The organism is Campylobacteraceae bacterium (genome assembly GCA_013215945.1).
Classification (GTDB): domain Bacteria; phylum Campylobacterota; class Campylobacteria; order Campylobacterales; family Arcobacteraceae; genus NORP36.
Genome location: JABSOM010000019.1, coordinates 1 through 51,020 on the forward strand (window position 1 = coordinate 1; position 51,020 = coordinate 51,020).

Annotated in this window: 61 protein-coding genes and 1 pseudogene; 16 read left to right on the top strand and 46 right to left on the bottom strand. The window is 27.5% G+C overall.

Features of this window, described 5'->3' with window-relative positions; translation table 11 throughout:
• The first annotated feature begins 311 nt into the window (after positions 1–311).
• A complete protein-coding gene (locus HRT41_15215; GenBank protein ID NQY25370.1) occupies positions 312–509 on the top strand; it encodes an SHOCT domain-containing protein in 198 nt (65 codons plus the stop codon).
• Between the two features lie 28 nt (positions 510–537).
• Here HRT41_15215 and HRT41_15220 read toward each other — a convergent pair whose 3' ends face one another.
• Positions 538–873 carry a hypothetical protein gene (locus HRT41_15220; GenBank protein NQY25371.1) on the bottom strand — a complete coding sequence of 112 codons (336 nt, stop codon included), beginning with the start codon at positions 871–873 and terminating at the stop codon, positions 538–540.
• Positions 874–1,148: 275 nt separating this feature from the next.
• On the opposite strand from HRT41_15220, the gene HRT41_15225 reads away from it, so the two are divergent.
• Together HRT41_15225 and HRT41_15230 are read left to right on the top strand one after the other, a co-directional pair.
• A complete protein-coding gene (locus HRT41_15225; GenBank protein ID NQY25372.1) occupies positions 1,149–1,709 on the top strand; it encodes a hypothetical protein in 561 nt (186 codons plus the stop codon).
• 3 nt (positions 1,710–1,712) lie between these two features.
• Positions 1,713–3,935: a hypothetical protein gene (locus HRT41_15230; GenBank protein NQY25373.1), complete on the top strand. Its 2,223-nt coding sequence runs from the start codon at positions 1,713–1,715 to the stop codon at positions 3,933–3,935.
• 8 nt (positions 3,936–3,943) lie between these two features.
• Here HRT41_15230 and HRT41_15235 read toward each other — a convergent pair.
• The 6 genes and pseudogenes from HRT41_15235 to HRT41_15260 form a co-directional block, all read right to left on the bottom strand.
• Positions 3,944–4,541: pseudogene (locus HRT41_15235) on the bottom strand (DJ-1/PfpI family protein).
• Positions 4,542–4,695: 154 nt separating this feature from the next.
• Positions 4,696–5,217, bottom strand: coding sequence for a YgjV family protein (locus tag HRT41_15240; GenBank protein NQY25374.1), 522 nt, complete (start codon positions 5,215–5,217; stop codon positions 4,696–4,698).
• Positions 5,218–5,414: 197 nt separating this feature from the next.
• Complete coding sequence (locus tag HRT41_15245; protein ID NQY25375.1) at positions 5,415–6,194, bottom strand: AraC family transcriptional regulator; 780 nt, start codon at positions 6,192–6,194, stop codon at positions 5,415–5,417.
• A 1-nt stretch (position 6,195) separates the two neighbouring features.
• Positions 6,196–6,780: a LysE family translocator gene (locus tag HRT41_15250; GenBank protein NQY25376.1), complete on the bottom strand. Its 585-nt coding sequence runs from the start codon at positions 6,778–6,780 to the stop codon at positions 6,196–6,198.
• Positions 6,781–6,864: 84 nt separating this feature from the next.
• A complete protein-coding gene (locus tag HRT41_15255) occupies positions 6,865–7,491 on the bottom strand; it encodes a LysE family translocator (GenBank protein NQY25377.1) in 627 nt (208 codons plus the stop codon).
• Positions 7,492–7,581: 90 nt separating this feature from the next.
• Positions 7,582–8,034 carry a cupin domain-containing protein gene (locus HRT41_15260; protein ID NQY25378.1) on the bottom strand — a complete coding sequence of 151 codons (453 nt, stop codon included), beginning with the start codon at positions 8,032–8,034 and terminating at the stop codon, positions 7,582–7,584.
• Positions 8,035–8,178: 144 nt separating this feature from the next.
• Between HRT41_15260 and HRT41_15265 the strand changes: the two genes are divergently transcribed.
• Positions 8,179–8,577: a hypothetical protein gene (locus HRT41_15265; GenBank protein ID NQY25379.1), complete on the top strand. Its 399-nt coding sequence runs from the start codon at positions 8,179–8,181 to the stop codon at positions 8,575–8,577.
• Positions 8,578–8,670: 93 nt separating this feature from the next.
• Here the strand turns inward: HRT41_15265 and HRT41_15270 are convergent, their stop codons facing one another.
• From HRT41_15270 to HRT41_15285, 4 genes are all read right to left on the bottom strand, one after another.
• Entirely contained in the window at positions 8,671–9,498 is an 828-nt protein-coding gene (locus HRT41_15270) for an NAD(P)H-binding protein (GenBank protein ID NQY25380.1), read from the bottom strand.
• Positions 9,499–9,563: 65 nt separating this feature from the next.
• Positions 9,564–10,352 (bottom strand): helix-turn-helix transcriptional regulator, encoded by a 789-nt coding sequence (locus HRT41_15275; protein ID NQY25381.1) that lies wholly within the window; start codon positions 10,350–10,352, stop codon positions 9,564–9,566.
• A 22-nt stretch (positions 10,353–10,374) separates the two neighbouring features.
• Positions 10,375–11,205, bottom strand: coding sequence for a class I SAM-dependent methyltransferase (locus HRT41_15280; GenBank protein ID NQY25382.1), 831 nt, complete (start codon positions 11,203–11,205; stop codon positions 10,375–10,377).
• Positions 11,206–11,226: 21 nt separating this feature from the next.
• Complete coding sequence (locus HRT41_15285) at positions 11,227–11,610, bottom strand: RidA family protein (GenBank protein NQY25383.1); 384 nt, start codon at positions 11,608–11,610, stop codon at positions 11,227–11,229.
• Positions 11,611–11,788: 178 nt separating this feature from the next.
• Here HRT41_15285 and gltS point away from each other — a divergent pair, with 178 nt between their 5' ends.
• Positions 11,789–12,985 (top strand): sodium/glutamate symporter, encoded by a 1,197-nt coding sequence (gene gltS, locus HRT41_15290; GenBank protein ID NQY25384.1) that lies wholly within the window; start codon positions 11,789–11,791, stop codon positions 12,983–12,985.
• A gap of 93 nt (positions 12,986–13,078) precedes the next feature.
• Here gltS and HRT41_15295 read toward each other — a convergent pair whose 3' ends face one another.
• The 4 genes from HRT41_15295 to HRT41_15310 form a co-directional block, all read right to left on the bottom strand.
• Complete coding sequence (locus HRT41_15295) at positions 13,079–13,369, bottom strand: GTP cyclohydrolase (GenBank protein ID NQY25385.1); 291 nt, start codon at positions 13,367–13,369, stop codon at positions 13,079–13,081.
• Between the two features lie 41 nt (positions 13,370–13,410).
• Positions 13,411–13,701 carry an antibiotic biosynthesis monooxygenase gene (locus tag HRT41_15300; protein ID NQY25386.1) on the bottom strand — a complete coding sequence of 97 codons (291 nt, stop codon included), beginning with the start codon at positions 13,699–13,701 and terminating at the stop codon, positions 13,411–13,413.
• Between the two features lie 11 nt (positions 13,702–13,712).
• Positions 13,713–14,081, bottom strand: a complete 369-nt coding sequence (locus HRT41_15305) for a cupin domain-containing protein (GenBank protein ID NQY25387.1) — start codon at positions 14,079–14,081, stop codon at positions 13,713–13,715.
• Positions 14,082–14,197: 116 nt separating this feature from the next.
• Positions 14,198–15,928, bottom strand: a complete 1,731-nt coding sequence (locus tag HRT41_15310; GenBank protein ID NQY25388.1) for a diguanylate cyclase — start codon at positions 15,926–15,928, stop codon at positions 14,198–14,200.
• 276 nt (positions 15,929–16,204) lie between these two features.
• On the opposite strand from HRT41_15310, the gene HRT41_15315 reads away from it, so the two are divergent.
• The gene (locus tag HRT41_15315) at positions 16,205–17,260 is read left to right on the top strand and encodes a DUF21 domain-containing protein (protein ID NQY25389.1); all 1,056 of its coding nucleotides are present in this window, start codon (positions 16,205–16,207) and stop codon (positions 17,258–17,260) included.
• 24 nt (positions 17,261–17,284) lie between these two features.
• On the opposite strand, the gene HRT41_15320 is transcribed toward HRT41_15315, so the two are convergent.
• Positions 17,285–17,707, bottom strand: a complete 423-nt coding sequence (locus HRT41_15320; protein NQY25390.1) for a VOC family protein — start codon at positions 17,705–17,707, stop codon at positions 17,285–17,287.
• 97 nt (positions 17,708–17,804) lie between these two features.
• Positions 17,805–18,383: an rRNA pseudouridine synthase gene (locus HRT41_15325; GenBank protein NQY25391.1), complete on the bottom strand. Its 579-nt coding sequence runs from the start codon at positions 18,381–18,383 to the stop codon at positions 17,805–17,807.
• A gap of 244 nt (positions 18,384–18,627) precedes the next feature.
• Here HRT41_15325 and HRT41_15330 point away from each other — a divergent pair, with 244 nt between their 5' ends.
• From HRT41_15330 to HRT41_15340, 3 genes are all read left to right on the top strand, one after another.
• Positions 18,628–19,476, top strand: a complete 849-nt coding sequence (locus tag HRT41_15330) for a 5-nucleotide phosphatase (protein ID NQY25392.1) — start codon at positions 18,628–18,630, stop codon at positions 19,474–19,476.
• A 149-nt stretch (positions 19,477–19,625) separates the two neighbouring features.
• Positions 19,626–19,913 (top strand): winged helix-turn-helix transcriptional regulator, encoded by a 288-nt coding sequence (locus HRT41_15335; protein ID NQY25393.1) that lies wholly within the window; start codon positions 19,626–19,628, stop codon positions 19,911–19,913.
• A gap of 15 nt (positions 19,914–19,928) precedes the next feature.
• A complete protein-coding gene (locus tag HRT41_15340) occupies positions 19,929–20,903 on the top strand; it encodes an MBL fold metallo-hydrolase (GenBank protein ID NQY25394.1) in 975 nt (324 codons plus the stop codon).
• A gap of 37 nt (positions 20,904–20,940) precedes the next feature.
• Here HRT41_15340 and argC read toward each other — a convergent pair whose 3' ends face one another.
• The 4 genes from argC to HRT41_15360 form a co-directional block, all read right to left on the bottom strand.
• Positions 20,941–21,882 (bottom strand): N-acetyl-gamma-glutamyl-phosphate reductase, encoded by a 942-nt coding sequence (gene argC / locus HRT41_15345; GenBank protein NQY25395.1) that lies wholly within the window; start codon positions 21,880–21,882, stop codon positions 20,941–20,943.
• Positions 21,872–22,747, bottom strand: coding sequence for an EamA family transporter (locus HRT41_15350; protein ID NQY25396.1), 876 nt, complete (start codon positions 22,745–22,747; stop codon positions 21,872–21,874). Before HRT41_15350 ends, argC begins: the two co-directional genes overlap by 11 nt.
• 147 nt (positions 22,748–22,894) lie before the next feature.
• Positions 22,895–23,533: a hypothetical protein gene (locus tag HRT41_15355; GenBank protein ID NQY25397.1), complete on the bottom strand. Its 639-nt coding sequence runs from the start codon at positions 23,531–23,533 to the stop codon at positions 22,895–22,897.
• Positions 23,534–23,587: 54 nt separating this feature from the next.
• The gene (locus tag HRT41_15360; protein NQY25398.1) at positions 23,588–23,887 is read right to left on the bottom strand and encodes a MerR family transcriptional regulator; all 300 of its coding nucleotides are present in this window, start codon (positions 23,885–23,887) and stop codon (positions 23,588–23,590) included.
• Between the two features lie 122 nt (positions 23,888–24,009).
• On the opposite strand from HRT41_15360, the gene HRT41_15365 reads away from it, so the two are divergent.
• Entirely contained in the window at positions 24,010–24,234 is a 225-nt protein-coding gene (locus HRT41_15365) for a DUF2798 domain-containing protein (protein ID NQY25399.1), read from the top strand.
• A gap of 57 nt (positions 24,235–24,291) precedes the next feature.
• Here the strand turns inward: HRT41_15365 and HRT41_15370 are convergent, their stop codons facing one another.
• The 4 genes from HRT41_15370 to HRT41_15385 all read right to left on the bottom strand — a co-directional run bounded on the left by HRT41_15370 (position 24,292) and on the right by HRT41_15385 (position 26,918).
• Positions 24,292–24,795: a hypothetical protein gene (locus HRT41_15370; protein ID NQY25400.1), complete on the bottom strand. Its 504-nt coding sequence runs from the start codon at positions 24,793–24,795 to the stop codon at positions 24,292–24,294.
• Between the two features lie 188 nt (positions 24,796–24,983).
• A complete protein-coding gene (locus HRT41_15375) occupies positions 24,984–25,289 on the bottom strand; it encodes a type II toxin-antitoxin system RelE/ParE family toxin (protein NQY25401.1) in 306 nt (101 codons plus the stop codon).
• A gap of 198 nt (positions 25,290–25,487) precedes the next feature.
• Positions 25,488–25,808 (bottom strand): helix-turn-helix transcriptional regulator, encoded by a 321-nt coding sequence (locus HRT41_15380; GenBank protein ID NQY25402.1) that lies wholly within the window; start codon positions 25,806–25,808, stop codon positions 25,488–25,490.
• Positions 25,809–25,871: 63 nt separating this feature from the next.
• Positions 25,872–26,918 (bottom strand): permease, encoded by a 1,047-nt coding sequence (locus tag HRT41_15385; protein NQY25403.1) that lies wholly within the window; start codon positions 26,916–26,918, stop codon positions 25,872–25,874.
• 204 nt (positions 26,919–27,122) lie between these two features.
• On the opposite strand from HRT41_15385, the gene HRT41_15390 reads away from it, so the two are divergent.
• Positions 27,123–27,296 (top strand): hypothetical protein, encoded by a 174-nt coding sequence (locus HRT41_15390; protein ID NQY25404.1) that lies wholly within the window; start codon positions 27,123–27,125, stop codon positions 27,294–27,296.
• A gap of 95 nt (positions 27,297–27,391) precedes the next feature.
• On the opposite strand, the gene HRT41_15395 is transcribed toward HRT41_15390, so the two are convergent.
• Positions 27,392–27,763 (bottom strand): TipAS antibiotic-recognition domain-containing protein, encoded by a 372-nt coding sequence (locus tag HRT41_15395; protein ID NQY25405.1) that lies wholly within the window; start codon positions 27,761–27,763, stop codon positions 27,392–27,394.
• A 261-nt stretch (positions 27,764–28,024) separates the two neighbouring features.
• On the opposite strand from HRT41_15395, the gene HRT41_15400 reads away from it, so the two are divergent.
• Positions 28,025–28,339, top strand: a complete 315-nt coding sequence (locus HRT41_15400; GenBank protein ID NQY25406.1) for a hypothetical protein — start codon at positions 28,025–28,027, stop codon at positions 28,337–28,339.
• A gap of 28 nt (positions 28,340–28,367) precedes the next feature.
• On the opposite strand, the gene HRT41_15405 is transcribed toward HRT41_15400, so the two are convergent.
• The 8 genes from HRT41_15405 to HRT41_15440 form a co-directional block, all read right to left on the bottom strand.
• Entirely contained in the window at positions 28,368–29,816 is a 1,449-nt protein-coding gene (locus HRT41_15405) for an ABC-F family ATP-binding cassette domain-containing protein (GenBank protein ID NQY25407.1), read from the bottom strand.
• Between the two features lie 139 nt (positions 29,817–29,955).
• Complete coding sequence (locus tag HRT41_15410; protein NQY25408.1) at positions 29,956–30,519, bottom strand: SMI1/KNR4 family protein; 564 nt, start codon at positions 30,517–30,519, stop codon at positions 29,956–29,958.
• A gap of 59 nt (positions 30,520–30,578) precedes the next feature.
• Positions 30,579–31,376 (bottom strand): HD domain-containing protein, encoded by a 798-nt coding sequence (locus tag HRT41_15415; protein ID NQY25409.1) that lies wholly within the window; start codon positions 31,374–31,376, stop codon positions 30,579–30,581.
• A gap of 12 nt (positions 31,377–31,388) precedes the next feature.
• Complete coding sequence (locus tag HRT41_15420) at positions 31,389–31,808, bottom strand: DUF1987 domain-containing protein (protein NQY25410.1); 420 nt, start codon at positions 31,806–31,808, stop codon at positions 31,389–31,391.
• 16 nt (positions 31,809–31,824) lie between these two features.
• The gene (locus HRT41_15425) at positions 31,825–32,334 is read right to left on the bottom strand and encodes a hypothetical protein (protein NQY25411.1); all 510 of its coding nucleotides are present in this window, start codon (positions 32,332–32,334) and stop codon (positions 31,825–31,827) included.
• The gene (locus HRT41_15430) at positions 32,327–34,015 is read right to left on the bottom strand and encodes a SpoIIE family protein phosphatase (GenBank protein ID NQY25412.1); all 1,689 of its coding nucleotides are present in this window, start codon (positions 34,013–34,015) and stop codon (positions 32,327–32,329) included. The genes HRT41_15425 and HRT41_15430 overlap by 8 nt, the downstream gene beginning before the upstream one ends.
• 177 nt (positions 34,016–34,192) lie before the next feature.
• Positions 34,193–35,320 (bottom strand): PepSY domain-containing protein, encoded by a 1,128-nt coding sequence (locus tag HRT41_15435; GenBank protein NQY25413.1) that lies wholly within the window; start codon positions 35,318–35,320, stop codon positions 34,193–34,195.
• A gap of 752 nt (positions 35,321–36,072) precedes the next feature.
• Positions 36,073–37,050, bottom strand: a complete 978-nt coding sequence (locus tag HRT41_15440; protein ID NQY25414.1) for a nitronate monooxygenase — start codon at positions 37,048–37,050, stop codon at positions 36,073–36,075.
• Between the two features lie 288 nt (positions 37,051–37,338).
• Between HRT41_15440 and HRT41_15445 the strand changes: the two genes are divergently transcribed.
• The gene (locus HRT41_15445; GenBank protein NQY25415.1) at positions 37,339–38,382 is read left to right on the top strand and encodes an alkene reductase; all 1,044 of its coding nucleotides are present in this window, start codon (positions 37,339–37,341) and stop codon (positions 38,380–38,382) included.
• Positions 38,383–38,385: 3 nt separating this feature from the next.
• On the opposite strand, the gene HRT41_15450 is transcribed toward HRT41_15445, so the two are convergent.
• The 7 genes from HRT41_15450 to HRT41_15480 form a co-directional block, all read right to left on the bottom strand.
• On the bottom strand, positions 38,386–39,003 hold the full coding sequence (locus tag HRT41_15450) for a TetR/AcrR family transcriptional regulator (GenBank protein ID NQY25416.1): 618 nt from the start codon (positions 39,001–39,003) through the stop codon (positions 38,386–38,388).
• Between the two features lie 88 nt (positions 39,004–39,091).
• Complete coding sequence (locus tag HRT41_15455) at positions 39,092–39,754, bottom strand: VTT domain-containing protein (protein NQY25417.1); 663 nt, start codon at positions 39,752–39,754, stop codon at positions 39,092–39,094.
• A gap of 8 nt (positions 39,755–39,762) precedes the next feature.
• The gene (locus HRT41_15460; protein NQY25418.1) at positions 39,763–40,164 is read right to left on the bottom strand and encodes a DUF2141 domain-containing protein; all 402 of its coding nucleotides are present in this window, start codon (positions 40,162–40,164) and stop codon (positions 39,763–39,765) included.
• Between the two features lie 48 nt (positions 40,165–40,212).
• On the bottom strand, positions 40,213–40,938 hold the full coding sequence (locus HRT41_15465) for an SDR family NAD(P)-dependent oxidoreductase (protein NQY25419.1): 726 nt from the start codon (positions 40,936–40,938) through the stop codon (positions 40,213–40,215).
• Between the two features lie 66 nt (positions 40,939–41,004).
• Positions 41,005–41,574 carry a Crp/Fnr family transcriptional regulator gene (locus HRT41_15470; protein ID NQY25420.1) on the bottom strand — a complete coding sequence of 190 codons (570 nt, stop codon included), beginning with the start codon at positions 41,572–41,574 and terminating at the stop codon, positions 41,005–41,007.
• Between the two features lie 206 nt (positions 41,575–41,780).
• A complete protein-coding gene (locus tag HRT41_15475) occupies positions 41,781–42,752 on the bottom strand; it encodes an MBL fold metallo-hydrolase (protein ID NQY25421.1) in 972 nt (323 codons plus the stop codon).
• A gap of 254 nt (positions 42,753–43,006) precedes the next feature.
• Positions 43,007–43,465: a GNAT family N-acetyltransferase gene (locus HRT41_15480; GenBank protein ID NQY25422.1), complete on the bottom strand. Its 459-nt coding sequence runs from the start codon at positions 43,463–43,465 to the stop codon at positions 43,007–43,009.
• A gap of 193 nt (positions 43,466–43,658) precedes the next feature.
• On the opposite strand from HRT41_15480, the gene HRT41_15485 reads away from it, so the two are divergent.
• Positions 43,659–44,288: a hypothetical protein gene (locus HRT41_15485; protein ID NQY25423.1), complete on the top strand. Its 630-nt coding sequence runs from the start codon at positions 43,659–43,661 to the stop codon at positions 44,286–44,288.
• Positions 44,289–44,370: 82 nt separating this feature from the next.
• Here the strand turns inward: HRT41_15485 and HRT41_15490 are convergent, their stop codons facing one another.
• Positions 44,371–44,730 carry a DUF4156 domain-containing protein gene (locus HRT41_15490; GenBank protein ID NQY25424.1) on the bottom strand — a complete coding sequence of 120 codons (360 nt, stop codon included), beginning with the start codon at positions 44,728–44,730 and terminating at the stop codon, positions 44,371–44,373.
• 354 nt (positions 44,731–45,084) lie between these two features.
• Here HRT41_15490 and HRT41_15495 point away from each other — a divergent pair, with 354 nt between their 5' ends.
• Together HRT41_15495 and HRT41_15500 are read left to right on the top strand one after the other, a co-directional pair.
• The gene (locus HRT41_15495; protein NQY25425.1) at positions 45,085–45,963 is read left to right on the top strand and encodes a DMT family transporter; all 879 of its coding nucleotides are present in this window, start codon (positions 45,085–45,087) and stop codon (positions 45,961–45,963) included.
• A 414-nt stretch (positions 45,964–46,377) separates the two neighbouring features.
• The gene (locus HRT41_15500) at positions 46,378–46,914 is read left to right on the top strand and encodes a PepSY domain-containing protein (protein ID NQY25426.1); all 537 of its coding nucleotides are present in this window, start codon (positions 46,378–46,380) and stop codon (positions 46,912–46,914) included.
• Between the two features lie 118 nt (positions 46,915–47,032).
• Here the strand turns inward: HRT41_15500 and HRT41_15505 are convergent, their stop codons facing one another.
• The 4 genes from HRT41_15505 to HRT41_15520 all read right to left on the bottom strand — a co-directional run.
• Positions 47,033–47,332, bottom strand: a complete 300-nt coding sequence (locus HRT41_15505) for a Dabb family protein (protein NQY25427.1) — start codon at positions 47,330–47,332, stop codon at positions 47,033–47,035.
• Between the two features lie 43 nt (positions 47,333–47,375).
• On the bottom strand, positions 47,376–49,409 hold the full coding sequence (locus tag HRT41_15510; GenBank protein NQY25428.1) for an EAL domain-containing protein: 2,034 nt from the start codon (positions 49,407–49,409) through the stop codon (positions 47,376–47,378).
• Between the two features lie 183 nt (positions 49,410–49,592).
• A complete protein-coding gene (locus tag HRT41_15515; GenBank protein ID NQY25429.1) occupies positions 49,593–50,429 on the bottom strand; it encodes a DMT family transporter in 837 nt (278 codons plus the stop codon).
• A 439-nt stretch (positions 50,430–50,868) separates the two neighbouring features.
• Positions 50,869–51,020: hypothetical protein (locus HRT41_15520; protein ID NQY25430.1), on the bottom strand; the 152-nt coding region annotated here is incomplete at its 5' end.

A 51,020-nucleotide genomic window follows, 5' to 3' on the forward strand; every position in this document is an offset into this window, starting at 1 on the left:
TCACATTTGAAGTATCATATTCAGTTTATAAAAATTACATTTATAAACCTTAAGTTGTTAAAGATCATCCAGTCTCTTGTCTGTCACTTTAAAGTGTCACACTTGATTTGGACGGGAATTATAGGAGGTTTTCCCTTCTTTGTCAAGGGGTTTTTCTTAAAGATGGTTTAAATGTTGAAAGTTTTTATTATTTGCTTTTTTTAAGCCTTTTTTATGGTCTTAATTTACTGTTTGCATTTAAATAATATTTCCACACTTTATACACAAGAGAACAATATAATATAAAAAAGGAGTTAAGTATGATGTATTATATGAATAGCAATATGACTATGTTTCATGGTTTTGCAATGTTAATATTCTGGGGAGTAATTATTTTTGTTTTATTTTCTATTTTTAAAAGTAATAATAAGGCAAATGAAGTATCAGCAATAGATATTTTAAAAAACCGCTTAGCACGAGGTGAAATAAAGAAAGAAGAATTTGAAGAATTAAAAAGATCCTGTATATAAGAAGAGTTAGTAACGCTTCTTATATACGTTATAAAAAATACTCATCCCATAAACGAGAAAATTCATTTGAGGATAGTTCATTGTTTTTAAAATCCTTAAAACTCATTTCGCTTTCTATCCAAAAACCAGGATTTTGTTTGTAAGGACTGGCAAAAAGGACTTTTCCATCTAAATCAATTCCCATTTCCCTTTGAATTTTCCCTTCATCATCAAATTCAATGAACCATTCATTTAACAAATAGTACTTTTGCTGATATCTTGGATTCGCATTGGGTACAAAAGAATAAACAAACTGAACAATTTTATCACAAATGCCTTCTCTCTTTTTCCATGAAGTAGCTTCTGTTGTACGAATATATTTCATTAATTTATGCCTTAATTCTTTTTATATAAGCATAATATTAAAATTCATCTTAATAATACTAAAGCTGATCACTTTAATTACTATTTTATGTACTTTTATAAAGAATAAATAATTTCAATTAAATAAAAGGAGAGGCACTTGATTTTTTCCACAGAAGAATGATATAAATTAATTATACAAAATCTATTTTATTCTTTCAATAAATAATTCAAAGTTTACTGTTGTTATAGTAGAATCAAGCACAAAAAAATTAAATTTAAAAGTGAGATTAATATATGTATTTATTTGGTTACGGCTCTTTAATTAATATAACAAGTGCACAAAAGTCTTTTAAAAGAAAACTAAAACAAGAAGATTTGATTCCAGTTTCAATAAAAGGTTATGAAAAAATTTGGAATTCAATTGAATATATTCAATTTGCTGATAAAATAAAAATAAATGGTGTTTTTTTAAACTTAGAAAAAAACAATCTTAAAAAAACAAATGGTATTTTGATAAAAATCACAGATGAGGAATTAAAGACCTTAAAAATAAGAGAAAAAAACTACTCTTGTATACGCATCAAAGCAAATGATGTTGAGGGATACTCCTTAGATGAAGATGTTATTGCATTTATGACAACATCAAAAGATAGAATTGCTACAAATACTAGTAAAAACTGCTTTATTGCCTCCAAGTATATAGATATATTAACAAATTCATTTAATGTATATTCTAATGATTTTGTTTTAGAGTACAAAAAATCTTTAAGCACTTTTCCTTTTCCTTTAAAAACAGGAACGTACAGTTTCTGCGATCCTCTTCAACATAAAATTGCAAGAGAAGGGATTCAATAAAAAATGAAAAAAAGTTCTTGCAACTTACACATATTTTCTTTAGAAACAACGAAAAGAAAGACCTTTGAAGACAGTATTATTTCAAAAAATAAAAATGAAATAAATATTACTTTTTGTGAAAAAGACAATCTTGAAAAATTTGAAAAAGACATAAATATTTTAAAGGGAAGTAGTTTTATATATTTTTTTAAAAAAAGATTTTCTACCTATTTTCTGTCTTTAATTTCTGTTATAGTAATTATGTTTGCTTTACTTTCTTCTGCAATTTATGAAGATTTATTTAAAAAACTTATTTTTGACTTTCCTTTTGTTTGGGACTTAAAAGACAGTATATCTCTTATATTTGTTATTATTTTCTTTTTTGGTTTGTTAATAATGCCTTCCTTATTAGAAGGTGAAAGAAGTGAATTAAAAAATATTTTAGCTTCTTGGTTTAACAAAGATATCAGAAAAAGAGAACGAATAAAATTAGCCATAAGTTTATTTGATAAAAAAGCAAGTGTAAATGTATACAATGTTGATTTACTAAACAAAGAACATTGGGTATGGAGAATACTTATACCTGTATTATTAAACCGATTTATTAGTATTAATTTTTACATTAGAAATGACCAAATTAGTAGTATTAAAGAAAAATTAGAAAAATTAGATATTCTAAGTATTAACATAATTAAAGAGAAAAATACAAACAATGATTCTTGTTCAGAACTATTATTATCCGAACAAGAAACAAAACTTTACTCTCTTATGCAACTTTCTTCCACATCTTTTATTAATAAAAATGAAAAAACATTTATCTCCTTAGAACTGTTTGAATACTGTGGAAGAAATTTTCTTGATGTGCAAAAAAATACAAATGAACATCTTATATCTGGTTTTCAAAGTTTTATTAACCGTAGTTTTGATGATTTTAATTTCATAAACCAAGATAAATCAACGCTATACAGTTTTACAAAAAATGTAAAACTAAAAAATTTAAATGAAGAAAAAAAACGTTTAGCTTATTATCTAAGAAATCACATAGAAGAATGTATTACATACTTTGATAATCCAATCTCTTTGCTCATCTTATATTATTACGTCAAAGATATAGTATTAGATGAAAAAAGAACCTTAGCTATATTAGATAAATTTATTGACTCCATTCTTAAAAAACAAGAATATGAATTTATTGATACGTATTGGTTTAAAATTGCAGGGAAAATGTTTGATGCAAGTACCTTAAATTCTTTTAGCAATAATAACAAGTCTTTGTATAGAAAACTCTCTCTTTCTTCTTTAAATAAACTTTCTTTTCTTTTTGAAAGAAGTGGACATTTTAAACAAGCGCTCTTATTAAATGAATACTTATTTGAAATTAATCCCGATAAATATTCTGTTAATATTTCTTCTTTATATGAAAGAATGGGAGACTTTAATAAAGCCTATGAAAGTTTACCAAAAATATTAAATATTTCTAAAAATGAAAAACCCTCAACAATTGAGGTGAGATTTCATCAAAGAAAAGCCTGGTTAATTGTTAGTCAAAGAAAAGAGGATTTAAAAGAAGAAGGCCTTAATGCTTTAGAAGATTTAAGAGCATTATTATTTACTCATAATAATGATAATGAAGCTCTTTCTTTATGGCACTACTATAACATTTTAGCAAATTACTCAGAATGGAATAAAGAATATAAAGAAGCCATTAATCACTATAAAAAATGTTTAAGTATCCCGACCCTTGGAGCTTTTGAGTATGGAGCAAGTTTTGTAAATATGGCGATTGCATACAGATTACAATATCTTGAAGAGCAATCTAAAGACATTAATCTTATTCATCAAGCTATTGAACTTGGAAGTAAGGGAATAATGCTTAAAGAGTCTGTTGGTGATAAAGATGAAATGCCAGTTGTTTTACATAATCAAGCATTAAATATATTATCTAAAATGATAGTTCATCCAATTAATGAAAAGGAGTGTCTAAAAGTTATTGAATTAACAAATGATGCTCTTTTGATATTAAGAGCTACAAACTCAAATAAAAAACGTGCCATGCTTTTAATTGAAAATATTATTGCAAAATTCTTAATAAATATAGACTATTCTAAAGAGCAAAAAATCTTAAATAAACATCTTTTGAGCATAGATGAAAATGAGTTTACGCAAGTTACTAAGATATACAAAGAATTTTACACAATAAAAAAAATTGATATTATTCCTTTACTAAATGATTCTAAGATAGCGTAAATGCTAGCTTAGATATAAGGACTTATTACTGAGAGATTATGCGCTACACTCTCTTCTTTCTCACCTACAGGTGCTACATAATGGATAGCTTCACCTGCAGCTTCTGTTCCTGCTAATTTAGCAATCACCCAAGTAGCTAAATATTGTGATGACATACAACCACCAGCTGTTGCAATATTACCTTTTGCAACAAAAGCTTGATTTAAAACGTCAACACCAGATTCTATTACCCAAGGTGTTGTTGTTAAATCAGTACAAGCAGGAAGTCCCTCTAATAATCCAAGCACAGATAAAAGTAAGGTTCCTGAACACTGAGCCCCTATTAATTGTTTTTTCGGATTTAGTTTTAATTGTTTTAAAATATTCTCATCTTTTGATATATCTCTGGTATAAATCCCACTACCAAATAAAACGACGTCTGCTGTTTTTTGCAAAAGCAAGACTTTGATGTGCTTTAATTTTAAGGTCGTTCATAGATGTAACGTATTCGCTAGGGGAAGTAATTTGAACATTCCAGCCAATATGCTTCATACGATTTAATATTCCTAGGGCAATAAATGAATCCAATTCATTAAAACCGTCAAATGTTAATATAGCTATATTCATTATTGTCCTTCTTTATATTTTTTGAAAGATCTTTTAAATCTTTAGGATAGCTACCTAAAAATTTATTAAGTCAAAAAACATGTCTTAGTTTTCATGATTGTTGTAAATGCTTATCTAAAATACAAAATGTATATTTGAATAAGTAGTTCTAGTACTACTTGTTCGATACTTTTGCAAGAACTCTTTTAGGTTTAATATAATGTCTATAATATCCTATTATATTACTACATAAAAATAATGATTCCATAAAAACAGCCGCAGGACTGTTTGCAAAATAATTATTCACTATCCAAAACAGTGTTCCTATCATCATAATTAAACGTAAGTGTTCATCTTTTTTACAAAAAGATGCAATGGTATTAATAGAAGCACCTAAATAACTAAAAATACTTAATATTCCAGCATAAGTGAAAAAAGTAACGACAGCACAAGCAATCAAAAAAACAGACATAAGTTTTTTTGAACTGGTAAAAATACTGCTAACAAATCTAAGCGCCGCAACCACAGCTAAAGAAGCAGCTGTATATTGTTCTAATAATAAAAAATGAAGCCCTATAAATATAGAAGCAAAAAAGAAACACATTATAATTTTTCTTCTGTCTTTAAATTGGAAGGACGTGATGTCAAAACAAATGGCAATGCCCACAAATATTTGTGATAATAAAAAATCTGTCATTCTGTTCCCTTAGTTTTAATTTTTTGTTGCTCTTTGTATGCTGGCAGTTATTAACCAGCAATTTTAAGAGAAACTCTACCAATTCTATTTAGTTTTTTTCTTGTTTTATAGTCTTAAATTTTGTGACTTATTCTTTCTCTAAAAATTGATATTTAATGCAACAATTATATGTTTACTAGATTAAAACATGATTAAAACTAAGATAAAGATTGCAAATATTCATAAGCAGTAAGACCATAGACTCTTTTAAAATGTCTGTTTAAGTGAGATAAATCTGAAAAAGCAAATTCGACAACGGTTGCATACAAATCTTTTTTTAGTTCAAGATGTTTTTTGGCATGTATTATCTTGCAGTTTAAAAAAAACTGATAAGGAGTAATTCCTGTATTTATTTTAAACATTCTTATAAATTGGAACTTACTTAAATCTAAAGCTTTTGATATTTCGTCCAAATTAAGAACATAATCCAGTTCATAATACATCATTTCTTTTGCTTTTTTTACAAGATGATTTTCTTTTTTATAATCAATCACAAAATCTTTTGAAGTAAAATTATCCGCTACATTCAATAATAACTCATTGCATAAATTTTCATCCTTTTCAAAAAAAATAGCAGAAGAAAGATTTATAATATCGTGTTTTAATTTTTCATTGTAAACTAAAGAAGAAGAAAATTTAACAATCTCTTTTTTACCTATTGCTTCTAAAAAAAGGGAGGGTTTAATATACAACATCACATAATCCAAGCTTTCTTTACTTTTTCCAGCTTGACCATCATGCAATTGTTCAGGATTAAAAAGCATTACGCCATTTTTATGGGATGTTTGAGACCTACCATCAAGAGAATATTTTTGAATACCATTTAAAGTAACTCCTAATGAGTATTCTTCGTGGGCATGTTTTTTATAAGAGAACGTTTTCATTCTGGCTTTTAGAACTGTTATATCTGTTCTATTTTTATATATAAATTTTTCCATTTTAATTCAATATCCCTGAGATAATTACTGCACATACAAGTAAAAATAATGCCATAATATTATTAACAAGTCTATTATGTTTATCTAAAAAAGATTTTAACACTTTTCCAAATAATATCCAAGAAAAAAAAGACATACAAGCAATAAAAGTAATCAGAAAAATAAAAAAGCTCAAAGATAAAAATGAGTTATAATACGGAAAAATAAAACTTGGAAATACACTTAAGGTAAATATTAAAGACTTAGGATTAATAAACTGCATTAAAAATCCCGTTTTAAAAGTACTTGTATTGTAATTATTTTTTTTAGCATCACTTATTTTAAAAATACTATAAGCAAGATATACCATATATAAGGCCCCCATACCTTGTAAAAAAAATATAATTTTAGGAAGATAAGAAAGAAGAATGACATTAAAAACTACGCAAAGCACTAAAAGCGTGAAAAAACCCACACCAGAACCTAAAGAGAAATTTAATGCTCTTTTTACTCCATAATTATGAACAGTAGAAAGAATCATAATATTCGTAGGACCAGGAGATGCTGTCATCATAAAACAATACAGTACAAAAAAAACTAAATTCATAAACCAACCTTTATTTATGAATTATACTTATTGCATTTTTTATATCATAGTACATTATTGCACAAGATATTTATTCAGATTTTTTTATCGTTGTTTTAAACTAACCACGGCTAATCCAGAAACAATAAAAGTTAAGCCAGCCCCTATATTAAGTCCACTAACGATGTTAGGACGCTTTTTTAAATACGATGAAAGTTTTGAAGAAAAAATTCCCATGAGAGAAAAGACACTTGCTGTTAATAAAGCGAACCATGATCCATAAACAAGCATTTGAATAGTAACAGAACCCAAAGCTGGATTAACAAATTGAGGAAGAAAAGCAAGCACAAACATTCCTGGTTTTGGATTTAAAGCAGCAGATAAAAAACCAGTCATAAAAATATTTTTATAAGATTGTTTGTTTTGTGCTTCAAGATTAATAAGACTACGGGAACGTAAAACTTTAATTCCTAAGAAAATAAGATAAAGTGCACCCATTATTTTAACCACCATAAATGCAAATTCAGATGTTTGTATTAATAAAGTAAGCCCAAAAGTTGCTGTTAAAACATGAAACAATATCCCCATTCCAGAAGAAAAGCCTGACATACAAGCAGCAATTTTACCTTGAGAAAGTCCTCTTCCTATTGCTAATATATTATCAGGACCAGGGGAAAGAACTAAAAGTAAACAAGCAAAAGTATAAGTAAGCCAAATTTCAAGTGGAAACATTTGTTTTCCTTAGAGTATTTTATTTTCTATATATTAGACAAATATTCCTTACATCTGTAATAACATTGCATTTTTAATTAGACAATATTTTTACCATTTTGGATCAAAGGTGACTCTTGCACCATCATTCGTCGTATATTCTTCTAGTGAGTTTTCTTTTGCTTGTACGACTATATATACCATCGTATCATCTGAATCATTACGAATACCTCTTATTCCTTTGGGAGCTACTCGGATTACACTTCCTTCTTTAATATCAAAACATTTTCCATCAACTTGAAAAAAACCATGACCTTTTAAAATGATATATGTTTCTTCATTTTTATTATGAATATGGAAATATGACTGTTCTACTTTAGCCTCTAGGCTATTAAATGATATCTCCGCACCTGTTAATTTACAGGCATCTTTTAAAAATACCTTTCCTTCAATTTTTTGTTTATTAACCGGATGAATTAAAGAATAGTTCATCAAATCATTTAAGTTACCCAAATCAACTGCTGTGTAATTTGTATCTTCTGCAATGTTTTTAATTGTATTCATTTTTTACCTTTAATATTTTAAGTTTTTGACTAAACAGTCAAGTAAGTATAACAGAAATTATATAAATAATATATAATTTAACCTAAGTTACAAAAAGCTATGTTAAAGTAAATAAAAAAATTCGCTTAAAAAGAGTATATATCAATGAGTACTTACGATATTGTTTATTTTAAAGGTAACCCCTCTTCTGGAACACCCTTGCAACATCAACACATTAATAATGAAATTTTAGAAATAATACAACCTTATTCTTATGCAGTATTGGATTCTTTTGATAAAAACCTATCCAATATAGAGCATCCAAAAGCAAGAGTTTATATTGGTTTTTCAAGAGGTTCTAGGTATTTGTCAAAACTTCCATCAAATACTTTACGAATATCTATTGGAGGAATTAGAGGCAATGGAATTCATCTTTTCAAAAATAAAGACGATAAAATAGTAAAAGGGGATATAAGCGAATCATCTTTAAATGCCCACTTTATAATAAAACAAAAAGATAAAATAAACCTAAAAAAATTAATTGAAAATTTTTGTAAGAACTAAAATTCAACCTCATCCTTTTAATTAGGTTCTTTAGAAGAAAGAATCATACTAATATCTGTTCTTTCTTCTTTATTTTTTATTTTTTATTTAGTCTTATCTACCAAGTGTTACTTTATATGAAGTAAATTCAGCTTCCCAATTTAATTCTTTTTTAATTTTCTCATTTGAAACTCTTAAAGAAGGAAGAAATCTATTCCCCCCTGTTTTGCTTTCTCCATTTGAAAAAATATTGTTAATATAATCGTATAATTCTTTATCACTCACACTGTAATCATCAACCACATTATAAATAGTTTTTGAATAACTTGAATTTACGGCTAAAGTACAAGCTTTAGTATAATCTTCTACATTAATTAAAGAATTATATGAAAATTCATTGTCTGATAATAATAACTTATCTTCTTTTGCTAAAGAATACCAAGTATTTTCTGTCCCTGTTCCTTCTCCATAAAAAGCCCCTCCTCTTAAAATGATATATTCCAAACCTGAGTTAATAATGGTTTTTTCCATATTAGCAGCAGATAAAATAAGATCAAAGGGTTGTATAGGAGTATTTTCATCTACAAGTTTGTCTTGTTGATCTCCATATAAAAAGATAATACTTTGTTGTATGATTTTTACTTTATATTTTAAAGCACTTTGAACTAAATTTTTAGTACCTTCATTTCTAATTATATCTGTTTGTTCCCAATTAGGAATTGCTGTTGCTAAATTAATTACGCATTGCACATTTTGCATTGCAGTATCTAAAGAAGAGATATCTAAGATATCTCCCAATACGCTTGAATGAGCAATTTTTGAGTATTTCTCTAAATCTTTTTCATTTCTTACCATTGCACATACATTATGTCCAGCACTTATAAGTTGTGGAATCACCTTTTTTCCTGCTACTCCTGTTGAGCCAATAACTAAAACGTTCATTTAAAATCCTTATGTTGTTTTTACATAAGAATAATAGGAGATTAAAGAAAGAAAAAATTGTATATTTAGGACAAAGTCTTTTTTTCTTTTACATATTGTTTGGGACTTTTTTGCATAAAGGTTTTAAATTCTCTTATAAAATGCGATTGATCAAAATAACCATTGTTGTAACCAACATTTGTCAAGGTATCAAAAGAAACATTTCGTAATTCTTCTCTGCTGTATTTTATTTTTATTATTCGTAGATAAATATTAGCTGATATGCCTAGGTATTTTTTAAATAACCTATCAATTGATCGTCTGCTTATATTAAGAAGAGAAGAAAGTTCTTCTATCTCAATAATACCTTTATCTTCTTCTATCTTCTTAAGCATAAAAACAAAAGACTTAATTTTCGAATCTTCTTTAAACAAAGACAATAAATAGCTGTTAAAGACTTCTTCTATACTCTTATCCTCTTTAGCTAATCTTTTATATAAACTATTCTCTTTTATTAGAATATTGTTTTGATATAAGTTTGAATAATCATTTTTAAAAAAACAAAAAGCACCTGCTGGATTAAATCTAATACCAAGTAAATTACAATTATTTTCTAAAACCACAGAAACAGCATGCTCATGTATTCCTAAGAGTAGTATTTCGCCCATCTCTAAATCATAAGTCTTTTTTTCTGTTTTTATTTTTATCTTATTTCCTAGATTTACAATAAGCCCCATCGCTCCATCAGGAGCAAGAAGATATTCTACTGTTTTTTCCAAAGTACACTTTACCTGCCAATAAGATTGAACATATAATTCTATTTTTTTATCAACGATAAAGAGAGAAAAATTTAAATCTTTAAGTTTATTGTTCATTGTTTTCTTTCATCTATCTCTCTTAGATTGTAATGATTGCAAATAAAGTATCTGCATTTAATTTTATAATTTTATTAGAAGTGACTCTTTCTAAATGAGAAAAATATTCTTTTTTAAAATTTCTATACTCTTTTTTGCTTAAGTTGGAAAGAAAAACTTTAAAACCAGAGCTGTTTATTAAATCCCACCACTGTTCTATACTTAAATTCAATCGTATTTTAACATATTCAATTTCTAAATTTGAAGGATTAATTAAAGATGAGAGTTTTCTTATGTCTTCTTTACTGTTTAGTGATATAGCATCTAGTTTTTCAGGCATTTTAATATTATAATTATTCTCTAACATTTCTAAGAAAGTTTTAGTATAGGGCTGAAATGCATCTTCGGTGAAGCTTGAGAAAATAAATCTTCCACCTTTATTGATTCGAGTACTTATATCACAAAATACTTTTTCCATATTAGGATAAAAGAACAATCCGTAAGCACAAGTAACAAGATCAAACGGACCAGCAGATAGTTCTAAGTTTTCTACATCTTGATGGTACAAATGTATGTTTTTTATATTCTGCTCTTTTATTTTTATCTTAGCAATTTTTAGCATATTTTGTGAAATATCAATACCATGAATAAAAGACTTAGGATATTGTTTCGCTATTTCTATTGCAATATTTGCAGTTCCTGTTGATAAATCTAAAATACTCGCATTGTTTTTCATATCATGTTTTTTTAATATTTGAACAAGTTTTTTTGCAGAGATAAGGAAGTGTTCATTCTTATCATAGTTCTTTGCTACTTCATCGAAGGTAGAACTTATAGATTCTTTAATTTTATTATCTTCACTATTGTTTTGCATTCTAAAATATCCAATTTACAATTATTTTTTTATTCTAGCCGTTACTTCAATTTCTAATTTCATATCATCATCCAATAATCCAGCTATAAACATAGTAGCTGCTGGTTGGGCAATGCCTAAATATTTTTTAAATACTTCCCAACATGGCTCAAAATCTTTTTTATTTGGAAAAATATAATGAACTCTTACAACCTCATCTAAAGAACTACCAGCTAATTCAAGCGCTTCTTGAATATTTAAAAAACATTGTTCAGCTTGTTTTATTACATCACTAGAAATACTCATATTTTTATAATCATACCCAGTAGTTCCAGAAACAAAAACGTAATCTCCATCTACAATTGCACGGGAATAACCAATCTTAGTTTCAAAAGGGGAGCCTGTTGATATTTTTCTTCTATTCAATATATTTCCTTTTATTAATATTTGTAAGTACAATTTACTCCCATTATATATGAAAAAAATAAAAATTTATCTAAAATAACTAAAATTAAGTATGGATATTTTTCAGAGAAATAATTAAAGCGAATAATTATAATTATTATTGTGTATAATATCTTTTCAAACTAGGAAAGGATACATATTGTTATTAGATGAAAGACAAACACTAATATTAGCTATTATCGTTTTATTTCTTGGAAGTTTTATCAATAAAAGAGTTGGTTTTTTAAAAGAATACAATATTCCAGAGCCAGTAACAGGCGGAGTCTTAGCTTCTTTAATTTTTGCAAGTATTTATTTTTTTGCAGATATTACCATCTCTTTTACTTTAGAAACAAGAGATATTTTACTTATTGTATTTTTTACTACTATTGGTTTATCCTCTAAACTCTCAACCTTACTAGAAGGAGGTAAAATACTAGTTATTTTATTAATAATTGCAGTTGTTTATCTCTTTATACAAAACTTTACAGGCATTGCAGTTGCTAGTGCTAGTGGATTAGATCTTAGTATTGGAGTATTAAGTGGTTCTGTGTCTTTAAGTGGAGGGCATGGTACGACAATAGCTTGGGCTCCCATTTTTAAAGATACCTATAATATAAACAATGCAATGGAAATAGGAATCGCTTGTGCTACTTTTGGTTTAGTATTAGGAGGCATTATTGGTGGACCAATTGCTAAATATTTAATAAACAAAAACAATCTTATTCCTAAGTCTTCTAAAAAAGATATGGTAGTAGGAATAAAAGATGAAACACATAAAAAAATATCTGTTGATTCTATGTTAGGTGTATTTCTAATTATAAGTCTAGCAGTTGGTTTTGGTTTACACCTTGATGATTTATTAAAAAGTTACAATATTAAACTTCCTACTTTTGTAACTTGTTTATTTGGAGGAATAATTCTAACAAACACTATTCCTTATATCTTTAAGAAACTAAAGTGGGCAGAAGGCACAACCTCTTTGGCTTTAGTTTCAGACTTATCACTAAACTTATTTTTAGCAATGTCATTAATGTCTTTACAATTATGGACTTTAGTAGATTTAGCCCTGCCTATTTTATTTTTACTTTTAGCACAAGTAATAGTAGTAAGTCTCTTTGTCATTTTTTTAGTTTTCCCTTTATTGGGAAAAGATTACAATGCCGCTGTTATGTCTTCAGGATATGCAGGTCTAGCCCTAGGCGCAACGCCAACAGCAATAGCAAATATGACAGCAGTAACAAAAAAATTCGGACCTGCTCAAAAAGCATTTTTAGTCGTACCTTTAGTAGGGGCTTTTTTTATAGATATTTCAAATGCAATAATAATAAATACTATTTTATCCTGGATATCCTAAGAAAGAATAAGCTGATTTTTACAAAGTTAAATTAAAAAATAAACCTATGCTGGTTTAAATGAACCAGCAGTATTTATAACTATTGTTATTGCTCTATTCTTCTTTTAAATTGATAAATTTTTCACTGCTCATACTTGGAATAAATTCTTGAATATCATACTTTGCCAAATCATTTATCTTAAAAGGGTCTTCATTTATAATTTTTTGAAGTGTTTTTAGATTATTTACTTGTGAAAGTATTATTCCCCCTGTTCGTGGAACTTTTCTTCCTGAGGCAATAAAGTTACCTTTTTTATATTGAATCTTTAAATACTTAACATGCTCTGCTAATAAACTATCTACAAGGTCCAAACTAACGGTATATGTTATTGAGACTATAAACATTTTTTTCCTTATGTTTTAATATAAATTACTAGAGCTAATTATTAAAGGTTTTTCCCATAGTGTTCTACTGTTGGAAAAGGTTCATAATAATGATGCAATAATTCTTTCCATTGTTTGTACTCGGAAGATTCTCTAAACCCAATGGTATGGTCTTCTAATGTTTCCCACTCTACTCTTAATAAATACCTAGAATTATTTTCAAGGCATTTTTGCAAACTATGTGAAATATAACCTTTCATTGAAGATATGATTTTTTGTGCTTCTTTAAATGTATTTTCAAAGCTTTGTTCTTGACCTTTTTTTACATCCAGTATTGCAATTTCTGTTATCATTTATTTTCCTTTTAAATCCACTTTTGTTTTTCATAGCCTACAGTAACTTCACTTTGTGTTTCACCTGTATGTGCAGTTGATTTTGGTTCTATCATCATGAAATGTGTATCAGGTGTAGCACAAGGACAATGTTCTACACCTTTAGGAACCACATACATTTCCCCTTCTTTTAAGACAATATCTTTTTCTCTTAACTGCAAGGTAAGCTCACCTTTAAACACTAAAAATAGTTCATCTTCATTATCGTGTTTATGCCAAACAAGTTCACCACTACCTTTTGCAATTTTAACAAGCTGAGAATTTGATTGCGCAATTATTTTAGGTGTCCACTCTTTCGTAAATAAAGAAAACTTTTCTTGTATATTAATTTTATTATCCATGTATATCCTTTGTTCTACTATATATAAAAAGATACAATTTTGTATAGAACATTATTGATATTTACTCAATTAAAGATTTTTTTTAAATTTATTATGAAAAAAGCACAAAAATAAGTTTATTTCTCTAAGGTTTCTACTCTATTTCTGCCCTTTTTTTTAGCTATAAATAAGGCTTCATCTGCTCTGTTTATTAACGATTCTGAGGTCTCTTCTTTTTTATATAAGGAGACTCCAAAACTTGCTGTTTTAGATCCAATGGTAGGAAAATTATGATTTTGTATTTTTTCTCTTAGCTTGTTTGCTAAAATAATAATCTCATCAAGCGTTTTGATAGAAGATATGATTACAAATTCTTCTCCGCCCCATCGTCCAAGAATATGCCCATCCTCAAGAGCACTTTTAAGTATTTTTGTAAATTCTACTAAAGTCACATCCCCTACAAGATGTCCATAAGTATCGTTTACTTTTTTAAAATAATCAATATCAATAATAATAATACTAAAAGTGCCATTTTCTTTATTGGCTTTTAACATTTCATCTTCAATAGTATTATCTAACTTAATTCTATTATAGGTATTGGTTAGTTTATCTGTAATAGATAATATTTCTAATTCTTTGTTTTTATGTTCTAACTCTTTGGTTCTAACAGTAACCATTTGTTCTAATTCAAGCTGGTATTCATATAGAGAATTAGCCATTTTACTTAAAGAAGAAGATAATAAACTTATTTCTTTTACTGAACTATTGATAGTTATAACTTTATTAAATTCTCTGTTTTTTATCTTATTACTTTCTTTTGCTAATAATAAAATGGGTTTTACTATAATAGATGCAAAAAACCAAAGAATAGGAATGAAAATAAAGAACAAAACAATAAGTATTTTATCCATCTTTGAAAACTTCTCCATATAAGGCGTCATCATTAAATCTAATAAAACGTACGATAATAAGTACTCTTTTTTATTATAACCTTTAATTTCTACAAGGCTATAAATATACTCTTTTCCTTTTATAGTACTAGTATTAATAAAATTTCTTTCAAAGTTATTTATATCAATATTTTTTATTAATTCCATAAATATCAAATCCTCTTTACTTGATTTTGCAATAATATTTTGATCAACATCAAATAAATAAGACTCTAAATGACTATTATTTTTTAAAATATCTGAAAAATTTTCGAGTAAAATATCTATTGCAAATACATTATTATTGTTCATGTTTTTTGAATAAGTGATTCCATTTTCACTAATATTAGAAAAAGTATAGGGACCCACTTTTGTAATAGTATTTGATTCAATGGATTTTTTATACCAAGGCCTTTGATTAACTATATAATCAGTACTTTCATTTTTTGTAAAACTTAGCTTAAAATTTTTGTCATAAAGACTTAGAATTTTTTCTTGATATTTGTTTATTTCGATTAACAGCCATTTATCTTCTTTTTTTGCATTATAAATCTTTTTTAAATCTTTATTACTATCAAGTTTAATGAGTTCGTAAAACCTATTATCATTAAAGCCTATATAAACAGAATATAAATTCCTACTATCATTTAATATATTTGAAAATATTTCTAAATACTTACGCTTATTTGTGAAAAGAGTTTCTGCATTTATGTCTTTTATAAAAGGAATAGTTGATGTAATTAAAGAATTACTCACTGCATTTATTCTCTTAATATTTTCTTCTATTTTATAGGAAGTTATTTCAAACTGCTTTTTCATTGCACTTTTAGCTAAATCTTTAGAAAAACCAACTTGTATATAAAAGGTAACAGCCATAATAATGGTAGCAATCAGTAAAAATAATCCCATGACCGTAATACGAATAGGTATTCTAATCATAATTTTCCTTATTAAAGTATTTATTAGTATAAGTAGTATAATACTGTACTTACATTAACTATTTAAATTATTATATTTATAAATGTAAATTTAAAAATAATTTTGAATAAATAGTAACACCTGAATTAACTTAAAAAGAATAAAAGAAGCGCAGAAATTATAAATTATAAATTATAAATTATAAATTATAAATTATTTAATAGGCCTAGTTTATAAACAAGATAAGTTTTAAATATTTTTATTATAAGATAAAGAACACTAAGAGCCTTAGGATTAATGATGTTAATACTCGTTTATTTTCTTTTAGCCGTTGGAATCTCCTTTATTTGTTCTATTTTAGAAGCAGTGCAACTCTCAATTACTCAAGCTCACATAGAAATTATCAAAAAAACCAATAAAGAACTTGGATTATTAATGTCCAAACAAAAAGAAAACATTAACAGCTCTATTGCTTCCATTCTAAGTTTGAATACTTTTGCTCATACCTTTGGAGCAGCAGGCGTTGGTAGCGAAGCTGCTAAATTATATGGGCAGGAATATATGTTTTATATTTCAGCTGTACTTACTTTAATTATTCTGGTTTTTTCTGAGGTTATTCCAAAAACGATTGGGGCTTATCATTGGAAAAGCTTAAGTCCTATTTGTGCAAGAACAATTAATATCTTAATGTTAATAACCTACCCCTTAGTAAAAGTAATGAATATTATTACCTCAGTAATAAGTAAAAAAGAAAGCGATTCAATTAGTAGAGAAGAAATTGTAATTTCAGCTAATCTTGCCCAAAAAAAAGGTGTAATACGAGACAAAGAAACAGATGTAATCCAAAATGTTTTAAACTTAAATGATATAAGAGTAAAAGACATACATACACCAAGAAGCGTAATGTTTTCAATACAAAAAGATGAGTATTTGGCATCTTTTAAAGATAAAAACAAAAAACTTGATTTTGAAAAAATTAAAGAATATTCACGTATTCCTATATATGAAGAAAACATTGATGACATCGTGGGAATCATCATTTCAAAAGAATATTTTTATGAATATATATTAAACAGCTTAGAAAAAAAAGAAGAATTAATAAAAAAAGTTTATAGAATCAATGAAAATATACCTATATCAAAACTCTTAGATATTTTTCTTTCTCGACATGAACACCTTTTTATTGTAGAAGATAATTATGGCCAAACAGAAGGTATAGTTACCCTAGAAGATGCCATTGAAAGTTTGCTTGGAATTGAAATAGTAGATGAATTGGACAAAGTAGTAGATATGAGAGAAGCAGCTAAATTAAAAATGCAAATATTACGCAATGATTTTCTTAAAAAAAAGTAAATACTTTTTCAAAAAAATCACCTTTTAAGTAAGTCTTTTATTTATTGGATGATTTTCATTTAATTGTAAAAGGTCCCATAAGTTTCCATAAAGATCTTCAAAAACTGCAACGGTTCCATATTCTTCATCTTTAGGTTCTCGTATAAAATGAATGCCATCTTTTTTCATTCTGTTAAAGTCACGCCAAAAATCATCCGTATTTAAAAACAAAAATACTCTTCCACCTGTTTGATTTCCTACAAAATTATTTTGTTCTTCTTTAGAAGCTCTGGCCAAAAGCAAACTTACTCCCTTAGAGTTAGGAGGTGAGACCACAACCCATCGTTTATTTTGCTCTTCTTGATAAATATCTTGAATTAAATCAAACTTTAATTTTTTCACATAAAAATCAATTGCTTCATCATAATCTTTTACCACTAATGCAACATGTACTATTGACTGTTTCATTTTAATCCTTTTATTAGTGTTATACTATTAAAAACTTCTACAAAAATAAAAGAAGAAATTTTTTCCCTCTTTTAATTCTAAAGTACGATAATAAGAACTACTTCTTGAAATTTTTTAGTAGTTTTTTTTCTTCATCCAAAGATAAATAACGCCACGATGAACTCTTGATATCAAGTTTTAAACTACCTATCATAGTTCGTTTTAAATCAAGAACTTTTAAAGGTGTCCCAAATTTTGGGTCTTTCATAGCGCCAAAGAGTCTTCTTATATGGCGATTTTTACCTTCATCAATTTGAACTTTTAGTTTTGTTTTAGCCCCAGCAAAACTTATTTTTTCAAGCTTTGCTTTTAATAGTCCATGAATACTGTCCACTCCATTTTTAGCTTGAAGAAGATGTTCATCAGTAACATGTCCCCTAACCCAAACTTCGTATATTTTAATACAATTACCTGGTTTTGTTAAAAAATTATTTATTTGACCTTCTTTTGTAAATAATAAAAGTCCCTTTGATTCTAAATCAAGACGCCCAATAGGCATCCATCCTTCTTCATAAACCCAAGTGGGCAAGAGTTTATAAACTGTTTTTCGTCCAAGATCGTCAGTTCTTGTCACTAAAAACCCCTTAGGTTTATTAAAAACTAAGAGTTTAGTAGAATCGGCATTATCTTTATTCATTAAGTGTATTCCTTAGATATTTTTACAATAATAAATTATGATTGTAAAAATATTTATAAAAGTATTAGTTTCGTTTTGCATTAACAACAGTATAACTAATTAACGCTATAGCCACCATCTATCCCTGTATATTTATACAATAATTGGGCTTATATAAAATGCAATTTTATGAATTTACACTATAATACAGAAGAAAATATGCTTTGTTTAGCCTATTTTTTAAATTTTAATAAAAAGACTAATTATGAAAAAAAAATTATTTACAATAATCTTTAGCGCTTTAAGTTTTATGCCTTTTTTTGCAAATGCAAATGAAAGTGATTATTTATATTCAACGCTTTGGTTTCAAAAAGCGCAAGAATACAAAGCGAATACTCTCTCTCAATACAAATTAGCAAAACTAATGTTGGATAAAGCCATTCTTGATAAATCATGGAGTGCAGTCACTAGTGTACAAGGCAAAAACTATGAAAATAAAGCTCTAGCTGTTATTCTTGATTTAGATGAAACGGTTATTAACAATTCACCTTTTTCTGCTAAATTAATTGCAGATAATAAATACTATGATGATGAAGCATGGAATAACTGGCAAAAATGGGTTGATGCGGCAATTGCACCTGCAATTCCTGGAGCTTTGGATTTTATTAAATACGCACAGAAACAAAATGTAACTGTATTTTTTGTTTCTAATCGTATTGGAACACAAGAAAAAGCAACCAGAAAAAATCTTCTTTCTTTAGGTATATATTTACCAAAAGACATTGATACGGTTTTACTAAAAAAAGAAAAAAAATCTTGGGGTTCTAAAAAAAGTACCAGAAGAGCTCATATTGCTAAAAACTATAGAATTGCTCTTCTTATTGGAGACAATTTAGGTGATTTTTCTGATGCGTATAAAGGCAGTTTAGAAGACAGAGATAAAATTGCTTTTTCAAAAGAAAACATTGATAAATGGGGTGAAAAATGGATTATCCTACCAAATCCTTTATATGGTTCGTGGGAAACTGCCGCTTATGGTTCTGATTATTCTTTAAGCAGAAAAGATATTCGTAAAAAAATGATAGAAAAATTAGATATCTGGGATGGTAAATAAATAGGAATCCGAAAGGATTTCTTTTATTAGGCTATAACTACTGCCCTCTTCTTAAAATTCATCTTTTATTTTTATCCTTATATTAATTCTTGACAAATATTTTTATCTATGTTACAATTCGATAATTATCAAATTAAGAAAGAGTAAAAATGAATTCCAAAGAACTTGCAAAAATATTCAAAGCTTTATCCAATGAGAACCGATTAGAAATCTACAAAGAAATTGCTAAACAAGAAAATATTGATTATGAAAAAAAGTGTGAATGCTCTATTTCGGAAATATTATCTTGTCTTAAAATTGGAGCGCCTACGATATCTCATCATTTAAAAGAGTTAAGTAATGCAAATTTAATTACAACTAAAAAAAATGGTAAGTTTTTGGTGGCGCAGGTAAATAAAAATACCTTAGCCCAAATTAGAGATTTTATAGATTTATAAACAAAAGGAACAGACATGTCAGATAAATATAAAAACGCTCATAAGGTTTACAAGTCACATATAAAAGAACTTCTCCCAATGTTTATCGATATGATAAAAAATAAATCAAAAAAATCAAAACCTAAAGATAAAAATGAAATTCCTGTTAATTTTTTAAGTAAAAAAGATATTGAGAAAATGCAAGATTACTCTGTAATTAGAATGGGACATTCAACATTACTTTTTAAAATACAAAATAAGTATATATTATGCGACCCAGTATTTTCAACCAGAGCCTCCCCTTTTTCTTTTTTAGGACCTAAAAGATTTCATGATGTTCCTATTTTAATAAAAGACTTGCCTTTTATTGATTCTGTAATAATTTCACATGATCATTATGATCATTTGGATAAACAAAGTATAAAAGCACTAAAAGATAAAGTAGGAACGTTTTATACAAGTTTAGGAGTAGGAAAACATTTAGAAAACTTTGGAGTTAATAAAAATAAAATTGTCGAACTTAATTGGTGGGAAAGTAAAATTGAAGATGGTATTGAATTTGCCTGTACCCCAGCTCAACATTTTTCAGGAAGAACGTTAAGTGATAGAGATAAAACCTTATGGTCTTCATGGTTAATTAAAACACCCAAAGGCAAGTTTTATTTTGGAGCGGATGGAGGATATTCTTCTTCTTTTAAAGAAATATCATCTAAACATGGAAAAATCACTATGGCTTTTTTAGAAGTGGGGGCTTATAATGAAAAATGGAAAGATATTCATATGATGCCTGAAGATGCTATCCAAGCTTTCAAAGATTTAAAAGCAGAAGTTTTATTTCCAATACATAATGGTACCTTTGATTTATCCTTACATTCGTGGTTTGAACCCTTTGATAGAATCTTTTCTTTGGCAAAAGAAAACAGTATCGATATCAGATTTCCAATAATGGGAAAAGAAATTTCATTAATAAATCATACAGAAACATCAACATGGTGGAAAAAAGCTAAATAAGTCCGATATACATTATTATCGAACTTCTCTTAGCTAATTAAACGTTTAGGCCTAAATGTTCATCTAATCCAAGCATAATATTCATGTTTTGAACAGCTGCACCTGAGGCACCTTTTCCTAAATTGTCTAATCTCGCTATTATTACCATATAATCCTCATTTTCATAAACAGATAATTCAATACGGTTTGTATTATTACATTTCATAGCATCCAAAAATCCTTCATCAAGATACGTTATATCATCTTCAATAATTTTGACAAAAGCTTCATTCTTATAATAGTTTTTATAAAGTTCTAAAATGCCTTTTTTTGATATAGTTTTGAGTAAATCATCTTTAATTAAATAAGATATAACTAACATACCTTGTTTAAAGTTCCCAACACTAGGAGTAAACAGTGGTGCTGTTTCCAGTTTTAAAATGTATTTCATTTCAGCTAAATGTTTATGATCTAGGTTTAAAGCATAGGGCCTTTGACTCTTAAATGCATTCTCCGCTGCTTCGTAAATATCAATTAAAGTTTTACCTCCACCACTGTATCCCGTAATAGAATGACAAATAAGTTTTTGTTTTTTGGAAATAATATTATTTTCAAGTAAAGGATTCATACTCATAATAAACCCACTTGCATGACATCCAGGATTACAAACTCTAGTGGCTTTTTTAATATGTTCTCTTTGATTTTTATTTAATTCAGCAATTCCATAAACCCAATCTTTTTCTATTCGATGAGCTGTACTTGCATCTATGATTTTTGTTCTTGTATTTGTGATAAGTTTTACAGATTCTTTTGATGCCAAATCAGGCAAACATAAAAAAACTAAATCTGCTTGATTTATTAACTTTTGTTTTATGCTTAAATCTTTTTTGTCTTTTTCATCAATTTTCAATATTTCTAAATCATTTCTCATACTTAACATTTCATTTATTTTTAATCCCGTTGTTCCAAACTGTCCATCAACAAATATTTTAAATTTCATTGTTTACCTTTATTAATTTTTTTCCAAAAACACATACCAGTAAACCTAACATAATAATTCCAGCACCCATTAATTCTAAAGAAGATAATCTCTCCCCTAAAACAATATTAGAAGCACTAAGGCCTACAATAGGAATTAATAAAGCAAAAGGAGTGACTTCTGCTGCTTTGTTATTTTTAAGTAAATATGCCCATAGCGCAAAAGCTAAAAGTGTTGATATATAACTTACATATACCAGTGAAAACCAAGTTGTTTGTGTACTTTGAAGCAGAATATTTAGGATATCTTTGCTTTCTGTATAGTATGAGATACCAAATAAGGGCAAAGGTGGGATCAAACAAACCCACACCATAAAATGCAAGAGATTAACATCTTTCATTTTTTTCATAATGATATTTGAAACAGCCCAGAAAAAAGCAGCTAATAAAATCAAACATAAGCCAAGAACAGTGATATTCCCCTCTGCATTTAAAAAGAAAATACTAAAACCAAGACTTGATATAAAAATTCCCAATAATTGATTCTTTGAAATATGTTCTTTAAAAATAATAACACTTAAAAAAATAGTAAAAAAGACTTGTGCTTGTAAAATCAAAGAAGCAAGACCAGCAGAAGCATCAGCATTCATAGCAAAAAATAATAAAGCAAATTTAAAAATACCTAAAATCACCCCTACTCCAAGTACATTCCAAACAGAAGTTTTTGGAAAAGGAATAAAAAAGACAGCAGGAATAGCAACAATTGTAAACCTTAATGCAGAAAATAAAATAGGCGGCAATTCTTCTAAACCCAGTTTAATAATAGGAAAATTTATACCCCAGATAAGGGCAACTAAAAGAGCTAAGAATATATTTTTTGAATTCAAGGAAAACCTTTATATATAAAATCAAGTACTGTATTTAAAAGGATTGAATTATATATAATATGAAAAATTTAAGATAGCATGAAATTGCTACATAAGATATGTATTCGTTTATACTTGGAAATTCCTATGAATAGCTTATTTACAAGATTAATATTCAATTATTAAATTTAAGCTTTCAAAAAAATGAGCTTTTTTATCATCACTCTTTGTAAAAATTAATTTTACAAATTCTTCTTTACTATCTTCAAAAAAAACTTCATCATTATTAAATAATTCTAAATAGTTATTTTCTATTGTCTTTTTTTTAATACCAAAAATTATTTTAGATAACTTTTGTTTTGAAAAGTTAATTGGCTCATTAATTTTAAGCTTTGTTCCACTTGTTTGCCACCTAAATGTCCATGGTAAACTGGGAGAATCTTCATTTTTCAATACTTCAATAAACATATTTGAAGGTATATAACTGGGTTTATATTTATAACAATTTTCAAATAATTCATCTTCTTCTTTAGAATAATTTAAACACAAACCAAAAGCAGAACAAGTATTTGTTTTATGTTCTGCTCTTTCATATAATTTACTTTTTTTGCTTCTCTCATTTTGTATTTCATCAAAATTATGAACCCATAATATTTCAATAAAAAAATCATTAAAATAAAATTTTCTATTTTGAGTCCCTTGATTTGGATGAATTCTATTAGACCCTTCCATAAAACCAAAAGCAAGTAATTCATTTACAACTTCTTCATGATTATCACAAAAAATAAAAATATGATTTGTTTTCAATGTTTCCCTTTTACAGTAAGAATGTTTTTTCTCAAAAGTTATATTTTAGTATTATTATCTTAGTTCATTAAAAACTTCAAGTGAAGCAAGTAGTTTAGTATCTGCTTTTTTAGCTCCGGCAGTTAAAGTAAATCCTTCTTCAATATACTCTTTTATTAATAGTACTTTTTTAATATTTATATAATCAAATAATTTATTGCCTCCACAAGTACTAGTGCTAGAAGAAATAATTCCTTTTTCCTCCCAATATCGTAGTTTTCTTTGGTTTATACCTGTAATATCTTCAACTTCTCCTATGCACAAACGAAGTTTTGATATCAATTTCAAATCTAATAATTCTTCCATTAAAGTCATTCCTTTTCTATAATATATTCTACAAAAATTGTTGTTAATATACAATTAAGGTAAATAATATTAGTATACATAAAACATAAATTGTATATTATATACAATTTATGTTTATTACTGGAGATAAAATGATAGCAAAAAAATACGAAATGCTTTTGTTTGCATTTATAATGGGGGCATTTATGTCTGGTTTTATGAGTTTAGTAGTTACATTTATTAATATAGGTTTTATTGATAATTTTGTTTATTTTTGGTTGAGTGCATATTGGAAAGCTTTTTTAATCGCATTTCCAACTATATTATTTGTTATTCCTAGAGTTAGAAAAATTGTAAATATTTTAATAGTTAAATGATTTTGTTCCCATTTTTGCATGGGAACAAGAATTATAAAAACAGCTTATTTATCTACATTAAAAATTAAAACGAAGACCGACAACTACTACCAATGGTAAGAGAACTCCAGCATCTAAAGAAATGTTTTTACTAAGTTCAAATTCTAAACCATGGTATATATAAGGAACAAAACCTATTCCAATTTTGTCTTTCATATCTTTATACGTTCCTCCATTTGAACAACTATCAAATGCATCAAAAAAGAACTCGCCAGAATAGGCATACAAGCCTTTAAAAGAGATTCTCTTTCCTAAATCATACCATTTATGTTCTAAACCTAATAATAAACAGCGGTTTGCCTGAGAGTTTTTTAGTGTTCCAATAACTATTTTTGATTTAGGTGAAATTTTGTAGCGGATATCAATATATTGGTTTTTAAACCCTTCATAACTGTGTTCACTGTCTTTGGGAGAGATATGTTTTACATACGTACCCGTTGTAATTGAGAGTTTATTTTCTAAGGTAAAATTATCAGCACATAAAGCAGTAAAGAGAAATATGCTTAAAATATATTTTTTCATACTAAGCTCCATTCTTTAAATAAAGATTTGATTACGGAATAAATATTTAATTATTTTTGGACTTTTTACTATAATTATCATTAATTATATATATTATTTAATTAAAAACTTTTTAGTTTTTTTTATTACTTTTATTTTAAAAGTACTTTTCTATATTTTTTAAATATTTAATGTTAAATAATAGTTATTTAAGCAGCATTTTTTATTTTGTTGTTTTTTGTTATATTTTTACTGTAGGCATGTAATAACATGATTTTTTTATACGAACTAGGGAAAAAAATGATTTTTAAAACTCTTTTTTCTTCTACCACATTTATCTCATATAATTGGGTTTCAAGATGATTAATAAAGCTGTGTTTTAAATTTAACTTTTTTCGCTCTAAACGCAAAAAATGTTTTTGTATTTTTCTTTTTGTTTTCTCATCAAAGGAACATAACCATTCTTTAACAGGCTCTTTATTATCAGCAGTTTTATAATATTCTACTTTCCACATAATTCAATATCCTAGATTAATTGTATTTTAGTATTGAAAGAATAGCTTAAAATTTATTATTAGGTCAAAATATCACAATTTGTAAGACTATGGGAAAAAAGTTTCTAGGACAGTGCAGTAAATAAATAATCATCCATTAAAGTGCCATATCTTATATTTATTAATAATCTACACTTAGATCTAAATCAGAGTTATAATTTACACTTTAGTACATTCATCTTTTATAAAAGATTTATCATCTAAACAACATTGATCTTGCAATTCAGATATTACATCATCCAATAAAGTATAGTTTGCAAAACAGTTTAATACTGTTCCTTTTCTTTCTTGTTTTACCAAATCTAAATTAAGCAGTTTAGAAATATGATGAGAGAGTGTTGAAGCAGGGATAACAAGTTTTTCTTGTATTTTACCAACACTCAAACCTTCTTTTCCAGCCTTTACTAAAAGTCTAAAAATTCTTAACCTAGTAATATTCCCAAGTTGGGCTAAACATTTTACTAATTTTTCTTCATTCATCATATATCCTATTTTTGTTATTCTAGAATTATAGCACTTTCTTTTTATTCAAGACCAATTTTCTTAGCTAAAATACAGATTAACTAAATAACCACAAGCAATAGCCATAGTAAACACTGATACTAAAAAGAAAATCATAATTGGCAATTTAAAAATCTTCTTTAACATAATCATCTCAGGCAAAGAAGCCCCCGCACCTGCTACAGTAAGCGCTAAAATAGCTCCCATTGAAACGCCTCCATCTAATAAAGCAGGAGCTAATCCAACCATTGAACTGGCACGTATGTATAAAGGAATTCCAATTAATGCTGAAAAAGGAATAGCAAAAGGATTGTCTTTTCCTGCATATAAACTTAATAATTCATTGGGTACAAAACCATGAACAAAAGCACCAATAGCTATACCTATTGCAATATAGGGCGCAAAAGATAAAAACTGTTTCCATGTTTTTTTCATTAAATCTTTATTCGTAATTTTTTCCCATTTACTCTTTTTGCTCTCTTCTTCTATAGGTGCTTTACTACAACAAGTAGAAGTATTACTGTTTGCTGTTGTAAAGCTAAATTTGGGTTTTGTACTTGAATCACAACAAGAGCTGTTTATACTTGTATTCTTATTTATTTTTATAAAAAATGATTTTTTTTCTTTTACATCATCTTGAAAAATTTCTTTTTTTATAAATCTTTCAAAACCAAGTTTTTCTAAAGTAAAACCAGCAAGCATTGAAATACAAAATGCTATTAATGCATAAACAATAGTAACTTGATATCCAAAAGCAGACCAAAAAACAATTACTACAATTGGGTTTAATAAAGGAGAAGTAAATAAAAAGGTCATAATAGGACCAAAAGCAGCTCTTGCTTTTAATAAACCCAAGGTTAATGGTATTGTGGAACACGAACAAAATGGAGTAATAGAACCAAGGGCTGAAGCAATTAAATAACCTCCTTTACTAGAAGATAAAACTTTTTGTACTTTTGTAGGATTCATAAATACATTTAGTATTTCTACTAAAAAACTAACCCCTAAAAACAGTATGGATAATTCTAAGAATCCAAATATAAAAAAATTCCCTGCTGCATATAATTGACTTAGTATTTCTTGTGACATTTAATATCCTTAATAGTTTGTTATTTCCAGAAGTATAGAACTATATAACTTAAAACTAACTTTTGTATTTCCAGTAATATAGAAATACAAATTTTTATGCGACTATCTTTCAAAAAAAGTGAAGTTGTATGGTTTATTCTGTATTTTTAGTGTTCTTTAAATATACTGGTTTGTGAAATAAATTTATTTTAAAAGGACGTAACAATGAGTGCAGAAAAAAAAGCAAGTTCAGCCTTACATAAAGCCCAAGAAGCAAATAAAAATATCGAAGTAATTATTGATTTCTTAAAAGATTTACCAATGACCTTATCTTTGGATCATAATCAAGCAGCAGCCTATAAAAAAGCTTTTTCTTCTTTAGAAGAAAGAGTGGAGTAAACACTCTATTTTTTATGCAATAGGATACTAAATTTAGTATCCTATCTTTGAAGTAACTATCCTATTTAGAAGCTAAATAAAATATGTTTCTTTTTTTATAAATTTTTGTAAGCATAAATAGAAATTGCTTCTTCTAAAAAATCCAGCATTTTTATATGAAAAGACTTATGAAACGTCTTCATTCCCTCATCTTCTTTATAAAATAAACTCATTCCGATATATGCTTCTTTACTTGGTTTGTAAAAAACAGAAACTATTTTATAATGTTCAGATATAAAATCTTGTGCTTTTGTATCTAAAGGATTTAGAGTATCAAGTTCTTCTGCTATTTTTGCATACAAAAGATTCCAATTTTTATGAACTTCTTCTTTATTTACATGTGACCAGTTATTCGTTTCTAAAAGACTTTTTTCTTGTTCTTTTTTTAAAGCTATTTTACAAGAATCTATATATTCATTTGTTTTCATAATTTACCTACAGTTTTATATATTATTTAAAGCCTAAGCTTCACCTAAATTTAAAACGAGGTTCTTATAACCTCACTGGTAAAACAAAACATTAAATACCTCCATAAAAATTATTTCCTAATTTCCTAGCAAAAATAATAACTATATTAAACCCAAAAACTCCTGATATAAAATTCTTAATTACCTGTTTTTTATAAAAATTATAAAAACTAAAGAAATCCTTTACACTTTTGTTTTATAATAAAAGTATAAAGGATTCTTATGAACGGATATTTAAAAGTTTTACAAGAAAAAGCTAAAAAGATTAATGTAAATATTGAAGATTGTTCCTATGACAAAGAGTGTATTACAAATTTAATTGCAGCGAAAGTAAGGGCTAACTTAGAACATGAAGAATTAAGTGTCATCAAAGAAAAAGCTGTCATCATTGAAGCTATTATACCTACAAATAAAGAAGATAAAATAGCTTTACTTGATGCAATAGAAGAGAGAATAAAAGAGATTTTAAAAGAAGAAAATGAACGTTTTACAAGTATTGAGCTACAAGAAAACTTCATTCCTTTAGATTTCGGATAATACACAAGAGATCTTGAGTTTTTTCTCTTTAATAAATAATTCTATATTTGTTTTCATCCTCTTTTTCAAAAGCCCACGTCTCACTTACAATGGATTCTAAAAAAGTTTTATCATGACTGATTACAAGTATAGTTCCTCTATATTCTCTTAATGCAAGCTCCAGAGATACAATAGAATCCAAATCCATATGATTGGTTGGTTCATCAAGAATAATCAATGAGGGATGCTCTAAAAGACCTTTTGCAATCATTAATTTTCTTACCTCTCCTGGACTTGGGATAAAACTGTCTTGAAGTTTAATAGGATCAGAGGCTAGTTTCCTTACAATGGTGTATATTTCGCCTTTAAGGTCATTAGTAAGGGCATTTATGCCATCAAAGATTTCTTTACTTTCTTTTTGTGTTATTTCTTGTGGTATATACAAATAGTCATTTCGTAAATCAGCACTGCCTAAGAGATGCTTTAAAAAAGAACTTTTTCCTGCACCATTCTCTCCAATAAGTCCAATTTTATCGTATTGATTAATAGACAAGGATTGAAAAGACAATTCTTTTATTTCCCCTAATTTTAAGATATTATTTTTAATAACAATAGGAAAAATATTTTTAGTTTTTGCGCTTTCAAATTCTATACCAAGTTCAAAGGTCTTATCTGTCTTGATTGTATTTGATATTAATTTATTTTGTTTGGCTTTTAGTTTGGATAACTCTCGTCCATCATTTTTATCTTTTCCAGTAAATCTGGCTAAATCAATTTTGGTTTTACTGTTTTTATCGCCTGGTTCTAAATCTCTTTTTGACATTCTTTTTTTAGATTGACTTACTTTTTCTTTTTGGTTTTGTATGGATTTTTTTAGTTTTTTTAATTCACTGTATTGTTTGTCTTGTGTTTTACCTAAAAAATCCATGTTTGTAAGGTACTCATTCATTGCTTTTGAAAAAGAAGTTTTAAATGAGAATATGTGACTGTTTTTTAAAATAATAGTAGCTTGGGTCAAAGAATCTAAAAGTTCCCTATCATGGCTAACAAGTATTCCAATTCCCTTAAATGCTTTAAGGGCCTCTAAGACTATTTTTTTACTTTTTACATCCAAGTGATTGGTAGGTTCATCCACAAGCAAAACATCCGGTTCGACAAAAATAGCAAGTGCAATTTGCATTCTTTTTTTCTCACCAAAAGAAAGAGTATCCCACTGATACAACCATTCATCATTGATATTCAAAGCATCTCTTATTTTAAACGCTTTACTGGTATACGTCATCATAAAATCTTCTAAATTAGAAGGAATTTCTTCAGTACTTTGTACACAATAATGAGTTAAATCATTACCTTTTATACTTCCTTCATCTGCTTTTAATTCTTTAGCAATAAGTTTTAATAATGTGCTTTTACCAGAGCCATTAGCTCCAACAATACAGCACCATCCTTGTTCAAATTCTAAATCAAGGTTTTCAAAAATAGGAATAACCGAATTCATGTACTTAAAATGTAGGTTTTTAATTGTTAAATGTCGCAAAAGTATATTCCTTGGAGATTATAAAGATTTAAGAAGTTCTTGTCCTATTATATCTAATTAATCAAGAAGCAAAATAAACAGCCTATTCTTATAATTCTATTTATATTTCATTTTTATTTACAATTGAATTATATTCTTGCGAATAAAAAAAATCTCCGCTATATAATTGTTCTATATAATCACTAAACCAGTCTTTTAAACTTAAGGCTACTAACTCTCTTTCTTCATAATCATGCCAAAGAGTAATGATTTGAGCACTTCTTCCAAAACTTGTAGGATTTAAATCAATACAATAATGATCCCCTGAACCGTTAGAGGAAAAAGGTATCCATTTTTTATTCCACAAAACATCTTTAATTCCTGAGTCTGAAATAGCAGGTTTTGCAGAAAAAGTAGCTTCTTGTGAAAAGTTATTCCAATTATTCCAAGCATTAATAATTCCATGCGTTGATAAAAATTCTTGAGAATCAAACAGCCAAGCAGCTTCCCCTTTTTGTCCATTATGTATTTTTAGTATCTCAATTAAATCATTAGGCAAAACAAGAGCAAGAGTATCTGATAATTCTTGTATTTCTTCATTGCTTGCAGGAGGATTTAAATCCTCTAGTCCTTCTTTATAATTAGCACTAAGCCATTCTTTAAATCTATCAAATTCTTTTTGCATAAGAACTCCTTATTGCCTAATATATTATAAATTATTTAAAAGAAAGTTAAATTAACACTTTAAAAAAGATCTCTTAACGATTCTCTAATATCTAAAAATTCATCAAGGTGTTCAAAAAATATATCTACGAGTTTTGGATCAAAGTGTTCTCCACGTTCTTTTTTAAATAAAGTAAAAATACGATCATCGCTCCAAGCTTTTTTATAACATCTCTCGCTTCCTAAAGCGTCAAAAACATCTGCTAAAGCAGTAATTCTTCCGTAAATATGAATTTTTTCACCTTTTAATGCCTGGGGATAACCTTTTCCATTGTATTTTTCATGATGTTCATAAGCAATAGTTGCTGCGCACTTAAGCAGGGGTCTGCTTGAATGTTTTAACATTTCATAACCAATAAGAACATGAGTATCCATGATTATTCTCTCAGCATCAGTAAAAGACCCCGGTTTATTTAATACCAGATCAGGAATTGCTACTTTCCCTATGTCATGCATGGGACTGGCTTGGTGAATCATTTCTGCATCTTTCTCATTTAATCCATAATATAAGGCTAAAAGTTTTGAATATTTAGCAACTCTTTTTACATGATTGCCGGTCTCTTTAGAACGACTCTCGCCTATAGCTCCCATAGTAAAAATAACTTCTCTTTGCGTTTCTTCTATCTCTTTTCCTAAAGATTGAACTTCTTTAAGTTTATCTTGCAATTGATCATAATCTTGTTTTTGTCGTTTATCACTACGTGCCATAATTTTTTCACGACGTTCGATGTCTTTTATAAGATTATTGGTTGTTGAGAGAAAGTCTGCTTGCAAAGATTTTATTTCTAATATATGTTTGTTATCTGTTAATGTATTCATAATATTTGTCTTTTAACTTTTTAAGTCAATTTTATTTTCAATTAATTGAATATTTAAAGATTTAAAACTATCTTGAAAATCTTCACCATCTTCTTTTGAACTATCATCATCTTGATTATATATCCAATTAATATTTACATCTATTTCCTTTTGGCTCTGAACAAAAATATCAATTAAATCAAACATATCAAACAGTGCTTTGGAACTACTTGAATTAAAATACGTTAAATTGAAGTTGAATATTATATTTTTCAATCTTTTATTAGACTCATCTTTAAAAAAAGTTTCTAAAGTGTTTAACAGTTGTTTATAAAATTCAAAGGTATTTTCAGAGTATGATTTACCTTCTATACTAAAAATCCCCTTTTGAAAATCAAAATTTATTTCAGGTGTGTGCAAGGTTTTTTCGATAAATATTGTCTTGTATTTCATTGTTTTTCCTCCAGATTTATTTATTTATTTGTACAGTAATTTCCAGCCTTGATAAGTTATCTTCTAGTTTTTTGATTTCATAAAAAATATTATCAGACTTTCTAGCCAATTGATATAAACCGATTCCTCCACCATTTTCATGTGAAGTTTCACCACTTTTACGTAGTTCATTGTATTTTTTAGTAATTTCTTCTTTATTTAATTCGCATATATTTAATAATATATTTTCAATCTTTAAAAGCGTTTTATTATCAATATTATTTATTGCAGTAACATAATAGTTCTTTTCATCATGCTCAATAAGAATTTTCTCACTATCATAATTATTGATATAATCTCTTTTAGAATATTTCATTACATTTTGAGATAGTTCTATAAAAACTATATATAGTCTTCTTGATATTGTTTGACTTTCTTCAATATCTTTTATTTGAACTTCTAATGCTTTTATTAAGGATAAAATTATGGCTTGTGAAAAATAACCACTGTATCCCATAAATAAAGTAGTATTTTTTTTATTACTCATTATTTTTTTCTCCTGCTTCCTTTAATACATTTTTTTTAATTTTTAAGCCAATAAAACATATATCATCCACTACTTCATACTTTCCTCTGTACGCATCAAGAATTGATGTATAAATATTTTTTTGTTCTTTAAATATTTTATGATGATTCTTATTAATCATGTTTAATAATCTTTTTTTACCAAATCTCAACTCTTTTTTTTCGCTAATTGTATCTACAACTCCATCCGTAGTTAAATAAACCTTTATTTCCTTTTTAAAAGTAATTAACGTTTCTTCATATTCATAGTCATATTTACAAGAGGGGTAACCTACAGAATAACGATTTGAGGTAATCCATCTTGCGCAGTTTTTTTCATCCAGTATAATTAAATTCATCATTGCACCTGCATACTTTAATAAACCAGCTCTTTTATCAATATATAAAATTCCTCCGTCAAAACCTGCATTTGATTTTGATGTATTGTTGTATTGTTGTAAAATATCTTTAATTCTTCTATTAAAGTATCCTAGAATTTTCCCTGGAGAGATTTCCATTTTCTTGTTATTTAGTTTATTAATAAGTTCGTGTTGAATTGATTTAACAATCATTGTTACAAATGCTCCTGAAATGCTGTGACCAGTACAATCAATACACATTACAAGAGATTTATTTTCATCCTTATTTAAAACATCAATGAAATAAATATCTCCACCCACTTTACTTTTGGGTTTCCAAGTAAGGAAACCATCTTCATACAAGATAGAAAGGAGTAATTTATGTGGTCGAATCGCATCTTGTAAAAGACTTGAATAATCCATCGCATCTGTTAAGTTTTTATTAATTCGAAGCAATTGTTCATTGGCATAATCAAGCTCTGCCGTTCTTTGTAAAATCTTAGATTGAAGGTTTTTATTATAATCAACAATAGTATTTGAAAACTTGTTAAAGGTTGTTATCAAGTCTCCAATTTCATCATTTTTATCTTTTTCATATTCTTTATAATCTTCTAAGTGATTCGTATTTATATAGGATAAGTAGGAGGATAATTTAGTGATTCTTGTTAGTGGATTTAAAATACCTCTAATTATATAGTACATTACAATAGAGTATCCTAGAAGAATAATTAAAGATAAATAAAGAAGTTTATTTGTTAAATCAGAATACTTATCTTCTGTTTTTTTGGTTAAATCACTTTGAATTAAATTAATAATATCTAATATGTTTTGACCAATTTCTTTTCCATGTCCTCTTGTTAATTCATCTGCATTATGATAATCAAAATTATCATAAACATAAACATCAATAGATTCATAATATTTCTGTATTAAAAAAATATGGCTTTTTTTAATTTTATGCAAAGCGGATGTATATTTATCAAAGAGTGGGTCTTTAAATAAAATATCCATTTCTTTATAAATTTGTGCAGATGATTTTTCTATTTTTTTAGAGTATTTATCTAAATCTTTTTTTCTAAAACCTCTTATAAAAAGATTTTTCCTATTCTTAGCTTGTTTGGAGTAATCAATATAAATAGATTCCATTCTTTGTTTAACAACAAGTATCTCTGCTGTATTTTTTTTAATACTACTAAAACTGCCACTTACATAATAAATAAGCCCAGGAAAACTAAAAAAAAGAACTATCGAAAAAGGTATTATAACCTTTAAGGACGTTTTTTTGATACTATCATATTTTTTCATTTCTAAAACCTTAAGTTTCCAACTTACCATTAACTAGTGTAAGTTTAGTTATCCATGTCCCTTGTAAATTACAGACAGAAGAAACATTAATATTGGCAAGGGCATCTTTTGTTTTTCCATGCCTTTTTTGTAATAATAAGATGCCAAATGATTTAAAGATATTTTTACTTCTCATTATTATTTTTTCTTACTTCTTTTTCTTTTTTTTCTTTTTTTTCTTTTGCTTTTGCTTTTTTTTCCCAAATATCTTATTAACAAAATTAGTCCACTTATAAAAGAAAGAATAAATATGAATTGAATACTTAAAAACACTCCCCAACTCATCCATCTAAAATTTTTATTCTCAAAGAAACGCCCTTCGTGTATATCTTCAATCCAATCCGTATATCGAGGAATTGCCCTTTGAACTTCCCCTGTAACAGAATTAATTCTGACCTCATACCCTATATCATGTTTGTTATAAACTCGAGCTACCATATGACCACTGCGGGGATAGGTATAAACTCTCCATACATCTTTCCATGACTTAATATTTGCTTCTTTTGCAGCCTCATCTGTTTTTAGAATTTTCAAGAACTCTGGTATTTCAATCTTAGGAACAATAACTGCAGCTGTTTTAATTTGTTTATATTCATCATTGGGAGAAAAAGATTCAGGTAAATAGTGTTTTGCTTGTAAAACTAAACCACTAAGTGCCGTTATTAATAAAGGTAAAACGATAATAGGTGTTAACCAAAGATGTAGGCCTCTTGCACTTAATAAACTTTTCCATCCTATTGTTTTCATCTTTTTAAGCCATAAATAAACGCCACTAATAATTAAAAAAAGAAAAATAAAGCTAGAAATTAAAAAATAATAAGTTAAATCTAGCTTACTCTCTTCATTCATATTCTGATTGGGTCCAACCATTTCACCTGCATGTAATCTTGAAATCCAATCATAGTTTCTTTTTGAAACTACTTCAACCTCACCAGTAACAGTATTAACTTGTGCTTCCATTAGATTATTGGCTTTTACTTTAACCATGGATTTTTTTGGACGCCAATCTAGGTGATAAATGTCATCCCAAGATTTTACACCCATCTTAGGTTCAGCCATAACCGCTGTTAAAATCTCTTCGTGTGTTAAAAGATGTTGATATTTAAGCTTTTTCCCCTGCTCGTTTTTTGCACTTAATCCACTTGGCATTACAAGGGGAGCATCTCTTCGTATTTTCATAAAATAGCCAGTTGTAAAAAATATCACTATAGCAAATAAACTAATTACTGATCCCCAAATATGCCATAATCTCATTATTCTATTCATACGAGTCCACCTAAATTATTATTTTATTAATTATTATATTATAAATTATTATATTGTAGTATTACCATATAATTATTATAAAACACTGAAAATATCAATAAAGTATTGATATTTTACATCAATAGAAAAAGAAATCTCTTCTTTTTTATTAAATATTATTAACATAAAAAAGCATTCATAAAATAAAACTAATGCATTAAATAAATATATAAGTAATTACTTTATTAAAATTAATTAACATCTTTTTTTACTTTATTTGAAATAAAAAATAAAAAAATAGCTCATGATTTGCTAATACACCAAACATATAATTCTATTTACTTCAAAGAAAAACAAAATAAAATTTAAATAAATAAATTTATGGATTATTTATTTATTTATTTTTAATTAGTTCTTAATTTGCTTTTAATTGTTATATATATACCTTGTAAATAGATTTATCATACTATTATTCATCATCTGAAAATTTGCATTAGAAGTACAACATTTGAAACCTTAAGTTAGAAGAGTATTAACCTTTAATAAGTATAGATTATATAAAAAACACTAGGAATGATTATTACATCCTTGAGTACAAAGAGATATAAACAGTGTTTAGAGATAAAAATAAGAGAAAAAATAAAATTATTCATATAAAAAAAGACTAAGAGATAATTACTCTCTTGCAAAAATAACAAGAAGATTTAAAAAAGATAAAATAGTTATATTCTCCAATAAAACCATATATTTAAAGTAAAACTATGGTAAAAATTTTATTTATCATAGAGTTTTGATTTAGCAAGTTCATATTCTGTCATGAATCTTTTCACTATTTTTTCTATCGTTTCAATCTTATTAGAAAACTCAATAGAAGGACCAGCGCACCATATAGTTTTATAAGTAGCAGAGAAAGCCGCTTTTTCAATGAGCTTCATGCCTTTATAATAGGTCAGTATTTTTAGGTATTTTTTTAAATATTTATTTTTCATTAATAACTTTTCCAAAAAATTTAATTCTTTCCCCATTTTTTGTTGGTAAGGAGTATTAATAACAGTACAAGGAGTACCTGATATTTTTGAACTTAAAACAATATCATTAGCACCATATTGAAGTACTGCTTCTTTATAGTCTTGATGCACAGTAGCTTCTTCGCATGTTATAAAAGGACTACCAATTGAGCACCCTTGCGCCCCTAAACTAAGCATAGAAAGAATACCTGAACCAGTTGCAACTCCACCTGCTGCTATGATAGGAATTTTAATATGCTCTTTTAATAAAGGAATTAAAATTGATGCCGGAATATTCCCCCTATGTCCGCCTGCTCCTGAATTTACAGCAATAATCGCATCTGCACCTAGAGCTTCAACTTTTTTTGCATACTTAAGTTCTGTAACATCACAAATAATACGAACACCTTTAGAAGCAAGTTTATCAATAGTTTCTTTGGGATTGCCCAAAGAAGTAATAACAAAAGAAGGAGGATATTTCTCTAAAAGTATAAGGTGTTCTTTCAAAAATACATTAGAAGCATTAACAATAAGATTAATGCCATAAGCCCCCGAACAATTCATGTCTAAATCAATAAGTGCCTCTTCAAAAGCCTTGAGTGTTCTAAAATTTAAAGAAGGAATACATCCCATTATTCCAGCTTCACAGGCTTTAATAAGCATAGAAGGATTTGAAACAAGAAACATAGGAGCTAAGATTATTGGGAACTTTATTCCAAAAGTACTAGTAAGCCATGTATTCATTTTATACCTTTATAAACAGTTGTCATTTATCAAGCTAAAATTTGTTCATTTTAATATACGTCAATTATAACATCTTAATTTCAAGAAGCATATCAATTAAAAAAGTAGCTAAATCTAAATACTAAGGAATTAAGCTCAGAGTTAAATTTCACTTGACTTAATATTTTTTTGAGGTTATAATACCAGCTGGTATTTAATTAATCTTAAATGAAAAAGAATTTTATTTAACAATAATTAGAAGATAAAATATGGGCTTTTGCTCAAAACAAAAATAACAAGGACATTATTTTGAAAATAAATTTATTTAACCCTTTTAAACTAAATGATACAATTGAGTTACAAAACCGTGTACTAATGGCTCCATTAACACGTTGTATGGCAGATGATGATTTAGTTCCAACTCAAGCTATGGCAGATTATTATGCAAAACGTGCAGATGCAGGTTTAATTATTTCAGAAGCAACTATTATTAGAGCGGATGGACAAGGTTATCCAAATACTCCAGGAATATACTCAATAGCACAAATTGAAGGTTGGAAAAAAGTTACAGATGCTGTACATAAAAATGGAGGAAAAATATTTGCTCAAATTTGGCATGTAGGTCGTGTTGCTCATCCATTTTTTACAAATAGTGATGTTTTAGCACCCTCTGCCGTTGCAACAGAAGGTTCTGTTCCTAGAATGAGAAATTTAACCTATCAAACTCCCAAAGCCCTTCAACTTGAAGAAATTAAAACTTTAGTAAAGGATTATGCAAAAGCTTCTACAAATGCTATTGAAGCAGGTTTTGATGGGGTAGAAATACACGGAGCCAATGGTTATTTAATTGATCAGTTTTTACATCACGAAGCGAATATCAGAGAAGACGAATATGGGCAAACACCCCAAAACATGTCCCGTTTTGCACTAGAAGTTGTAGATGCCGTTATTGATGCTATTGGTTCACACAGAACAGCTTTAAGATTAAGTCCTGCTGGCTACTTTAATATGAAAGAAGACAAACGAGATAAAGCTGTTTTTGATTATTTGTTAGAAACATTACAAAACAAAAACTTAGTCTATTTACATGCTGGAATTTTTGATGATTCTATGCGTTTTGATTCTTTGGAAGGCAAGAACTTTTCAGAATACTTAAGAGAAGGATATAAAGGAACCTTAGTAGGAGTTGGAGCTTATACTTATAAAAGTGCAAAAGATTCTATTAATAAAAAAGCTTTTGATTTAATAGCAATTGGCCGTCCTTTTATCGCAAACCCTGATTATATGTATAAAATAAAAAACAGTATAGAAGTTTTAGAGTATAAAGAAGAAATGTTAAACGAGTTAATCTAAACTTTAAGAAAGAATAGAAAAAGACAAGGTTAATATTTCTTTGACTTGTTTCTCTTCTTTTCCTTGCATAAGTAATAATGCAGCATTATTTATTTGTGTATTAAGATAGTCAACTGCAAGTTCTGTTGTAATATTTGTTTTTAGTTGACCTTTTTCTTTAGCGTTTAAAATACATTCTTTATAAGCTTGCAAAAATTTATTTTGCATTGAAAGAATTTGTTTTTGCGTTTTTGGTCCCATATTTATTTTTGAATCTTGTAATTTTACTAAAAGGCAGCCCTTTGCAGCTTTCTTATCTTCTTTTTTTGAAGTTACATACATTACTATTTTTTCAAGTATTTGTTTAAAACTTTCATTAAGCGTCAATATTTTCAATAAACCAGAAGAAACATCTTTTTCATATTTTAAAAGTACGGCTTCAAGTAAACCGTCCTCATTTCCAAATTCTCTGTAAATTCCTGGTTTAGAAACATTTACTCGTCTGCAAATTTCATTTAAAGAGATGCTGTTTTTTTCATCCAACCAATATTCAAGCATTGCGATATCTACGGTTTCTTTGCAGTCTAACGTTTTGGGTCGTCCTCTCACACTTTTACGTGTTGTAGTTTCATTTATATTCATATTCTTACCTCTAAATCCATAGCATTTTAATTATACTAATTATACTTAAATTTAACTAATTGATCTAAGCCCCCTCTTCTTAGAAGATCTATTTAGTATTGTTTTTTGACTTTATTCTTTTGTGATAAAAATACCAAGTAATCCAAAAAAATAAAGACAAAAAAATGGCTGTTAATATCGCTGGTTTAGGATTTTGCAAACTACTAATGGACCCTGCATATGATGCAAGAAGGACATAAGGAATAGAACTTAAACTCCATGCAAGTGTAAACTTTTTAAAAGGCATAAGCGTCATTCCAGAAAGACACGCTGTAGTCTCAGGAATAATTGGCATAGCACGAGAAAGTAGTATCATTACAAAACCATGTTTATTAAAGGTTTTTATAAGTTCTAATCTTTTATTCTCTTCTTTAATTAAAAAAAGTAAGATATTCTCTCCGTAATACCTGCTTACAATATAACCAGTAAATCCTGCTAAAAACACTCCTATTATAGAAAATACAGCTCCCAGCATAAATCCTAAAAAATATCCAGATAAAATAATAATACTTAAGGTCGGTACTGCTATGAATAAATCAGCAAATAACAAAAATGAGATTAATAAACCAACATAAAGTGGCGATATATTTTTAGCTTCTTGTAAATATTCTTCTATATCTTCTAGTGTTAAAATACCTGTAACTTTAATTATTATAAAACTAATAGCAAAAATGGATGCTATTATTAAAAAAACTCTTATTAACTCTTTCATAAAATCTCCTAAGGGTAGATTAAAGATATATTTATTTTTTCTTGAAACTCTTCAAGTGTTAATTTAGAGTTTTTGTAGTTTGGCGGTCCAAACATAGAAACTTCTTGTTTTTTTGAAAAACCTAATCCCTCTTTAGGATAAATACCTGTCCAATTTTTACTAACTTTACCATCACTGTTTTCATCATGATGCACTTTTATTGATAAGTCTTTTATATTATCTTCTATCTCAAAAGTAAAGTTCTCTTTATATTCTCTTACTTTTATTATTTGATGAAACAGAGCTTCTTTGTGTACTTTTGGATATCCCTTAACCCCAAAAATATAAACAGCAATGTTTCCTGCTTTTTTTACATTAATATTATCTACTGTAATATTTAACTGTGTAGCATTTAGACTAACTATACTCATAACTATACTCCATATTATAAATTTTTTTTTCATTATTTTTTCCTTTATTTAATATTTTTTCATTATATTTTTAGCAAGAGAAGGAAAAAATCTAAGTAAAAATCTTAAAAGTTTTACCTTACCGATATCATGATCTAAGATATTATGTTCAAGTCCATATATAATTTGTTTTGCAGCATTTTCAGGCGATATTTTATTTTTCCCTCTGCCTTTTGACATCTTAGTATCAACCAATTCTAGAAATACTTGATGAACACTTATATTGCTTTTTTGAAGTTGATATCTAAGTGCTTGTGTAAAAATATTTAAGGCGCCTTTTGTAGCGCAATAGATTGCAGATGACGTTTTGGGCGTTAAGGCTAGGCCTGAATTAACATTTAAAATACTTGCTTTTGGATTATTAAGTAATAGAGGCAAGAGTTTATACGTCAAACTACATACACTGGTAAAATTGATAGTTATCTCTTTAGCTATATTTGCATAATCAAAGCCCTCATCTAAAAATGTTGGATGATATTGAACCCCTGCATTATTTATAAGTACATTGATTGTTTTATAATCTTTTATAATAGTATTTGAAAGCACTTCAATTTCAGAAGTATTTGAAAGATCTGCTTGATAGATTTTAATATTTTTAAACTGTTCTGATAATTTTTTTAGTTTAAGCATATCTTTTGAGATAATTATTAAGGTATTGTTTTGCTGCAGTAATTTTACTATTTCATAACCAATACCAGATGTACCACCAGTAATTAGCACTGTTTGATTTTCCATTAAAACTCCTAGGTATGTTTTAATAGAAATAATACTTGATATGAAAATTTATTTCATTATACTAGGTTAATTATTTTTGTTTTTTAACCTGCTAAGAGCAACAGGGGTAATACCTAAATAAGAGGCTATGACATGTTGTCTAATTCTATTTTCAAGATTAGGATATGAAATTAAAAAAGATTCATACCTTTCTTGTGCATTATAAAGCAAAAATTCTCTTTCTCTTTTTTCTTTTTTACAAAAAGCTTTTTCGAGAATAGTAATTAATAACTTGTGCCAACAAATTTTATTTTCAAACAACTTTTTCCACAAGTGATAATTAATAACAACTATTTCTGAATCCTCTAAAGCTTCTATTGAAAAATAAGATTCTCTATTTTCTATTAACGCACTGTATGAAACTAAAAAATCATTTTCAAGTAAAAAACTTTTCGTAAATTCTTTTCCATCTTCACTTAAATATGTAAGCCTAAATAATCCTTTTATCACAAAAGCCAATTCAGATGATTTTTCGCCTTGCCTTAAAAAAAGCTCTCCTTTTTTTACATGTTTTATTTGAGAAATATTTTTTAATAATTCTAACTCTTTGTTTGGAATTTCTGTAATGTAATTTAATGCTTCAAAAAAAGTATTGATTTTTTCTCCTTAAAAAATACGTGTCAAGTATTTTTTTATTTTGACTGATTTATAAAATAATTAAAAACAGTATAGCGAACTTACTAATTACTGCCTCCTCTCAAAATAATATACTAAGTAAAGAGAGTTTAATTGCCTAATAAATTGGAAGAAATTGACTAATCTGGATATATAATTCTCCAGTATTTAGCAAATACAATAGCACATTATTTTTTACTTAAATCTTTATATGCAGCAGGTATATTTAACTTAGGATGTACCCAGCCAAATAATGCATAACCTTTAAATTCTTCCATACTTACTCTTTTCACTGTTTCTTCTAAACTAAGACCTTCTTTAATCGCTTGTGTTACTTCATCTTTAATAGTTTGTAAATAATTTATATGCCATTTAAGATCTTCTTTTTTCATAATACTTCCATGCCCAGGTATTATTTTGGCATCCTTTGGCAAAAATGCATATACTTTTTTTAAACTTCTAAGTGTTTCTACGAGATGCCCATCTAATAACCAAGGGACAGAAGGTTTAAAAGTAATAATTGGATTTCCGCTCCACAGCACTTTAGAGTCTGGCAACCAAATGAATAAATCGCCTCCCGTTTGAGCAAAGCCAAAATCTATAATTTGAACCATTTTATTTCCCAAGTCTATACTTATACTTGAATTTTCTTGTATCAAAATATCAGGCAGGGTAGGAACTATTTCTTCAATTCCTCTGTTTTCTCCAAAAGTATTAATCATAAATTTTTTATCATTTTCAAAATTTTTCGCGATATAATTTTTGGCATTTTGATGTTGTATGATTATAGTATTTTTGTTTAAATACATGTTCCCATAAGAATGATCTCCATGAAAACTGGTATTTACTGCATATAAAACAGTTTTATTACTTGCTTTTTTTATTAGTTGCTGTACTTGTTTGTGCAAACGTTTATTAATCATGGTTTCAATTAATAAAATACCCTTATTTCCAATAATAAAACCCCCACTCGTTGCAACTGGTAAACCTTTTTTCTCTAATTCTTTTGCATTTGTAGGATAATAAGCATAGACACCCGAAGTAATTTTTTCGGATTTTAAAATAACCTTATTCGCATCCCAAACTGGCTCTCCTGCAAGCAGTAAGGAGGAAAGAAACAAAACAATAAATATTTTTTTATTCAAATGAAACATAAGCATTCCTTTAATAATTTTGTACATTATAAAGATATACTATTAAAAGAATCTAAATTTAAATAATAAATATTTTTATTTTATAAATTCTAGCTAATGATTTTTCTAAGCTAAATGAATACTAAAAAGCGCAAAGAATAACCATGCACGCCCAAGTATTTGGATAAATAAGTGCTTAAGTAATAATCTATAAGTAAAGATTCATTCATTGGGGTGTAAGTTTTAATTTATATATAAGACCCATTTTTTAACCTTAGTTATTAGTCAATAACTAAGGTTAAAAATATACTATAAGGATCTTCTTTATAATCTGAAAAAGGCTCACATTCTTTAAAACCAAAACCTTGATACAATTGTAAAGCAGGGTCAAAAGCTTTCATAGTACCCGTCTCTAAACTTATTTTTTCAAAGGCTTGTATTTTTGCCATTTTTAAAATGTGCCTTAATAATTTAGAAGCAACACCTTTTCTCAAAAAATGTTGAGAGGTACGCATGGATTTAAGCTCAGCATGTTTTTCATTCAGTTTTTTTAGCGCTCCACAGCCAGCTAATTCATCATTAATCCAAAGCGTCCAAAAAGTAATATCTGATGATTTAAGAGAAGACATATCAAGAGCATGCACACTTTCTAAGGGAGAGTGTTTCAGCATATCTTCATGATGCTCTTGTAATAGTTTTTTAAGCTCTATGCTTTCAAGATTGACTATTTTAATTTCCATAATTCTCCAAATATGCAATAATTTTTCTATAGGATTAACATCTCAAATAAAAAATACACTTCGTTTTTTTTCAAGCCATTTTTAATTAAAAAAATAGTTTAGCTATTTTTATCTTAATTGCTAGCCGTTCCTTTTATTAGAAAAATTTCCTATGCTATACTTACCATCAAAATAGTAATAACAAAGAGAATATATGAATATAGCTAAATTAAAAGATTTAGAAAAAGAGTTTTTAAATAGATATCCAAAGGGGTTTAGAGACGAAAATTGTTTTCCAAAAATAAGAAATTTCAATCCTAAAAAATTAGAAGAATTTGCAAAAGAAGCGCTCAAAAAAGAGAACTTCTCAAATCCAAATCTACTTATAGAAGGTTTTGTAAAAACAATCCAAAAATCAGTTATGGTTTCACTGTTTGATAAAATTAAATTAAAAAATGCTATTTCTACTTTAAACTCATATGAAAAAGATATGTTGAGTATAGAAATATATGAGCTTTTATATGGCAATAAAAAAGAAGGTTTTGAAGGTTTAGTAGAGTTTTTAGCCCAATATAAGCTAGCAAAATGGACTATTATAAGCCTAACTCCTTATTGTATCAATAGACATAAGGAGTATTTCATAAAACCAACCACTACAAAAATGGTAATCAAATATTTTGAACTAAAAGAATTAATATATACACCAAAACCCAGTTTTGAGTTCTATGAAAACTACAGTAAAACTTTGGATGAAATGAAATCAAAGTTACATGATTCACTTACTTTTGATAATGTAGCGTTTACAAGCTTTTTAAAAGTAGCTATTGAGTTATATGAGGATTGATATATAAGCGCTTTTAATTTTACAGCAAAAAAATAAGGACTCCCTCATTTCCACTCCCACAAGATAGAGGGTCTCCTCTTTTTTAATAATTACACTTATACGCTTTTCCTATAGCAGTTGTATTTGTTGTTCCTAAAGAATGAAACTTATTTGTATTTTTCATATCTTGAATATATACAATATTTGCACCTAGTTTATGTGCTTCATTTCTAAGTTCATTTCGGGCACCAATAACTAAATCTTTATTAGAAGTAAAATCACCTGTAAACCAGTTTCCTTGTGAACCAACAATTTCTCCTAAATATTTACAATTTTTCATATTGGGTTTTTCATTAACTATTTCTATAATACTAGCTTCTTGTGAAACTTGTTTTGCAGCACATCCACCTAATCCAATTATTCCTAAGCCAAAAATACTAATACCTAATACTTTTTTTATCATTCAATCTCCATTTATTTCATATAAATTTATAATAAATATTTTCTATATCTACTTTTTATTATAGGATTTTTTTATGTGGAGATTAGGGGATTATTACGTATTATTAGCATTACACAGCACTTGATCATACTTTAAAATAAGTAAGTACTGTAAATCGAATAATGAAGTGTTTGCCTATTATTTAAAGTGAAGCGTCAAAAACAAAGGTATCATTCTAATTATTAAAACCTATTGTTATTTTTTATTATAAGAGGGCTCGAATTTAAAAATAAAAATGCATTCTTTGGGGTGGAATTTTATTAATATAAATGTATTATATGCCAGTAAAATAACTCTCTAAAAGAAGGATTCTTTATGTCTCTTAATTTAACCAAAATTGCCCCTTTTTTATTTGTATGGTTATGGAGTACTGGTTTTATTGGTGCGAAGTACGGTTTGCCTTATATAGAGCCTTTTTTTATGCTCTTTATACGCTTTTGTTTCGTTATTCTTATTTTTTTAATTTTAATTAATATTTACAAATCGAAATGGTTAAATCAAACCCAAAGTCTGCAACAAGTATTTATTGGTACCTTAATTCATGGTGGTTATTTAGGTGGGGTGTTTTTTGCTATTAAACTGGGTGTTCCTGCTGGTATAACAGCTATCATTGTAGGACTTCAGCCAATTGTTACTAGCGGAATTGGATATTTGTTCTTAAAACAATCTTTAAATAGCAAACAAGCTATTGGTTTATTATTGGGTTTTATAGGTGTCTCTTTAGTCATACTTGAAAAAGCAAGTATTGATACTCAAAATATGGATGCCTTAGGTTTATTTGCTTGTTTTATAGCTCTTTTTTGTATCTCTTTGGGGACAGTATTACAAAAGAAACTAGCCAGCAATGTTTCTTTATTAACAGGGTCTTTTTATCAATATATTGGCGCAATTATTATAGTTGCATTAATAACATTTAGTATGGAACAACAAATCGTTGTTTACACAAGTGAATTATTCATAGCAATGGCTTGGTTAGTCATTGGTTTATCTGTGTTTGCTGTTTTATTATTATTGTATATGATTAAAGAAGGAGAAGTAGCTAAAGTAAGCAGTTATTTTTACTTAGTACCTCCAGCAGCCGTTATTCAAAGCTGGTTGATTTTTGATGAACGCCTTGGAATATTGGCAATAATTGGCTCTCTTCTTACTGTAGTGGGAGTTGTTTTTGTGGTTAAAAGCCAAGGTAAAAAATAGAATAAACTTCTTTTAGTACATTAAGATAAACAGGCATTATATATATAAATACAAAAAAACACTGTATAAACCTTATAAAAAAAGATGTCTAAATTAGTCGTTTTTTTCTTTAGTAAATACTGTTTTAATTTCATTAAACGCCAAATAAATAAGTGCTTAAAAAAAATAAAAGAGGCTACGCTTTTAATTTTATTTAGTAAAAAAGCGTATTTCCTGCTTCTTAAATTTTATCTTCAAAGAAAATTCAAAATAAAAAGAAAGCTAAAGGTCCCTCCATAATAGCATGGTTAAATCAAAAAAAATGATTAATTAATGCCTAATTTTTCTACCAATATTGATTTTAGTTATTAAAATTATTATTAATTAAGTTTTTAACGGGTAAACTCCTTTTTGATTTTAAACTTAAGGAAAAAAATGAATTACAAAAAGATTAATACCAAAATACACTATTGGGCTTCTTCTATAATAATTATTCCCTTTCTAATTGTTTTAGTTAGTGGAATATTCTTACAAGTAAAAAAAGAGTTTGCATGGATACAACCAAAAACAGTAAAAACAAAATACAGAGATTTAACGCTTAGTTTTGATCAAATTCTAAAAGCTGCAATGAGTGTAGAAGAAGTTGGTATTAAATCTTGGAAAGATATCAAACTACTAGATGTCAGACCGGGAAAGGGAATAACAAAAATTAGAGCTAAAAGTTCTTGGGAAATTCAAATTCATAATGAAACAGGAGAAGTATTAGCAGTTAATTATAGAAGATCAGATTTTTTTGAATCATTACATGATGGATCATGGTTTCATGACAATGCAAAACTAGGTATTTTTTTACCTTCCGCTATTATTATGTTGATAATGTCTTTAACCGGTTTATATTTATTCTTAAAATTATTGCCTGCTAAATTAGGACGAAAAAAGAAAAAAGAAAAGAAAGCAAAAATTACAGTTTAAATAACTTAGCACAGTTAACTCCTTTAGAGAATATAACACTCATTTATTCAAATAAAAATGTTTAATGAAAATTCTTTCTCTAAAGGTATACTTTAAATATATATTTAATCAAACTAAATTACGAAATCACATAATCAAAAACAAGTATATCCTCAATCATAGGTAAAAATACTTCTTTTAAACGTTCATGTTCAGCATGTGGGAAATAGTTTTCTCTGGTTTTCTCATCTTTAAAACTCATTACAATACTATGCGTATAATTTTTATTTAAATTTTCAGGACTATTGTTTAGTCCCCACTCTACATTACTAACACCTTCTATTTTATTGGGAATACTTTCAAATATTTTTTTTAAGTCACTTAATTGCTCTAAGCTAACAAAATCTTTAAACTCTATTAATAACATATGTTTTATCATGCTTTTCCTTCTGCTTTAAATATATTAATATTAAGTTAAAAAGCTAAATTTCTATACTTTTAGGTTCTCCTAAATAATAGCCTTGAGAATAAGTGATACCCAGTTTTTTTACTTTTTCTAAAACACTTTTAGAATGAACAAACTCTGCAACTGTCTCTATATTCTGTTTTTTTGCAAAAGTAATGATAAGTTCTGTTATAAGTAAAGACTGTTCACAGGTATCAATATTTTTGATAAATGAGCCATCTATTTTAATAAAATCAACGTTGAGTTTCATCAGGTATTCAAAATTCGAATATCCTGTTCCAAAGTCATCAATAGCAATTCTACACCCTACTGCTTGCATCTCTTTAATAAATAAAGACACTTCTTCAAAGTTATCTATTCCTTCACTCTCCACAATTTCAAAGATTACACGTTTTGCAATATCACGATTTTCTAATTTTTTATTAATAAAAACAATAGTTTCTTTATTCAGGATATCATCAAGTGTTAAATTTATTGAAAACTCTGCTTTTGAGTCTTTAAAATACTCAAAAGATTTTTCTATCACAATTCTTGTTAACTGGTGGTATAATTTGAGTTTCTTAGAGAGTTCTAAAAAATGGAAAGGAGAGATTATTTCTGCTTTTTCATTCTTCAAACGAATAAGGCATTCATACTTTTCATCTAAGGGATTATTGTTGTTAATAATGGGCTGAATAAAAACGAGTATTCTATTATTTGCGATGGCATCTTTTAATATTTGTGTCCATTTTACATTATTTTGGTAGTTTATTTCAACATTATCTTCTTTTCGATATACAAAAAGTCTTTGTTGTTTGTTTTTTGCAATCTTAAGTGCTGTATTTGCATTAATTAAAACTTTGTCGATTGTTAAGGAAACGCCTGAAGTAATCGAAACAATAATATTGTTATTTTCTATAATAAAGGGCTCTTTTTCTATTTCTTCAAGAGCATAATCGCATAAGTCCAAAAATGCCTTGTCTGAGATCTTACTTGAGCTTGTAAATATCCCAAATTCGTCAACTGGTAATTTGTATATAGTTATCTCTTTGTTTCCCTCAAATAGTTTTTCAAGTAATTGTGCAATTAAAAAAAGAAGTCTGTCCGCTATTTTGGTCGAATAACAATGATTTATATCTGTAAATCTGTCAATATTTAACACGGCCAGTTTTGGATAACTTTTATGTTTTAAAGTATGAACAAGCTTCATTCTATTGGGAAGTCCTGTTATAACCTCTTTGTATGCAATTTCAAGTTCTTCTTCTTTTCTGTATCTTTTAAGAACTTCATCATCTGCTCTGTTTTGCAAAACAAAGTTTAGACTTTTTAGTTCTTCTTCTTTTAGTTCTACTTCTTTTTTATAATTAATAAAAATTCTGTTAATCGATCTTGAAAAGAAAAAAGAAAATATAAAAACACAAATTGTAAGTGTAAGTGATACCCAAAGAGTATAGTTTATATTCTCTTGCAGTAAATCTTTTTTTTGCTGTGTTTTAGCAAGTATACGTTGTTCAACAACGTCCATATATCCACCAATTGCAATTATCCAATTCCACTCTTCTACATAATAAACAAAAGCAGTTTTTTCTTTTTGAACTGTTTCCCCAGGTTTTGTCCAAAAATAAGACAGATAACTGCCTTTAGGATTCTTCTTTCCCGTTTTTATTAAGTTTTCTGCGATACTTAGTCCATTAACATCTTTTAGATAAGAGGCATTAGAACCTTTTTTTAACACAGGATGAGAGATGACATTGCTTTTATCATCTATAATATAGATATAACCATTATCTTGTGCAATGATATTTTCAATATAATTTAACGTACTCTTTTTCAGTAAAACTTTATTATTTTTGAAGTCTGAGTGTTTAATAAAACTCAAAACTTCTTGTATCTTACCTTTGAGTATTTGTTTTTCATTCAATATATAATTTTTTCTAATCTCTTTGCTCTCTTTCTTTAAAGCATCGTATTCATTATCAATTATAAAAGAAGTAAATATTAGTGTAGATATAAGAATCCCGATAAAGGGGATACTGAATATTAGTTTTGGGATATTTTTTTCAGTAAACATGTTTGTCCAATAATTTATTTATTTATTAGTTTGTTTAGTAGCATAACATATTAATAATAAATTTGTTTTCAAAATATTAAAAATTGATATTCTTTACATAAAGAAGTTTCTTTGATTAAAAAGATTGTTTAGCCTGAAGTAAAAGCAAACCTAGTTTGCTTTTACTTCTCACACTAATAGGAATCATATCCCTTTTCTAGCTTCAAGAATAGCACCTGCTTGTGATTTTCTTTTAAATAATAATAAAGAACCAAAACCCGATAATGAGATTAATAATAAACCAAGGGTAGAAGAGGCATCAGGGACATCACCAAAAACTACTATTCCAAATATAGCACCATATATGAGCTGGCTATACACTAAAGGAGCAATTAAACTGGCATCTGCCATTCTGTTAGCAATAACCAACAAATAATTACCAGCAGCAGAAAAGACAGCACTGCCTATCAATAAAAAATAGATATTTACATCAAAGTTGGGTATTTCGATATCATTTAAAATTCCAAAAGGAGTCAAAATTATAGATCCTATACAAAGTTGAGAAAAAAGAAGGAATCTTGGTCTAAAATCAGCTGCAATCATTTTTGTAGAAGCAAGATATGCCCCATAACAAGTTCCAGCCAAAAGAGATAGTACCATTCCCGTGCTTGCCCCAAATCCTGGTTTTACAACTATTATAACACCAATAAAACCAAGTATTAATAATCCCGTTTGAAGTCGTGAGGGTTTTTCTTTAAGAAGTACAACCGCTAAAACATAAGAAATAATGGGTCCTATGAAAAAGCCGCCCAAAACATTTGCAATAGGCTCCGTTTTTAAAGCGGAGATTATAAAAAATATTGCCCCAGTAATAAAAGCAGCTCGCATTATGACTTTTGCTTCAATCAGAAATTTTAACTCAGAAACTTTAAGCCCAGAAAAAGGCAAAATAATAAGAGTAGCAATGAGAAACCTTGACCAAGCTACAATAAAAGGCTCAACGCCACTTGTCGTAAGAACTTTACCAATAGTATCTCCCATTACAACAAATAAAACAGCAAAAAGTACCACTATTATTAATTTAGTCGTTTCGCCCAGTGCATTTATCAAAATAATATCCCTTAATTTAGTCAATTTTTCAGAATTATATCTGAATTATTTTAAGAACAATATACTGATCTTACAGGCTACTTTCTCGAGACTATTTAATTATTATAATACTTAAACTAAATACTGCCTGTATCTGATACTAAAATAAAGTTAATTAGTTTTATAGCTAAATATATTAAAAAGTGAAGATTTTTCAAGGATATAATTTTAAGCTCTATTATCAAATGCTTTTGTAAAAAAGACATAAAAAAAGGAACACCTAAAAGGTATTCCTTTTTTAAATTTCGGTTCAGGAGAGAAATGAAATTTTGCAATAATTTTCTTAAAGACCTAGGTTGGTTCGCGTCAACTTAAGTTTTGATATATTGTTTTAGTTTATTCTTGTTGCAAATGTTTTACCATATTCATTACGAACAATCATACTTGATGTGTCCCCAACTTTAACATTTTGTGAACCTGAGATAAATGTATACTTATCTACTAATACTTCTTTTCCATCAATTGCCCAAATACCATATGCAC

What these genes read in the sequence shown, in the direction of transcription:
- HRT41_15400 (NQY25406.1), top strand. Translation starts at nt 28,025, where the DNA reads ATGAACGGATATTTAAAAGTTTTACAAGAAAAAGCTAAAAAGATTAAT.
- HRT41_15510 (NQY25428.1), bottom strand. Translation starts at nt 49,409, where the DNA reads ATGTTTACTGAAAAAAATATCCCAAAACTAATATTCAGTATCCCCTTT.
- HRT41_15395 (NQY25405.1), bottom strand. Translation starts at nt 27,763, where the DNA reads ATGAAAACAAATGAATATATAGATTCTTGTAAAATAGCTTTAAAAAAA.
- HRT41_15360 (NQY25398.1), bottom strand. Translation starts at nt 23,887, where the DNA reads ATGACTTTAATGGAAGAATTATTAGATTTGAAATTGATATCAAAACTT.
- HRT41_15420 (NQY25410.1), bottom strand. Translation starts at nt 31,808, where the DNA reads ATGAAATACAAGACAATATTTATCGAAAAAACCTTGCACACACCTGAA.
- HRT41_15375 (NQY25401.1), bottom strand. Translation starts at nt 25,289, where the DNA reads ATGTGGAAAGTAGAATATTATAAAACTGCTGATAATAAAGAGCCTGTT.
- HRT41_15300 (NQY25386.1), bottom strand. Translation starts at nt 13,701, where the DNA reads ATGATAACAGAAATTGCAATACTGGATGTAAAAAAAGGTCAAGAACAA.
- HRT41_15465 (NQY25419.1), bottom strand. Translation starts at nt 40,938, where the DNA reads ATGGAAAATCAAACAGTGCTAATTACTGGTGGTACATCTGGTATTGGT.
- HRT41_15325 (NQY25391.1), bottom strand. Translation starts at nt 18,383, where the DNA reads ATGAATAAAGATAATGCCGATTCTACTAAACTCTTAGTTTTTAATAAA.
- HRT41_15390 (NQY25404.1), top strand. Translation starts at nt 27,123, where the DNA reads ATGAGTGCAGAAAAAAAAGCAAGTTCAGCCTTACATAAAGCCCAAGAA.
- HRT41_15310 (NQY25388.1), bottom strand. Translation starts at nt 15,928, where the DNA reads ATGATTAGAATACCTATTCGTATTACGGTCATGGGATTATTTTTACTG.
- HRT41_15435 (NQY25413.1), bottom strand. Translation starts at nt 35,320, where the DNA reads ATGAATAGAATAATGAGATTATGGCATATTTGGGGATCAGTAATTAGT.
- HRT41_15380 (NQY25402.1), bottom strand. Translation starts at nt 25,808, where the DNA reads ATGAATGAAGAAAAATTAGTAAAATGTTTAGCCCAACTTGGGAATATT.
- argC (NQY25395.1), bottom strand. Translation starts at nt 21,882, where the DNA reads ATGAAATTTAAAATATTTGTTGATGGACAGTTTGGAACAACGGGATTA.
- HRT41_15430 (NQY25412.1), bottom strand. Translation starts at nt 34,015, where the DNA reads ATGAAAAAATATGATAGTATCAAAAAAACGTCCTTAAAGGTTATAATA.
- HRT41_15490 (NQY25424.1), bottom strand. Translation starts at nt 44,730, where the DNA reads ATGATAAAAAAAGTATTAGGTATTAGTATTTTTGGCTTAGGAATAATT.
- HRT41_15215 (NQY25370.1), top strand. Translation starts at nt 312, where the DNA reads ATGAATAGCAATATGACTATGTTTCATGGTTTTGCAATGTTAATATTC.
- HRT41_15485 (NQY25423.1), top strand. Translation starts at nt 43,659, where the DNA reads ATGAATATAGCTAAATTAAAAGATTTAGAAAAAGAGTTTTTAAATAGA.
- HRT41_15425 (NQY25411.1), bottom strand. Translation starts at nt 32,334, where the DNA reads ATGAGTAATAAAAAAAATACTACTTTATTTATGGGATACAGTGGTTAT.
- HRT41_15295 (NQY25385.1), bottom strand. Translation starts at nt 13,369, where the DNA reads ATGTTTATAGTCTCAATAACATATACCGTTAGTTTGGACCTTGTAGAT.
- HRT41_15265 (NQY25379.1), top strand. Translation starts at nt 8,179, where the DNA reads ATGAGTACTTACGATATTGTTTATTTTAAAGGTAACCCCTCTTCTGGA.
- HRT41_15315 (NQY25389.1), top strand. Translation starts at nt 16,205, where the DNA reads ATGATGTTAATACTCGTTTATTTTCTTTTAGCCGTTGGAATCTCCTTT.
- HRT41_15270 (NQY25380.1), bottom strand. Translation starts at nt 9,498, where the DNA reads ATGAACGTTTTAGTTATTGGCTCAACAGGAGTAGCAGGAAAAAAGGTG.
- HRT41_15330 (NQY25392.1), top strand. Translation starts at nt 18,628, where the DNA reads ATGAAAAAAAAATTATTTACAATAATCTTTAGCGCTTTAAGTTTTATG.
- HRT41_15365 (NQY25399.1), top strand. Translation starts at nt 24,010, where the DNA reads ATGATAGCAAAAAAATACGAAATGCTTTTGTTTGCATTTATAATGGGG.
- HRT41_15340 (NQY25394.1), top strand. Translation starts at nt 19,929, where the DNA reads ATGTCAGATAAATATAAAAACGCTCATAAGGTTTACAAGTCACATATA.
- HRT41_15260 (NQY25378.1), bottom strand. Translation starts at nt 8,034, where the DNA reads ATGAATACAATTAAAAACATTGCAGAAGATACAAATTACACAGCAGTT.
- HRT41_15275 (NQY25381.1), bottom strand. Translation starts at nt 10,352, where the DNA reads ATGAACAATAAACTTAAAGATTTAAATTTTTCTCTCTTTATCGTTGAT.
- HRT41_15495 (NQY25425.1), top strand. Translation starts at nt 45,085, where the DNA reads ATGTCTCTTAATTTAACCAAAATTGCCCCTTTTTTATTTGTATGGTTA.
- HRT41_15405 (NQY25407.1), bottom strand. Translation starts at nt 29,816, where the DNA reads ATGAATTCGGTTATTCCTATTTTTGAAAACCTTGATTTAGAATTTGAA.
- HRT41_15335 (NQY25393.1), top strand. Translation starts at nt 19,626, where the DNA reads ATGAATTCCAAAGAACTTGCAAAAATATTCAAAGCTTTATCCAATGAG.
- HRT41_15305 (NQY25387.1), bottom strand. Translation starts at nt 14,081, where the DNA reads ATGGATAATAAAATTAATATACAAGAAAAGTTTTCTTTATTTACGAAA.
- HRT41_15460 (NQY25418.1), bottom strand. Translation starts at nt 40,164, where the DNA reads ATGAGTATAGTTAGTCTAAATGCTACACAGTTAAATATTACAGTAGAT.
- HRT41_15455 (NQY25417.1), bottom strand. Translation starts at nt 39,754, where the DNA reads ATGAAAGAGTTAATAAGAGTTTTTTTAATAATAGCATCCATTTTTGCT.
- HRT41_15415 (NQY25409.1), bottom strand. Translation starts at nt 31,376, where the DNA reads ATGAATACATTAACAGATAACAAACATATATTAGAAATAAAATCTTTG.
- HRT41_15240 (NQY25374.1), bottom strand. Translation starts at nt 5,217, where the DNA reads ATGACAGATTTTTTATTATCACAAATATTTGTGGGCATTGCCATTTGT.
- HRT41_15320 (NQY25390.1), bottom strand. Translation starts at nt 17,707, where the DNA reads ATGAAACAGTCAATAGTACATGTTGCATTAGTGGTAAAAGATTATGAT.
- HRT41_15475 (NQY25421.1), bottom strand. Translation starts at nt 42,752, where the DNA reads ATGCTTATGTTTCATTTGAATAAAAAAATATTTATTGTTTTGTTTCTT.
- HRT41_15440 (NQY25414.1), bottom strand. Translation starts at nt 37,050, where the DNA reads ATGAATACATGGCTTACTAGTACTTTTGGAATAAAGTTCCCAATAATC.
- HRT41_15500 (NQY25426.1), top strand. Translation starts at nt 46,378, where the DNA reads ATGAATTACAAAAAGATTAATACCAAAATACACTATTGGGCTTCTTCT.
- HRT41_15255 (NQY25377.1), bottom strand. Translation starts at nt 7,491, where the DNA reads ATGTTTCCACTTGAAATTTGGCTTACTTATACTTTTGCTTGTTTACTT.
- HRT41_15480 (NQY25422.1), bottom strand. Translation starts at nt 43,465, where the DNA reads ATGGAAATTAAAATAGTCAATCTTGAAAGCATAGAGCTTAAAAAACTA.
- HRT41_15250 (NQY25376.1), bottom strand. Translation starts at nt 6,780, where the DNA reads ATGAATTTAGTTTTTTTTGTACTGTATTGTTTTATGATGACAGCATCT.
- HRT41_15245 (NQY25375.1), bottom strand. Translation starts at nt 6,194, where the DNA reads ATGGAAAAATTTATATATAAAAATAGAACAGATATAACAGTTCTAAAA.
- HRT41_15385 (NQY25403.1), bottom strand. Translation starts at nt 26,918, where the DNA reads ATGTCACAAGAAATACTAAGTCAATTATATGCAGCAGGGAATTTTTTT.
- HRT41_15225 (NQY25372.1), top strand. Translation starts at nt 1,149, where the DNA reads ATGTATTTATTTGGTTACGGCTCTTTAATTAATATAACAAGTGCACAA.
- HRT41_15515 (NQY25429.1), bottom strand. Translation starts at nt 50,429, where the DNA reads ATGGGAGATACTATTGGTAAAGTTCTTACGACAAGTGGCGTTGAGCCT.
- HRT41_15230 (NQY25373.1), top strand. Translation starts at nt 1,713, where the DNA reads ATGAAAAAAAGTTCTTGCAACTTACACATATTTTCTTTAGAAACAACG.
- HRT41_15220 (NQY25371.1), bottom strand. Translation starts at nt 873, where the DNA reads ATGAAATATATTCGTACAACAGAAGCTACTTCATGGAAAAAGAGAGAA.
- HRT41_15280 (NQY25382.1), bottom strand. Translation starts at nt 11,205, where the DNA reads ATGCAAAACAATAGTGAAGATAATAAAATTAAAGAATCTATAAGTTCT.
- HRT41_15505 (NQY25427.1), bottom strand. Translation starts at nt 47,332, where the DNA reads ATGATAAAACATATGTTATTAATAGAGTTTAAAGATTTTGTTAGCTTA.
- HRT41_15450 (NQY25416.1), bottom strand. Translation starts at nt 39,003, where the DNA reads ATGAATATAAATGAAACTACAACACGTAAAAGTGTGAGAGGACGACCC.
- HRT41_15370 (NQY25400.1), bottom strand. Translation starts at nt 24,795, where the DNA reads ATGAAAAAATATATTTTAAGCATATTTCTCTTTACTGCTTTATGTGCT.
- HRT41_15410 (NQY25408.1), bottom strand. Translation starts at nt 30,519, where the DNA reads ATGCAAAAAGAATTTGATAGATTTAAAGAATGGCTTAGTGCTAATTAT.